Annotated in this window: 53 protein-coding genes and 1 pseudogene (1 of these 54 running past the window's edge); 31 read left to right on the forward strand and 23 right to left on the reverse strand. The window is 72.0% G+C overall.

Features of this window, described 5'->3' with window-relative positions; translation table 11 throughout:
• Window positions 1-154: 154 nt before the first annotated feature.
• Together ACZ4Z1_RS37545 and ACZ4Z1_RS37550 are read right to left on the reverse strand one after the other, a co-directional pair.
• Window positions 155-496 carry a hypothetical protein gene (locus ACZ4Z1_RS37545; RefSeq protein ID WP_468491164.1) on the reverse strand — a complete coding sequence of 114 codons (342 nt, stop codon included), beginning with the start codon at window positions 494-496 and terminating at the stop codon, window positions 155-157.
• Complete coding sequence (locus tag ACZ4Z1_RS37550; protein WP_406519487.1) at window positions 474-698, reverse strand: helix-turn-helix domain-containing protein; 225 nt, start codon at window positions 696-698, stop codon at window positions 474-476. Before ACZ4Z1_RS37550 ends, ACZ4Z1_RS37545 begins: the two co-directional genes overlap by 23 nt.
• Window positions 699-954: 256 nt before the next feature.
• Between ACZ4Z1_RS37550 and ACZ4Z1_RS37555 the strand changes: the two genes are divergently transcribed.
• The 3 genes from ACZ4Z1_RS37555 to ACZ4Z1_RS37565 all read left to right on the forward strand — a co-directional run bounded on the left by ACZ4Z1_RS37555 (window position 955) and on the right by ACZ4Z1_RS37565 (window position 3,178).
• A complete protein-coding gene (locus ACZ4Z1_RS37555; protein WP_468491165.1) occupies window positions 955-1,485 on the forward strand; it encodes a helix-turn-helix domain-containing protein in 531 nt (176 codons plus the stop codon).
• 105 nt (window positions 1,486-1,590) lie between these two features.
• Window positions 1,591-1,806: a hypothetical protein gene (locus ACZ4Z1_RS37560; RefSeq protein ID WP_468491166.1), complete on the forward strand. Its 216-nt coding sequence runs from the start codon at window positions 1,591-1,593 to the stop codon at window positions 1,804-1,806.
• Window positions 1,807-1,882: 76 nt separating this feature from the next.
• On the forward strand, window positions 1,883-3,178 hold the full coding sequence (locus tag ACZ4Z1_RS37565) for a tyrosine-type recombinase/integrase (RefSeq protein WP_468491167.1): 1,296 nt from the start codon (window positions 1,883-1,885) through the stop codon (window positions 3,176-3,178).
• 86 nt (window positions 3,179-3,264) lie between these two features.
• Here the strand turns inward: ACZ4Z1_RS37565 and ACZ4Z1_RS37570 are convergent, their stop codons facing one another.
• Window positions 3,265-4,494, reverse strand: a complete 1,230-nt coding sequence (locus ACZ4Z1_RS37570; RefSeq protein WP_468491168.1) for an acyl-CoA dehydrogenase family protein — start codon at window positions 4,492-4,494, stop codon at window positions 3,265-3,267.
• 187 nt (window positions 4,495-4,681) lie between these two features.
• Here ACZ4Z1_RS37570 and ACZ4Z1_RS37575 point away from each other — a divergent pair, with 187 nt between their 5' ends.
• Window positions 4,682-5,410, forward strand: a complete 729-nt coding sequence (locus ACZ4Z1_RS37575) for a TetR/AcrR family transcriptional regulator (protein ID WP_468491169.1) — start codon at window positions 4,682-4,684, stop codon at window positions 5,408-5,410.
• A gap of 103 nt (window positions 5,411-5,513) precedes the next feature.
• Here the strand turns inward: ACZ4Z1_RS37575 and def are convergent, their stop codons facing one another.
• On the reverse strand, window positions 5,514-6,074 hold the full coding sequence (gene def, locus ACZ4Z1_RS37580; RefSeq protein WP_468491170.1) for a peptide deformylase: 561 nt from the start codon (window positions 6,072-6,074) through the stop codon (window positions 5,514-5,516).
• Between the two features lie 374 nt (window positions 6,075-6,448).
• Here def and ACZ4Z1_RS37585 point away from each other — a divergent pair, with 374 nt between their 5' ends.
• The 4 genes from ACZ4Z1_RS37585 (at window position 6,449) to ACZ4Z1_RS37600 (ending at window position 10,752) form a co-directional block, all read left to right on the forward strand.
• Window positions 6,449-7,687, forward strand: a complete 1,239-nt coding sequence (locus tag ACZ4Z1_RS37585; RefSeq protein WP_125057884.1) for a MurT ligase domain-containing protein — start codon at window positions 6,449-6,451, stop codon at window positions 7,685-7,687.
• Between the two features lie 37 nt (window positions 7,688-7,724).
• Entirely contained in the window at window positions 7,725-8,453 is a 729-nt protein-coding gene (locus ACZ4Z1_RS37590) for a type 1 glutamine amidotransferase (RefSeq protein ID WP_030018655.1), read from the forward strand.
• Between the two features lie 188 nt (window positions 8,454-8,641).
• On the forward strand, window positions 8,642-9,667 hold the full coding sequence (locus tag ACZ4Z1_RS37595) for a 6-phosphofructokinase (RefSeq protein ID WP_468491171.1): 1,026 nt from the start codon (window positions 8,642-8,644) through the stop codon (window positions 9,665-9,667).
• A gap of 119 nt (window positions 9,668-9,786) precedes the next feature.
• Window positions 9,787-10,752: a cytochrome c oxidase assembly protein gene (locus tag ACZ4Z1_RS37600; protein WP_468491172.1), complete on the forward strand. Its 966-nt coding sequence runs from the start codon at window positions 9,787-9,789 to the stop codon at window positions 10,750-10,752.
• A 385-nt stretch (window positions 10,753-11,137) separates the two neighbouring features.
• Here the strand turns inward: ACZ4Z1_RS37600 and ACZ4Z1_RS37605 are convergent.
• The 3 genes and pseudogenes from ACZ4Z1_RS37605 to ACZ4Z1_RS37615 all read right to left on the reverse strand — a co-directional run bounded on the left by ACZ4Z1_RS37605 (window position 11,138) and on the right by ACZ4Z1_RS37615 (window position 13,755).
• Window positions 11,138-12,288: pseudogene (locus tag ACZ4Z1_RS37605) on the reverse strand (epoxide hydrolase family protein).
• 48 nt (window positions 12,289-12,336) lie between these two features.
• Entirely contained in the window at window positions 12,337-12,921 is a 585-nt protein-coding gene (locus ACZ4Z1_RS37610; protein ID WP_468491173.1) for a dihydrofolate reductase family protein, read from the reverse strand.
• A gap of 252 nt (window positions 12,922-13,173) precedes the next feature.
• Window positions 13,174-13,755, reverse strand: coding sequence for an AMIN-like domain-containing (lipo)protein (locus ACZ4Z1_RS37615; protein WP_468491174.1), 582 nt, complete (start codon window positions 13,753-13,755; stop codon window positions 13,174-13,176).
• Between the two features lie 370 nt (window positions 13,756-14,125).
• On the opposite strand from ACZ4Z1_RS37615, the gene ACZ4Z1_RS37620 reads away from it, so the two are divergent.
• The 3 genes from ACZ4Z1_RS37620 to ACZ4Z1_RS37630 all read left to right on the forward strand — a co-directional run bounded on the left by ACZ4Z1_RS37620 (window position 14,126) and on the right by ACZ4Z1_RS37630 (window position 17,403).
• Window positions 14,126-15,607 (forward strand): selenium-binding protein SBP56-related protein, encoded by a 1,482-nt coding sequence (locus ACZ4Z1_RS37620; RefSeq protein WP_468491175.1) that lies wholly within the window; start codon window positions 14,126-14,128, stop codon window positions 15,605-15,607.
• Window positions 15,608-15,636: 29 nt separating this feature from the next.
• The gene (locus ACZ4Z1_RS37625; RefSeq protein WP_468491176.1) at window positions 15,637-16,485 is read left to right on the forward strand and encodes an aminoglycoside adenylyltransferase domain-containing protein; all 849 of its coding nucleotides are present in this window, start codon (window positions 15,637-15,639) and stop codon (window positions 16,483-16,485) included.
• A 207-nt stretch (window positions 16,486-16,692) separates the two neighbouring features.
• Window positions 16,693-17,403: an alpha/beta hydrolase gene (locus ACZ4Z1_RS37630; RefSeq protein WP_468491177.1), complete on the forward strand. Its 711-nt coding sequence runs from the start codon at window positions 16,693-16,695 to the stop codon at window positions 17,401-17,403.
• A gap of 72 nt (window positions 17,404-17,475) precedes the next feature.
• Here the strand turns inward: ACZ4Z1_RS37630 and uriT are convergent, their stop codons facing one another.
• From uriT to ACZ4Z1_RS37670, 8 genes are all read right to left on the reverse strand, one after another.
• Window positions 17,476-18,915 (reverse strand): uridine transporter UriT, encoded by a 1,440-nt coding sequence (gene uriT, locus ACZ4Z1_RS37635; RefSeq protein ID WP_468491178.1) that lies wholly within the window; start codon window positions 18,913-18,915, stop codon window positions 17,476-17,478.
• A complete protein-coding gene (uriH, locus tag ACZ4Z1_RS37640) occupies window positions 18,912-19,859 on the reverse strand; it encodes a uridine-preferring nucleoside hydrolase UriH (protein ID WP_468491179.1) in 948 nt (315 codons plus the stop codon). The genes uriT and uriH overlap by 4 nt, the downstream gene beginning before the upstream one ends.
• A 391-nt stretch (window positions 19,860-20,250) precedes the next feature.
• Complete coding sequence (locus ACZ4Z1_RS37645; protein WP_468491180.1) at window positions 20,251-21,864, reverse strand: ATP-dependent DNA ligase; 1,614 nt, start codon at window positions 21,862-21,864, stop codon at window positions 20,251-20,253.
• 72 nt (window positions 21,865-21,936) lie between these two features.
• Window positions 21,937-22,833: a carbohydrate ABC transporter permease gene (locus ACZ4Z1_RS37650; RefSeq protein WP_468491181.1), complete on the reverse strand. Its 897-nt coding sequence runs from the start codon at window positions 22,831-22,833 to the stop codon at window positions 21,937-21,939.
• Complete coding sequence (locus ACZ4Z1_RS37655; RefSeq protein WP_468491182.1) at window positions 22,830-23,711, reverse strand: carbohydrate ABC transporter permease; 882 nt, start codon at window positions 23,709-23,711, stop codon at window positions 22,830-22,832. Before ACZ4Z1_RS37655 ends, ACZ4Z1_RS37650 begins: the two co-directional genes overlap by 4 nt.
• A 58-nt stretch (window positions 23,712-23,769) precedes the next feature.
• Window positions 23,770-25,110, reverse strand: coding sequence for an ABC transporter substrate-binding protein (locus ACZ4Z1_RS37660; RefSeq protein WP_468491183.1), 1,341 nt, complete (start codon window positions 25,108-25,110; stop codon window positions 23,770-23,772).
• Window positions 25,111-25,156: 46 nt separating this feature from the next.
• Window positions 25,157-25,990 (reverse strand): PfkB family carbohydrate kinase, encoded by an 834-nt coding sequence (locus ACZ4Z1_RS37665; protein WP_468491184.1) that lies wholly within the window; start codon window positions 25,988-25,990, stop codon window positions 25,157-25,159.
• A gap of 85 nt (window positions 25,991-26,075) precedes the next feature.
• The gene (locus ACZ4Z1_RS37670) at window positions 26,076-27,104 is read right to left on the reverse strand and encodes an SIS domain-containing protein (protein WP_468491185.1); all 1,029 of its coding nucleotides are present in this window, start codon (window positions 27,102-27,104) and stop codon (window positions 26,076-26,078) included.
• A 157-nt stretch (window positions 27,105-27,261) separates the two neighbouring features.
• On the opposite strand from ACZ4Z1_RS37670, the gene ACZ4Z1_RS37675 reads away from it, so the two are divergent.
• A complete protein-coding gene (locus tag ACZ4Z1_RS37675) occupies window positions 27,262-28,335 on the forward strand; it encodes a LacI family DNA-binding transcriptional regulator (RefSeq protein WP_468491186.1) in 1,074 nt (357 codons plus the stop codon).
• A gap of 37 nt (window positions 28,336-28,372) precedes the next feature.
• Here ACZ4Z1_RS37675 and ACZ4Z1_RS37680 read toward each other — a convergent pair whose 3' ends face one another.
• Window positions 28,373-29,221, reverse strand: a complete 849-nt coding sequence (locus ACZ4Z1_RS37680) for a helix-turn-helix domain-containing protein (RefSeq protein WP_468491187.1) — start codon at window positions 29,219-29,221, stop codon at window positions 28,373-28,375.
• Window positions 29,222-29,426: 205 nt separating this feature from the next.
• Between ACZ4Z1_RS37680 and ACZ4Z1_RS37685 the strand changes: the two genes are divergently transcribed.
• Complete coding sequence (locus ACZ4Z1_RS37685) at window positions 29,427-30,182, forward strand: SDR family NAD(P)-dependent oxidoreductase (protein WP_468491188.1); 756 nt, start codon at window positions 29,427-29,429, stop codon at window positions 30,180-30,182.
• 93 nt (window positions 30,183-30,275) lie between these two features.
• On the opposite strand, the gene ACZ4Z1_RS37690 is transcribed toward ACZ4Z1_RS37685, so the two are convergent.
• Both ACZ4Z1_RS37690 and ACZ4Z1_RS37695 read right to left on the reverse strand, forming a co-directional pair.
• Window positions 30,276-30,611, reverse strand: coding sequence for a YkvA family protein (locus tag ACZ4Z1_RS37690; protein WP_468491189.1), 336 nt, complete (start codon window positions 30,609-30,611; stop codon window positions 30,276-30,278).
• A gap of 212 nt (window positions 30,612-30,823) precedes the next feature.
• Window positions 30,824-31,972: an acyltransferase family protein gene (locus tag ACZ4Z1_RS37695; protein ID WP_468491190.1), complete on the reverse strand. Its 1,149-nt coding sequence runs from the start codon at window positions 31,970-31,972 to the stop codon at window positions 30,824-30,826.
• 541 nt (window positions 31,973-32,513) lie between these two features.
• On the opposite strand from ACZ4Z1_RS37695, the gene ACZ4Z1_RS37700 reads away from it, so the two are divergent.
• Complete coding sequence (locus ACZ4Z1_RS37700) at window positions 32,514-33,452, forward strand: S1 family peptidase (RefSeq protein ID WP_468491191.1); 939 nt, start codon at window positions 32,514-32,516, stop codon at window positions 33,450-33,452.
• 47 nt (window positions 33,453-33,499) lie between these two features.
• On the opposite strand, the gene ACZ4Z1_RS37705 is transcribed toward ACZ4Z1_RS37700, so the two are convergent.
• A complete protein-coding gene (locus ACZ4Z1_RS37705; RefSeq protein ID WP_468491192.1) occupies window positions 33,500-35,326 on the reverse strand; it encodes an asparagine synthase-related protein in 1,827 nt (608 codons plus the stop codon).
• Window positions 35,323-35,472: a hypothetical protein gene (locus tag ACZ4Z1_RS37710; protein WP_468491193.1), complete on the reverse strand. Its 150-nt coding sequence runs from the start codon at window positions 35,470-35,472 to the stop codon at window positions 35,323-35,325. The genes ACZ4Z1_RS37705 and ACZ4Z1_RS37710 overlap by 4 nt, the downstream gene beginning before the upstream one ends.
• A gap of 207 nt (window positions 35,473-35,679) precedes the next feature.
• On the opposite strand from ACZ4Z1_RS37710, the gene ACZ4Z1_RS37715 reads away from it, so the two are divergent.
• Window positions 35,680-36,018, forward strand: coding sequence for a hypothetical protein (locus ACZ4Z1_RS37715; RefSeq protein WP_468491194.1), 339 nt, complete (start codon window positions 35,680-35,682; stop codon window positions 36,016-36,018).
• Between the two features lie 14 nt (window positions 36,019-36,032).
• Here the strand turns inward: ACZ4Z1_RS37715 and ACZ4Z1_RS37720 are convergent, their stop codons facing one another.
• Complete coding sequence (locus ACZ4Z1_RS37720; RefSeq protein ID WP_468491195.1) at window positions 36,033-36,842, reverse strand: DeoR/GlpR family DNA-binding transcription regulator; 810 nt, start codon at window positions 36,840-36,842, stop codon at window positions 36,033-36,035.
• A 31-nt stretch (window positions 36,843-36,873) separates the two neighbouring features.
• The gene (locus ACZ4Z1_RS37725; protein WP_468491196.1) at window positions 36,874-37,926 is read right to left on the reverse strand and encodes an NAD(P)-dependent alcohol dehydrogenase; all 1,053 of its coding nucleotides are present in this window, start codon (window positions 37,924-37,926) and stop codon (window positions 36,874-36,876) included.
• Window positions 37,927-38,445: 519 nt separating this feature from the next.
• Here ACZ4Z1_RS37725 and ACZ4Z1_RS37730 point away from each other — a divergent pair.
• The 14 genes from ACZ4Z1_RS37730 to hypE are packed head-to-tail and all read left to right on the forward strand — an operon-like array spanning window position 38,446 to window position 51,694.
• Window positions 38,446-40,806, forward strand: a complete 2,361-nt coding sequence (locus ACZ4Z1_RS37730) for a SpoIIE family protein phosphatase (protein WP_468491197.1) — start codon at window positions 38,446-38,448, stop codon at window positions 40,804-40,806.
• A gap of 50 nt (window positions 40,807-40,856) precedes the next feature.
• On the forward strand, window positions 40,857-41,696 hold the full coding sequence (locus tag ACZ4Z1_RS37735) for an SIS domain-containing protein (protein ID WP_468491198.1): 840 nt from the start codon (window positions 40,857-40,859) through the stop codon (window positions 41,694-41,696).
• The gene (locus tag ACZ4Z1_RS37740) at window positions 41,689-42,399 is read left to right on the forward strand and encodes a D-sedoheptulose-7-phosphate isomerase (protein ID WP_468491199.1); all 711 of its coding nucleotides are present in this window, start codon (window positions 41,689-41,691) and stop codon (window positions 42,397-42,399) included. The genes ACZ4Z1_RS37735 and ACZ4Z1_RS37740 overlap by 8 nt, the downstream gene beginning before the upstream one ends.
• The gene (locus ACZ4Z1_RS37745) at window positions 42,396-43,508 is read left to right on the forward strand and encodes an NADH-quinone oxidoreductase subunit B family protein (RefSeq protein WP_468491200.1); all 1,113 of its coding nucleotides are present in this window, start codon (window positions 42,396-42,398) and stop codon (window positions 43,506-43,508) included. Before ACZ4Z1_RS37740 ends, ACZ4Z1_RS37745 begins: the two co-directional genes overlap by 4 nt.
• A complete protein-coding gene (locus ACZ4Z1_RS37750) occupies window positions 43,501-45,282 on the forward strand; it encodes a nickel-dependent hydrogenase large subunit (protein WP_468491201.1) in 1,782 nt (593 codons plus the stop codon). The genes ACZ4Z1_RS37745 and ACZ4Z1_RS37750 overlap by 8 nt, the downstream gene beginning before the upstream one ends.
• 3 nt (window positions 45,283-45,285) lie before the next feature.
• On the forward strand, window positions 45,286-45,825 hold the full coding sequence (locus ACZ4Z1_RS37755; RefSeq protein ID WP_468491202.1) for a NifU family protein: 540 nt from the start codon (window positions 45,286-45,288) through the stop codon (window positions 45,823-45,825).
• Window positions 45,822-46,463 (forward strand): DUF5947 family protein, encoded by a 642-nt coding sequence (locus tag ACZ4Z1_RS37760; protein WP_468491203.1) that lies wholly within the window; start codon window positions 45,822-45,824, stop codon window positions 46,461-46,463. The genes ACZ4Z1_RS37755 and ACZ4Z1_RS37760 overlap by 4 nt, the downstream gene beginning before the upstream one ends.
• Window positions 46,456-47,202, forward strand: a complete 747-nt coding sequence (locus tag ACZ4Z1_RS37765; RefSeq protein WP_468491204.1) for a DUF6084 family protein — start codon at window positions 46,456-46,458, stop codon at window positions 47,200-47,202. The genes ACZ4Z1_RS37760 and ACZ4Z1_RS37765 overlap by 8 nt, the downstream gene beginning before the upstream one ends.
• A complete protein-coding gene (locus tag ACZ4Z1_RS37770) occupies window positions 47,199-48,434 on the forward strand; it encodes a hypothetical protein (RefSeq protein ID WP_468491205.1) in 1,236 nt (411 codons plus the stop codon). Before ACZ4Z1_RS37765 ends, ACZ4Z1_RS37770 begins: the two co-directional genes overlap by 4 nt.
• 5 nt (window positions 48,435-48,439) lie before the next feature.
• Complete coding sequence (locus tag ACZ4Z1_RS37775; RefSeq protein WP_468491227.1) at window positions 48,440-48,961, forward strand: hydrogenase maturation protease; 522 nt, start codon at window positions 48,440-48,442, stop codon at window positions 48,959-48,961.
• Window positions 48,954-49,241, forward strand: coding sequence for a hydrogenase maturation nickel metallochaperone HypA/HybF (locus ACZ4Z1_RS37780; protein WP_468491206.1), 288 nt, complete (start codon window positions 48,954-48,956; stop codon window positions 49,239-49,241). The genes ACZ4Z1_RS37775 and ACZ4Z1_RS37780 overlap by 8 nt, the downstream gene beginning before the upstream one ends.
• Window positions 49,219-49,491, forward strand: coding sequence for a HypC/HybG/HupF family hydrogenase formation chaperone (locus ACZ4Z1_RS37785; protein WP_468491207.1), 273 nt, complete (start codon window positions 49,219-49,221; stop codon window positions 49,489-49,491). The genes ACZ4Z1_RS37780 and ACZ4Z1_RS37785 overlap by 23 nt, the downstream gene beginning before the upstream one ends.
• Window positions 49,491-50,618, forward strand: a complete 1,128-nt coding sequence (gene hypD, locus ACZ4Z1_RS37790) for a hydrogenase formation protein HypD (protein ID WP_468491208.1) — start codon at window positions 49,491-49,493, stop codon at window positions 50,616-50,618. Before ACZ4Z1_RS37785 ends, hypD begins: the two co-directional genes overlap by 1 nt.
• Complete coding sequence (gene hypE, locus ACZ4Z1_RS37795) at window positions 50,615-51,694, forward strand: hydrogenase expression/formation protein HypE (protein WP_468491209.1); 1,080 nt, start codon at window positions 50,615-50,617, stop codon at window positions 51,692-51,694. Before hypD ends, hypE begins: the two co-directional genes overlap by 4 nt.
• A 22-nt stretch (window positions 51,695-51,716) precedes the next feature.
• On the opposite strand, the gene hypF is transcribed toward hypE, so the two are convergent.
• Complete coding sequence (hypF, locus tag ACZ4Z1_RS37800; protein ID WP_468491210.1) at window positions 51,717-54,038, reverse strand: carbamoyltransferase HypF; 2,322 nt, start codon at window positions 54,036-54,038, stop codon at window positions 51,717-51,719.
• A 246-nt stretch (window positions 54,039-54,284) separates the two neighbouring features.
• Between hypF and ACZ4Z1_RS37805 the strand changes: the two genes are divergently transcribed.
• Both ACZ4Z1_RS37805 and ACZ4Z1_RS37810 read left to right on the forward strand, forming a co-directional pair.
• Window positions 54,285-54,989: a TNT domain-containing protein gene (locus tag ACZ4Z1_RS37805; protein WP_468491211.1), complete on the forward strand. Its 705-nt coding sequence runs from the start codon at window positions 54,285-54,287 to the stop codon at window positions 54,987-54,989.
• Window positions 54,990-55,019: 30 nt separating this feature from the next.
• Window positions 55,020-55,274 carry the 5' portion of a hypothetical protein gene (locus tag ACZ4Z1_RS37810; RefSeq protein WP_468491212.1) on the forward strand. 18 nt of this gene lie beyond the right edge of the window, so the window shows 255 of its 273 coding nt (coding positions 1-255); its start codon is at window positions 55,020-55,022; the stop codon falls past the right edge of the window.

Below are 55,274 nucleotides of genomic sequence, written 5' to 3' on the forward strand. Positions count from 1 at the left end.
GGGACTCGGTCAAGACCAGCTCACCCGGCCGGTCTGGGATCATGTGGGACACGGGGTCCTCTTCTCTCTCGCAGGATGGATGCGTGCAGAGGGGTCGATCTCGTAGGCCCCGGCTGCCGGTGTGTGAGAGCCCGGCGGTTGGGGCCGCATACCGCTAGGCGGCGGTGGGGGTGCGGCGGCGCGTGAACTTGTTGGGCAGCACTTCGCCGTTCTCCTGCACCCACCGGATGTGCGCCGCGGTCATGCGCGGGCTTTTGCCGACGTAGGTGAAGGGAATCCGCCGGTCCTGAATGGCTTCGGTCACCCAGTTCTCGGTCTTGCCGAGCAGGTAGCCAGCTTCGGCCGGGGTGTAGCACTTGAGGTCCGGGGCGACAGCCTGCTGCGGTACAGCCTTGACCAGCTGCTCGGCGGCTGTGGTCAGCCGCTCCAGCAAGGTCTGGTCGATGGAGGGCGGACCGACCTCGGTGGGGGGCTTAGCCAGGTCGTTCGTGGTCACAGGGCTTCTCCCTTGTGATGGCTTCTGTCGGGACGCTGAGTCCCGAAGCGATGTTGTGGAGGGTTTCGTCGGCGGCCCCTCGCTCCTCGGTCTCGATGCGAGAGAGGTAGCTGGCGTCGACGCCGATGAGGTGCGCGAGCCGCCTCAGGCTCATTCCGCGTGCCTCACGGATGGCTCTTATTGCGGCTCCGTTCGGTGTCACGCCACCCAACGTAGACCCAACGAAGGCTGGAAGCAATGGGGATGCGCCGGATTATTGGGGCCCTCCTTGGGTGCTGCGCCGCCCAGGGGTCGTCACCCCTCGGCCGCGCATCGACCGAGCCCTCCACTCACATCCAGCCCGTGCGCCCCCCGGCGCTTCAAGAGGCAACAAAAATGCTCCCCGTACACCGATTAATACTGGTCGTTTACGTGCCTTGATGGGTGCGCGTTGCCTTCAGCTCAGGCATGATGGCCCCATGAGTAGGGACTGGAAGAGGCTCGCCGAAGCCGTCAAGGCGGCTCGCGAGGAGCGCACCCTCACGCAGGTCGAGGTGGCCGAAGCCGCCGGCGTCAGCGAGTCGACGGTGCAGAACTTGGAGTCAGGTATTGACCGGACCCGGCTCCCTCCGTCCCTCGCGAAGATCGAGCAAGCGATCGGGTGGGCACCGGGCTCCGGGAAAGCCGTGCTCGAAGGCGGCGAACCCACCCGCGTTCCGATGACCGTCGTCAGCACGGCCACCCCAAAGGCGCGAGACGACCAGGCGGCCGTGTCCGACCTGCCTCTGCGGATCGTGCAGGAACTCGCCGACGGTCCACTCCTGGACACAAAGGTCATGGACCTGACCCCGTTGGGCTCCAGCGCGCGAATGATCGTGGTCGTGAAGGGCGAGACCAACGCGTCACCGGACCAGATCCGCCGCGATCTGCTGGCGTGGGCTCGCGCTCAAGAACGGCTGCAGACCATCGGAGATGACGACGATCCGACCGCTTTGGTCAACGAGGGATAGCAGATTGCTCGTTTCGTCACTCCGACATCTCCACATCCAGCCCGTCGGTGTGATTCCATAATCAAATACCGTCGAGGGGGCCACGCTCGGATGGTTGGGGGACCGATGCGTGTCCAGATACAACGCGTCTCCGGTATGCCGCACCACGCGCAGGTGCTCGTCGACGACCGACCCGACCGGGTCGTGATCTACATCGACACACGGCTCGACAGCGCAGAAGCAGACAAGGCGATCGGCGAGGCGCTCACGGCACTCACCAAGTACTGGAAGCGGACAGAGAGCCCGAACGGGCAGCCCCGGCTCCGAGTCCACACAGGCTGATCGAGCCGCTGTCGGCCGCCTCACTCCCCCACCTCGGAGGCGGCCGGCGTTTTCATCGACGCTGGCGAGGTGAGCCATGGCATACGCCGAGAAACGCAACTACGACAAGGCCGCCCGTAAGTGGCGGTACCGGGGGCGCTATAAGCTGCCCAACGGTCGGTACGGCTCGGTGTCGCAGGACGACGACGGGCGGCCCTTCTACACCGAGAGGTCCGCTGAGCAGTACGCGCACGGCCTCGAAGTCGATGTCCGCCGCAAGACGTTCATCAACCCGCGCGACGGCAAGCTGACCGTCGAGGAGTGGGCGGCGAAGTGGCTTCCCTCCATCGACGTCGGCCCTCTCACTGAGAAGGAGTATCGGCTGCGACTGAGGAACCAGATTTTGCCCGAGTGGGGGGCGGTAGCCGTTGGCGACCTCTCTGCCACGGGCGTAGCTGCATGGGAAAAAGGTCTGCGGACTCGGATCAGTAAGAACTACGCCGACGGCGTGGTCAGCGTCTTCCGCACGATGATGGACGACGCCGTCAGTGAAGGGCTCCGCCGCGACAACCCTGTGACCGCACGCAAGAGCCGACGGCGGGGGCGCTATCAGCCCAAGCCGGCAGAGAAGAAGGTCATTGCGACGCCTAGGCAGGCGCTGCTCGTAGCCAGAAACGCGCAGGAGATGTGTGGCCTCAACGAGTACGCGATCGTCCTCGCCTCCGCCTACACCGGCCTGCGCATCGGCGAGCTGGCCGGCGTACACCGTGATCAGGTATCTCTGAAAGACGGGAGGCGAGGGCCACGCATCCACGCCATCCAGCAAAGCCAGTACGTAGACGGCGTCTTCACCGAGATCGGCGCAAAGTATGATTCCGGCCGAGGACTGATCATCCCCCGCTTCCTTGCTGGCCTGCTGCAGGAGTTGATCGACTCACGTTCTTCGGAATGGGTGTTCACAGCTCCGAAGGGCGGCCGGTTGACCCGCGGCGGTGACTGGTACGCGGAGACGTGGCGTCCGATCGTTGACGGGCGCGCGCCGCGGGGCGTGGTCCGCGGCGCCAAGGCCCGGACGGGCATCCGTCCGGTGCTGGGAGTCGAGGGACTGGTGCCACACGGGCTTCGGCACAGTCACAAGGTCTGGCTCGACGAGGGCGGGCATCCGCGTGTCGCGGTCGAGGCGAGGATGGGGCATGTGCTGCAGGGCGTTGAAGGCGTATATTCGCACGTGACGCTGCCCATGGAGTTGAAGATCGCGGACCAGTTGCAGGGTCTGTGGGAGGACTCCCTCCGGCCGGTCATCGACCGCCGTGAGTACGGCCCGTTCCCCCCGTTCACTCCCTTTCGCTGTCGGCGATCTCCCAAAAATCTCCCACAGGCGGATACGGACTAGTTCCGCAGCAGTGAAGAGCCTCACCTTCCATCCGGGTGGGGCTCTTCACGTGACATCAATCTACGCGCGTCCTAGAGGTGTTACCGCTAGCGGATCGGCACCCCCGCCACCGTCCGGGCGATGACCAGCCGCTGGATCTCGCTCGTCCCTTCGAAGATCGTGTAAATGGAACTGTCGCGGTGCATCCGCTCGACCGGGTACTCCCGCGTGTACCCGTTGCCCCCGAGGATCTGCATCGCCTGGGCGGTCACCTTCTTGGCGGTCTCGCCGGCGAACAGCTTGGACATGGAGCCCTCGGCCGAGGTGAACGGCTTGCCGGCGGTGGCCATCCAGGAGGCGCGCCAGACCAGGAGGCGGGCGGCGTCGATCTGGGTGCGCATGTCGGCGAGCTGGAAGGCGACGCCCTGGTTGTCGATGATCGGGCGGCCGAACTGGACGCGTTCCTTGGCGTAGTCCAGGGCGACCTCGTACGCGGCGCGGGCGATGCCGACGGCCTGGGCGCCGACAGCCGGGCGGGACGCCTCGAAGGTGGCCATGGCGGCGTTCTTGACGCGTTCACCACCCGGATTCTTGGCCCGCTCGCGGGCCCTGGCCAGGCGCTCGTCCAGCTTCTCCTTGCCGCCGAGCAGGCAGTGGCCGGGGACGCGTACGCCCTCCAGTACGACCTCGGCGGTGTGCGAGGCGCGGATGCCGTGCTTCTTGAACTTCTGGCCCTGGGACAGGCCGGGAGTCCGCGGCGGGACGATGAAGGAGGCGTGCCCCTTGGGGCCGAGGTCCGGGTCGACGACCGCGACGACGACGTGCACGTCGGCGATGCCGCCGTTGGTCGCCCAGGTCTTGGTGCCGTTGAGCACCCACTCGTCCTTGGCCTGGTCGTAGACGGCGCGGGTGCGCATCGCGGAGACGTCGGAGCCCGCGTCGGGCTCGGAGGAGCAGAAGGCGGCCACCTTCACGTCCGCGGCGTCGCCGTACATCTGCGGTACCCAGGTGCCGATCTGCTCCTCGGTGCCGTTGGCCAGGACGCCGACGGCGGCCAGGCCGGTGCCGACGATGGACAGGCCGATGCCGGCGTCGCCCCAGAACAGTTCCTCCATGGCCACGGGGATGCCGAGGCCGGTCGGGTCGAAGAACTGCTGCGCGTAGAAGTCCAGCGAGTACAGGCCGATCTTGGCGGCTTCCTGGATCACCGGCCAGGGGGTCTCCTCGCGCTCGTCCCACTCGGCGGCCGCGGGGCGCATGACGTCGGCGGCGAAGCCGTGGATCCAGTCCCGGACCTCCTTCTGCTCATCACTCAGCTCCATGGTGAATTCGGCCATGACCCCTCCAGCGCTGCGTTCCCGGGGCGGCGTCCCCGGCAGTGGTACTTCGAGAGTGTTACTAGCGGTAACCTGAGTGTGTTACCCGTCAGTAAGGGATGTCAACTCCCCCGGGCCCGCCATCACCCCGCAGAGCGGGTGTTACGTTGCGCGAGCGTCACGGATTCACAAGGGCGGGGAGTGGGACATGGAAAACACCCAGCACGACGGCCGGCAGCAGGCCACCACGGTGGAGCAGCCCGCCGCGGGGCACGGCGCCGCGGCGGACCCGCCGAACACGGTCCGTCGGCAGCAGACGGCCACCGAGCGGCGCCGCCGCGAACTGCTGGAGGCCGCGGACCGGGTGGTGCTGCGCGACGGCCCGGACGCCTCGATGAACGCCATCGCGGCGGAGGCCGGCATCACCAAGCCGATCCTCTACCGGCACTTCGGCGACAAGGGCGGGCTCTACCGGGCCCTGGCCGTACGGCACACCGACGCCCTGCTGGACGGCCTGCGGGCGGCGCTGGACTCACCCGTGCCGCGCCGGGACCGCGTCGAGGCGACCCTCGACACGTATCTGACCGCCATCGAGACCCGCCCGCAGGTCTACCGGTTCCTGATGCACCCCTCCGACGGGGGGCACGGCGCCGACAAGGACGCCGGGTTCGACGTCGGCCGGCACTCCGCGCCGCTGCTGCGCCGGCTCGGCGAGGAGCTGGCGAAGGTGATAGGCGACCGGCTCGACCTGGGGCCGGGCGGCGAGGAGCTGGCGCGGGTCTGGGGCCATGGCATCGTCGGCATGATGCACGCGGCCGGCGACTGGTGGCTGCGCGAACGCCCCTGCTCGCGGGCGCAGTTGGTCCAGCACCTGGCCGACCTGCTGTGGGGGCGGCTGGCGGCGGCCGGGGACCGGCTGGGCGGGCCCGGGTTCTGAGGCCCGGGTTCTCGGGGCCGGGGAGCCGGGCCCGACGGGGCACCGCGCTCGGCAGCACCGGAGCGGCGAGCAGCCCGTACCCGTACGCCCGCAGCCGCAGCGGCTACGAGCCCGTGCCCGCCTCGCGTCCCGCCCACGGCGCGCGGGACGCGGCCCGCAGCGCCCGGCGGCGGCGCAGGCCGGTGAGGTGGTCAAGGTAGAGGCCGCCCCGGAGGTGGTCGCACTCGTGCTGGAGGCAGCGGGCGAAGAACCCGGTGCCGGACACCGTGCGCGGTTCACCCGTCACGCTGAACCCTTCCACCACCGCGTGGTCGTACCGCGGCGTGCCGGCCTCGATCCCCGGCACCGACAGGCAGCCTTCGGGGCCGCGCACCAGGACGCCGTCGGCCTCCACCAGGCGCGGATTGACGAGGTGTCCGAGGTGCCGCCGGTCGTCGTCGTCCGGGCAGTCGTAGACGAACACCCGCAGTGGCACGCCGACCTGGTTGGCCGCCAGACCGACGCCCTGGGCCGCGTACATCGTCGCGAACATGTCCTCGACGAGCGCGGCGAGCCCGGCATCGAAGTCGGTGACGTCCCGGCAGGCCGCGGTCAGGGCCGGGTCGCCGAGCAGGCGCAGGGGGCGCGGGCGGCCGGAGCTGCCGGGGATCGAGCGGGAACGCATGGGGGTAAGGGTACGTTCTGGAACATGTGACGACGCAGGTCGTCGCGGGTCGCGGAGGTCGCGGTACGGGTGGCGGGATTCGGGGCCGCCGCCGGATCTCGATAGGCTGATCCCCGACCGAAGCCTCCGGCCGGTCATCGGCTCCGGAGGAGGCGTTCCACCGGCAGCCCTAGGGCGTTTCTGATGGATCTCCGTGGGGAAGGAGCGGCGTCCGGTGCGTGCGCTCGGCGTGCGGCGCGAAGGGTCATGTGGCGGAGCCACCTGTCCCTTCGCACCGTGCGGCGAGGGTGCGTGCCGGGAGTCGCGACGCCGCGGAGATCCATCAGAAACGCCCTAAGGCGGGAGGGCGCCGGATGCAAGGAGGATCAAGGACGATGGCAGGCAACACGGAGCCGCTGTCGCCACGGGCCAAGCTGGCCGTGACGGCGGGCAAGGCCGCGGCGGCGGTGTCGCGCGCGGCGGGCCGCGGCAGCGGATCGGTGATCGGCGGCAAGGTGGCGCTCCGGCTCGACCCCGACCTGCTGGCCCGGCTCGCCCGGCACCTGGACGTGGTGCTGGTGTCGGCGACCAACGGAAAGACGACCACGACGCGGCTGATCGCGGAGGCGCTGCGGGCCAGCGGCCCGGTCGTCTCCAACGCGCTCGGCGCCAACATGCCGGCGGGCATCACCTCCGCGCTGGCCGGCGGCTCCGACGCCCGCTTCGGCGTCATCGAGGTGGACGAGAAGTACCTGGCGGGCGTGGCGCGGGACGTGACGCCCAAGGCCATAGCGCTGCTGAACCTCTCGCGCGACCAGCTCGACCGGGCCGCGGAGACCCGGATGCTCGCCGAGCACTGGCGGGAGGGGCTGGCCGGCTCCAAGGCTCTGATCATCGCCAACTGCGACGACCCGCTGATCGTGTGGGCGGCCTCGTCGTCGGCGAACGTGGTGTGGGTCGCGGCGGGCCAGGAGTGGAAGGACGACGCCTGGTCCTGCCCGTCGTGCGGCGGTGTGATGCAGCGCCCGGGCGACGACTGGTTCTGCGGCGAGTGCGGCTTCCGCCGGCCGACGCCGAGCTGGGCGCTCTCCGGCGACCACGTACTCGACCCGCACGGCAGCGCCTGGCCGATCCGGCTCCAGCTGCCGGGCCGCGCGAACAAGGCGAACGCCACGACGTCGGCGGCGGTCGCCGCGGCGTTCGGCGTGCCGCCGCAGGTCGCCCTGGAGCGGATGTACTCGGTCCAGGCGGTCGCGGGCCGGTACGACGTGGTGTCGTTCATGCAGCGTGACCTGCGCCTGCTGCTGGCGAAGAACCCGGCGGGCTGGCTGGAGACGTTCTCGCTGATCGACCCGCCGCCGACACCGGTGATCCTGTCGGTGAACGCGCGCGGCGCGGACGGTACGGACACCTCCTGGCTGTGGGACGTGGACTACACCCGGCTGGCCGGTCACCCGATCTTCGTGATCGGCGACCGCAAGCTGGACCTGGCGGTCCGCCTGGAGGTCGCGGGCCTGGACTTCCGGGTGTGTGACACGGTGGACGAGGCGGTGCAGTCGGCTCCTCCGGGCCGTATCGAGGTCATCGCCAACTACACGGCCTTCCAGGACCTCCGCCGGCGCGTGGGGAACTGACGTGAACCAGCGACCTTCCCGACAAGGACGAGCGAGCATGAGTGACAACAGCCTGCGGCTGGTGTGGATCTACCCGGACCTGCTGAGCACCTACGGGGACCAGGGCAACGCCCTGGTGGTGGAGCGCCGGGCCCGCCAGCGCGGCCTGGACGTCCAGCGTCTCGACGTCCGCTCCGACCAGCAGATCCCCACCTCCGGCGACATCTACCTGATCGGCGGCGGCGAGGACCGGCCGCAGCGGCTGGCGGCCGAGCGGCTGCGCCGCGACGGCGGCCTGAACCGCGCGGTCTCCAACGGCGCGATCGTCTTCTCGGTGTGCGCCGGCTACCAGATCCTGGGCCACGAGTTCATCAACGACCTCGGGGAGCGGGAGCAGGGCCTGGGCCTGCTGGACGTGGTGAGCACCCGCGGCGAGGGCGAGCGGTGCGTCGGTGACGTGCTGGCCGACATCGACCCGCAGCTGAACCTGCCGCCGCTGACCGGTTTCGAGAACCACCAGGGCGTGACGCACCTGGGGCAGACGGCCCGCCCGTTCGCCCGGGTCCGCTTCGGCAAGGGCAACGGCGTCGGTGACGGCTACGAAGGCGCGTACAACGACACCGTCTTCGGTACGTACATGCACGGCCCCGTGATGGCGCGCAACCCGCACATCGCCGACCTCCTGATCAAGCTGGCGCTGGACGTCAACGCGCTGCCGCCGGCCGACGACCGCTGGTACGAGGCGCTGCGGCAGGAGCGCATCGCGGCGGCCACGCAGCCCGCGTAACGATTCGCCGCTCCCGTACGCCCGCGGTGTCCGCACTGCGGGCGTACGTGTGCGGCGGGGCCCCGCGCTTGTAGGGTGAGCGCCATCCAACCGGACGACGGGGTCCGGGCGTCCGGTCGAGAGTCTGCGCCCGCGCCCGCCCGGGGCCCGGCCGACAGACTCTGATGTGCAGAGGGTCTGCGAACAACATGCGTATTGGTGTGCTCACCTCCGGCGGCGACTGCCCCGGGCTGAACGCCGTCATCCGCTCCGTCGTCCACCGTGCCACCGCCGACCACGGCGACGAGGTGATCGGTTTCCGGGACGGCTGGAAGGGCCTGCTGGAGTGCGACTACCGCAAGCTGGACCTGGACGCCGTCGGCGGCATCCTGGCCCGCGGCGGCACCATCCTGGGCTCGTCCCGGGTGCAGCCCGCGCACCTGCGGGACGGCGTGGAGCGGGCCCGCGGCCACGTCGCCGACCTGGGTCTGGACGCGGTCATCCCGATCGGCGGCGAGGGGACGCTGAAGGCGGCCCGGCTGCTGTCCGACGCAGGCCTGCCGATCGTCGGTGTGCCCAAGACCATCGACAACGACATCGCCGCGACCGACGTCACCTTCGGCTTCGACACGGCGGTCGGCGTGGCCACCGACGCCCTGGACCGCCTGAAGACGACCGCCGAGTCGCACCAGCGGGTCCTGATCGTCGAGGTCATGGGGCGGCACACGGGCTGGATCGCGCTGCACTCCGGCATGGCGGCGGGCGCGCACGCCATCGTCGTACCGGAGCGCCCCTTCGACGTGGCGGAGCTGACCCGCAAGGTCGGTGAGCGTTTCGAGGCGGGCAAGAAGTTCGCGATCGTGGTGGTGGCCGAGGGCGCCAAGCCGCGCGAGGGCTCGATGGCCTTCGACGAGGGCGGAACCGACATGTACGGGCACGAGCGGTTCGCCGGTGTCGCCCGCCAGCTGTCGCTGGAGCTGGAGCGGCGGCTCGGCAAGGAGGCCCGCGCGGTGATCCTGGGCCATGTGCAGCGCGGCGGCACGCCGACCGCGTACGACCGGGTGCTGGCGACCCGCTTCGGCTGGCACGCGGTGGAGGCGGCGCACCGCGGCGCCTTCGGGATGATGACGGCGCTGCGCGGCACGGACATCACGCTGGTGCCGCTGGCCGAGGCCGTGGAGACGCTGAAGACGGTGCCCGGGGACCGGTACGCCGAGGCGGAGTGCGTCCTGTAGTCCTCGGTACTGCTCCGTACGGGCCGCCCGCGGCCGTTCGGACCGCCCCCGGCCGATGCCCCGGCCGGGGGCGGTTCTAGTCTGGTCGCGGTGTATCGGTACGAATCAGGAGCGAGCGGATGGATCACGGCGGGCACGGCATGAACATGGATCTGCCGCCGTTCACGCTGGGGCGCGGCATGGAGTTCGGCGGAGATCCGTTCTTCCTCGTCGGCTGCCTGGTGGGGCTGATTCTGTACGGCTGGGCGGTGCTGCGGCTGCGGCGGCGCGGTGATCACTGGCCGGTGGGCCGGACGGTCGCCTGGGTCGTCGGTGTGCTGACCGTGGCGCTGGTGATGTGCACCAAGCTCAACGATTACGGCATGGCCATGTTCAGTGTGCACATGGTGCAGCACATGGTGATCAGCATGCTGTCGCCGATCCTGCTGCTGCTGGGCGCGCCGGTGACGCTGACCCTGCGCGCGCTGCCGGCGGCCGGCCGGGGCCGCAAGGGGCCGCGGGAGCTGCTGGTGGCGCTGCTGCACAGCCGGTACATGCGGGTGATCACGCACGCGGCGTTCACCATCCCGATGTTCATCGCGAGCCTGTACGCGCTGTACTTCACGCCGCTGTTCGATTTCCTGATGCAGTATCGGGTCGGGCACATCGCGATGATGGTGCACTTCCTGGTGGTGGGCCTGGTCTTCTTCTGGCCGATCATGGGTGTGGACCCGGGGCCGCACCGGCCGGGCCACGTGATGCGGATGCTGGAGCTGTTCGCGGGGATGCCCTTCCACGCGTTCTTCGGCATCGCCCTGATGATGGGCACCGAGACGATGATCAAGACGTTCGAGAACCCGCCGGCCTCCCTGGGCATCGACGCGCTCGGCGACCAGAGCGCGGCGGGCGGCATCGCCTGGGCCTTCAGCGAGATCCCGTCGGTGCTGGTGCTCGTCGCCCTCCTCTACCAGTGGTACAAGTCCGAGGAGCGGCAGAACCAGCGCAAGGACCGCGCGGCGGCCCGGGACGGCGACCAGGAGCTGGCGGCGTACAACGCGTATCTGGCCTCCCTCCAGGCCCGTGGCCAGGGGGGAGGCGCCGGGTGACCGGATAGTGACCGCAGGTCACGCGCGAACGCTGGCGGTACGGGCCGCGGCCGGGGACGATGTCCTCAAAGGCCGCGGCCCGTGGCGTTGGCGGGGCCGCCGTGAGGAGGTTGCGGGGATGCCCGGATCCGCTAAGACGATGGCGGCGTGCACGGTGGTCGGGCTGGTCGTGGCGACGGCCTACACCGTGGCGCTGGGCAGCAGTGGCTGGCTCTGGTTCTCCTGGGTGGTGCTGGCCCTGGTCACGCTCGGCATCGTGACGACACGGTCGTCCTGAGGCCGGCGGACGCCGTCCCGGGACCGGGCGGACACCGGCCTGAGGCCGTCGGACACCGGCCTGAGACCGGTGGACGCCGTCCGCCCCTGCTCCCGGCCGGCGCCGCCCTCACTTCCGCAGGTCGCGGAAGAACTCCCGTACGTCCTGGACCAGCAGGTCCGGGGCCTGGAGCGAGGCGAAGTGCCCGCCCGTCGGGTACTCCGTCCACCGCGTGACGCGGTGCGACAGCTCTGCCAGGCCGCGCACGGCACGGTCGCCCAGGAAGTTGGCCACCCCGGTCGGCACCCCCGACGGCGTGGCCCGCGTCCAGCCGTCCGCGCCGCTTCCAGGTAGAGGCGGGCGGCGGAGCCCGCGGTGGCGGTGAGCCAGAGAATCGTCACATCGGTCAGTACGGCGTCCCGGCCGACCGGCGTCTGCCGGGTCCGCGTCGGGTCGTGGCCGACGAACCATTCCAGGTTCCAGGCGAGCTGCTCGGCCGGTGAGTCGTTGAGCGCGTACGCGACGGTCTGCGGGCGGGTGGCCATCTGGGCCGCGTAGCCGGAGTGCCCGTACCACCACGCCTCGTTCTCCTCGGCTTGAGCGCGCTCGGCCGGGGAGAGGTGGTCCAGTTCGCCCGGATCCATGGTGGTCGCGGCGTCGGCCGGCGCGTTGACGTGGACGCCGAGTACGCGGCCGGGGGCGACGCGGCCGAGTTCGGGCGAGACGAGGGCGCCGAAGTCGCCGCCCTGGGCGCCGTACCGGTCGTAGCCCAGGCGCCGCATCAGCTCGTCCCAGGCGCGAGCGATGCGCCGGGTCCCCCAGCCCTGCTCCCGGGTCGGCCCGGAGAAGCCGAATCCGGGCACGGAGGGTGCGACGACGTGGAAGGCGTCCGCCGGGTCGCCGCCGTGCGCGCGGGGGTCGGTGAGCGGGCCGAGGACGCCCAGGAAGTCGTTGACGGTGCTCGGCCAGCCGTGCGTGACGATCAGCGGCGTCGCGTCCGGCTCGGGCGAGCGGACGTGCAGGAAGTGCACCCGCTGCCCGTCGACGACCGTGGTGAACTGCGGCACTTCGTTGAGCGCCGCCTCGTGCGCCCGCCAGTCGTACGTACCGGCCCAGTACGCGACCAGCTCCTTGAGGTACGGCAGGGCGACGCCGTGGTCCCAGCCCACGCCGGGCAGTTCGTCGGGCCAGCGGGTCCTGAGCAGCCGGTCCCGCAGGTCGTCGAGGTCGGCCTGCGGGACGCCGATACGGAAGGGCCTGATCGCCGTGCTTGATTCCATGCCGGAACGTTAGGAAGCATCGCGGTCAGGGGGAGTCCGCAGCGGCGCTCAGCGCTTGCGGCTGTACTTCCGTACGAGCACGCCGTTGTCGAAGGTGCGGACGGAGTCCAGGGTGAAGTCCGTGGCCGCGAAGTCCGCGCCGAACATCGGCATGCCGGAGCCGTAGATCTGCGGGTAGGTCTTGATCACCAGCTCGTCGACCTCGTCCAGCAGCTCGCCCGCGAGCTGGGAGCCGCCGCAGAGCCAGATGCCCAGGCCGCCCTCCTCGGCCTTGAGGGCCCGGACGGCGCCGACCAGGTCGTCGGTGATCAGGTGCACGTTCGGGTCGGGTGACGTGCCGAGGCTGCGGGAGGCCACGTACTCGCGGAGGTGGCCGTACGGGCTGGTGACGCCGGCGTCCAGTCCGACCTGGTAGCTGCCGCGCCCCTGGATCACCGTGTCGAACTTCTGGTTTTGGACGTCGTGGAAGTTCAGGACGGCGCGGCCCTCGGCGGAGACGGTCTCCGGGTATTCGGTCTTGAGGAACTCCAGGAACTCCTCGCTGACGTACTGCATCATCGACGACGCGTCACCGTTCGGGTCGCCGATGAAGCCGTCGATCGAGCAGGCCACGAAGTAGGTGAGCTTGCGCAACAGGTCCTCTTTCCGCCGGCGATGCGGGGGCGCATCGCAGTGAAGGTCGGTGCGGCGGCGGGAAGGCATGCCCCGGCGCCGCAACCACTTCGCCTATAGTGCTTCAGGCGTAGTGGTTGCGCAAGTATGTTGTTCGCTCCGGCGCCGGCGGCCTCCGTACGGAGCGGCACCCCGTACGGAGGCGGACCCGCGCCGGCCCCGGTCAGCGGGCCGGAAGCGGATCACCGTGCGCGAGCGCGCACGGCTCCCGGCTCAGGAGTGGGCGACATCCACGATGAGCTGGTTCTTCTGCTGGGTGACACGGAACGGGAGCCGCTTGGCGACCCCCAGGCCTATCTGCGTGTCCCCCTCGAAACTGGCCGCGAACCGGGTGTCCTTGAAGGTCCGGTAGCCCTTGATGTCGACACCCGGGAGCGTCTTGCCGGCCGTGCCCGGGTACGTCGGCTTGCCGGTCGCCGGGTCGTAGCTCGGCGCCGCCACCCGGATCTCCAGGACGGCTCCGCCGCCGACCTTGATGAGGTCGCCGGAACCGTCCTGGTGCAGCTCCTTGACGTAACCGACCCGGTAGCCGACCTGCTTGCCGCCCGCGGTCGGCACCTCGAAGACCATCCGGTCGTAGCAGGCGTGCTGCCCGGTCCTGATGTTCTTCAGCGGCTTGTGGTCACGCGCGTCGGCGGACTTCAGGGCGCTCCCCCAGCCGCCGGTGTCGCACTTGGCCGGCGGCGCGGCGGCCGGTGCGGCCCCCGTCGGCGCCGCCGTCGCCGACACCGTCGTCGCCGCCACCGCCGCGCCAGCCAGCACGACCGCGGTCAGCACAGTGCCCAAACGTCGCATACAGGTCCCCGTATCTCGTTGCCCATGGCGCAACCGCCGGATTTCGGCGGCCCGTTCACCGCGCGGCCCGACCAGTCGGATCCGGCCGGTCCGTACCCGCGATCATTGCGTACGGGTCTGACAATCGGACACCGGAACGGTGATTTCCAGCCGCCCACCGGCCGTCCGCGACCGGTGCGCCCTTGGCGGCGGAAAGGCCCTGTGCGAGGCTCGCAGCCACCGCGGAGCCGGGTCCCGGCGTAGTGCCCCGCCGGCTCCGGTTCGCATGAATGCCGATACGGCCGCCTGTTACGGACAGTCCGGCGCGGCTTCCCGCCCGGCCGGCCGGCGGGGCCGGCGGGCCGGCCACGGAGCCGAGGAGAGCCACAAGATGACTACTTCTGATCATGCCGGTCGGACCTCCCGCGCCGCGCACCCCGGCGGCACCGATCACGCCGACACCGCCCACCCCGCGGGACACCCTGACCCCACCCTCTACCGCACGGCCGCCGACGCCATGGCCGCTCCCCCGGAACACCTCGCCTACCTGGCCGGGTTCGACCGCACCGCCCAGCGCCCGGACGCGCTGATCGTCGTCGACACCGATCCCGGATCGAGTTCGTACGGGCGGGTGCTGCACTTCGCCGACGTCCCCGGGCTGGGAGACGAACTCCACCACTTCGGCTGGAACGCCTGCTCCAGCGCCCTCGCCCACGAGGGGCACCACCAGCCCGAACGGCGCTACTTACTGGTCCCGGGGCTCCGCTCCTCCCGGCTGCACGTCTTCGACACCCGTCCGGACCCGGCCCGCCCCCGCCTCGTGAAGGTGATCGAGCCGGCCGAACTGGCGGACGCGGCAGGCTATTCCCGTCCGCACACCCTGCACTGCGGTCCCGGTGGCGTCCTGCTCTCCTGCCTCGGCGGCGCGCACGGCAACGACGGCCCGGGCGGTGTCGCGCTCCTCGATCACGAGACCTTCGACGTACTGCGCGCCTGGGAGACCGACCGCGGCCCGCAGCGCCTGGCCTACGACGTCTGGTGGCACCTCCAGCACGACATCGCGGTGACCAGCGAGTGGGGCACCCCGTCGATGGTCGAGAACGGCGTCGACCCGGAACTGCTGGTCGGCCGCTCCTACGGCCACGCGCTGCACTTCTGGGAGCTGGCGTCCGGCCGCCACCTGCAACGCGTCGATCTGGGCGACGAACACCAGATGGTGCTGGAACTGCGGCCGGCGCACGACCCGGCGGCGACGTGGGGCTTCGCGGGCGTCGTGGTCAGCGTGGCGGACCTGTCGGCGTCCGTGTGGCTGTGGCACCGCGAGGACGGCGGCCGGTTCACGGCACGGAAGGTCGTCACGATCCCCGCGGAGCCCGCCGAGGAGGACGAACTGCCGCCGGTCCTCAAACCGTTCGGCGCGGTGCCACCGCTGGTCACCGACATCAACCTGTCGGTGGACGACCGCTGGCTGTACGTGTCCGCCTGGGGCACCGGCGAACTGCTCCAGTACGACGTCAGCGACCCCTTCCACCCCCGCAGGACCGCGTCCGTCCGGCTCGGCGGCATCACCGCGCGGCAGCCGCACCCGGCGGCGCCCGGCCTGCCGCTGACCGGCGGCCCGCAGATGGTCGAACTGAGCCGCGACGGACGCCGGGTGTACCTGACCAACAGCCTGTACGGCGCGTGGGACGACCAGTTCCACCCCGCCGGCATCCACCCCTGGCTCGCCAAGCTCGACGCGGACCCGGAGCACGGCGGCCTGACTCCCGACCCGCGTTTCTTCCCGCACGGCGAGGACTTCCGCGGGCTGCGCGTCCACCAGACACGCCTGCAGGGCGGCGACGCGTCGTCCGACTCGTACTGCTACCGCTGACCGCGGCCGGCGGAGAGAGGAGACAGGGCATGCACGGTGAATCGGGCAGCGTGCGCAAACGTGTGGTGCACCCTTCGGTGGAAGCCGTGGTGCGCGCCTTCCTCACAAGCGCGGACCGGTTGTGTCCCGGCCTGGTCGAGGGGCTGTATCTGACGGGTTCGATCGCCCTGGGCGATTTCCGGCCGGGGCGCAGCGACATCGACTTCGTGGCCGTCACCGCTCAGCGCCTCCCGGCGTCGGACGTCGCGGCCCTGGAGCAGGCACACGCCGAGACGCGTGCACGGCACTCCCGCCCGTACTTCGACGGTGTCCACGTCACCTGGCAGGACCTCGCCGCGGGCTTCGCCGCGTGCCCCGCCGTTCCGTACACGCTGCGGGGGAGGTTCCGTACGGACGACGCCTTCGAGGTCAACCCGGTGACCTGGGCCGTCCTCGCGAAGGACGCCGTGCGGGTACGCGGTCCGGTGCCCGGCGGTTTCGAGGTCGGCGTGGACCGGGCCGCCTTGCGGGACTGGACGCTGGAGAACCTCGACGGCTACTGGCGGCGCTGGCACCTCGCGCACCGCAAGCCGCTGTCCTTGAAGGGCTTGGCCGCGCTGGGCGGTTGGGCGCCGGCCTGGGGCGTGCTCGGGGTCAGCCGCCTGCATCACACGGCCGGCACCGGGGAGATCATCTCCAAGGGGGCCGCGGGCCGCTACGCCTTGAAGACGTTCGGTCCGCAGTGGCACCCGGTGATCGAGGAGGCCCTGCGTCTCCACCGGTCCGTGTCCACGCCTGCGGCCGCACCCTCCCACCCCTTGCGCAACCCTTTCGCCCGCCGCAGAGCCGCCACGGACTTCGTCGCGATGGCCGTCGAGGACGCGACGACGGCCCGCTGAACCGACCGCGTCCGGCATGTCGAAATGCGCTGCCCGGGGCGTGCCCGGTGTCGGATCCGCGCAGGTGAAAAGCGCTGGCGCACGGATCCGTACGTCATGTTCCATGATCCTTCGAAGAGCCGTGCCCGGACGGGAGTCCGCGCCCGGTCCGGGGCCGCGCGCCTCCCGTCACGGCCGTCCTCTTCGTCCGACCTTCAGGAGCCCCCCATGCCCACCACCGCAGCCCGCCCCTCCTTCCTCCTCGTCCACGGCGCCTGGCACCGGTCCACCTGCTGGTCCGCCCTGCAGGACGCCCTCGCCGCCGACGGCTCGCGGTCCCACACCGTCGACCTGCCCAGCTCCGGCCCGCAGGGCACGCCCGCCGCCGGTGTGTACGACGACGCCGAGGCGATATCCGCGCGGCTGCGCGAGATCGAGGGCCCGGTGGTCGTCGTCGGCCACTCCTACGCCGGCATCCCCGTCACCGAGGCCGCCGTCGGCCATGCGCACGTCGCCCACCTCGTCTACCTCACGGCGTACATGCCGGCGGAGGGCGAGTCGCTGGGCAGCCTGCACGGCCGCGACGCGGCCAGGGGCGTGGACCTCGACGGCGTCCAGCCGCCCGTCTTCGAGGACCCGCGTGCGGCGCTGTACGGGGACGTGCCGGACGACGTGGCCGAGCGGGCCGTCGGCCGGCTCGTCGAGCAGAGCCGGCGCTCCTTCCAGGAGCCGGTGACCCGCGCGGCCTGGCGGACCGTGCCCGCCACCTACGTGATCTGCGAGGGCGACCAGGCGCTCCAGCCCGCGCTGCAGGCGAAGATGTCCGCGAACGCCACCCGCGTCGAACGGCTCGGCACCGGCCACTCACCGTTCCTGGCCGCACCGGCCGAACTGGCCGCCCTGCTCGGACGGATCGCCGCCGCCACCGTCACTCCCTGACCGCTGTGCACGACGGCCCGGCCGCTCCTCGGGCGAGGAGGGGCCGGGCCGTCCGGTGGCGCGCGGCGGCGCTCACTCGTGTGCTTCGGCCTCCACCGGCTTCGGGATCAGGAACGACGCCGCGAGGGCGACGGCCATGATGACGACGCCGGCGATCATTCCGGCGGTGTAGCCGGAGGCGGACGACGGGTCGTCGGCCGGTACGGCGGTCTTGACCGCGTACAGGGCCGCGAAGCTGAGGCCGGAGCCGAGGTTGAACGCTCCGGCGTTCAGGCCCGGCAGGAAGCCCGGGTTCTCCTTGGGCGACAGCACGATGCCGAGTCCGTTGAGCACGATGTTGGCCACGCCCGCGTAGGTGATGCCCACCAGGATGGAGGCGGCCAGCAGCAGTCCCCGCGAGTGGGCGGAGAGCGTGACGATCATCAGGACGACGGTCGCCGCCGCGCCGACCAGCCCCAGCCGCAGGATGCGGCCGTACCCGAACGTCGCCGCGAGCCGGCCGGCGATCGGGCCCATGGCCAGGCCCGCGATGGCGTACGGGGTGAGCGTCCACCAGGCGGACTGCTCGGCCGACATGCCGAGCCCGGCCTGCGCGTCCTGCGCGAAGGCGGGGATGAGCCCGTTCATGACGGCGAAGACGCCCGTCATCGTCAGCAGCGTGGTCAGCAGCGTCGCCCAGGTCGAGCGCTGCCGCAGGTGCCGTGTGGCGACCAGGGGGTGACCTGAGCGGTCCTCGGTGCGCCAGAACAGCCAGAACGCGGCCGCCGCCACGACCACGAGGACCGCGATGAGCGGCCAGTTCGCGGCGGCCAGCTTGCCCGCCTCGTTGAGCGCGACCAGCAGGGAGCCGACCGACACGACGAGCAGGACGACGCCCGGCCAGTCCATCCGGTGGCTGTCGGGTGCCTTCGACTCGGGAGCCATGGTCGCGACCAGGGCGGTGGCGATCGCGGCGACGACGGCCATGGCCCAGAAGACCGCGGCGAAGCCGTGCCGGTCGGCGAGGTAGCCGCCGGCCAGGGAGTCGACACCGGCGATGCCGCCGTTGACCGCGGTGATCACGCCGAGCAGTGTGCCGTACCGCTTGGGTTCGGTGACCTCGACCCGCAGCATGATCAGGCACAGCGGTACGGTCGGCCCGGACACGCCCTGGATGACGCGGCCGACGAACAGCATCGGCACGCTCTGTGCCAGCGCCGCGACGATGCAGCCGACGACCATCAGGGCCATCATCCCGGCGAGCACCCGGCGGCGGCCGATGATGTCGCCGAGCCGCGGCAGGAACAGCGAGAACAGCGCCGCCGAGGTGAAGAAGGCGGTCTGGGTGAGCCCGATCTCGGCCGAGGTGGCGTCGAGGCTGTCCTCGATGCTCTTCAGCGCGGGGCTGAGCATGCTGGCGTTGAGCTGGAAGGCGACACAGGCCGTCAGCAGCGCGGTGACCAGGACACCGACCCGTACGGAGCGCCCGGGACCCGCCGTCTCGGCGGGCCGGGCGGTGTGCGGCGCGCTCATGCCTCGACGTCGCCGATGCGCTCAAGGGCGTCCACGACGAGGTTCCAGAACCGTTCGTGGTCCAGCTTGACGGCGACCTGGGTGCGGCAGTCCTCGGGGATCGGCCAGCGGAAGTCGGTGACGGTCATGCCCATGGTCAGGCCGCCGGTCAGCTCGATGTCCACGGGGGCCTTGCGGACGGTCATCACGTCCGGGTCGATGACGTAGGCGACGGCGCAGGGGTCGTGCACCGGCGGGTACTCGAAGCCCTGGTTCTCCCGGTAGGCGTCGCGGAAGAAGTCCAGCAGTTCCAGGACGAAGGCGGCGGGCCTGGTGCCGACCTGGGCGATCTTCTTGGTGACCTCGGGGGTCGCCAGCGCCTGGTGCGTGAGGTCCAGGCCGACCATGGTGACGGGCCAGCGCTCGTTGAAGACGATGTGCGCGGCGTGCGGGTCGATGACGATGTTGAACTCGGCGACCGCGCTCCAGTTGCCCTCGTGGTAGCCGCCGCCCATCAGGACGACCTCGCGGACGCGTTCGGCGATCCGCGGCTCCTTGCGCACGGCGAGGGCGATGTTGGTCAGGCCCGCGGTGGGGACGATGGTGATTTCGCCCGGTTCGTGGGACATCACCGTGTCGATGATGAGGTCGACGGCGTGCCGGCGGTCGAGTTCGACGTTCGGCTCGGGCAGGTCCGGGCCGTCCAGTCCGGTGTCGCCGTGGATCTCGGGCGCGTTCTCGATGGTCCGCACGAGGGGCCGCGGGCAGCCGGCCGCGAAGGGCACGCCGGTGATGCCGGCGATGCGGGCCACGGACAGCGCGTTGCGGGTGACCTTCTCCAGGGTCTGGTTGCCGACCACGGTGGTGACGGCGACCAGGTCGATGTCGGGATTGCCGTACGCCAGGAGCATGGCGATCGCGTCGTCGTGCCCGGGGTCGCAGTCGAGAATGATCTTTCTGGCCAACGGAAGAGCCCCTTTGCTCAGCTGAAGGTGTTGAAGTGGATCTCTTGGTGCACAGCAGAAGGGCTGTTACCGAAAGAGCGCGGACGGACGGCGGCGCACCGGCGCGGCGGACGGGGCCGACACGGCTGGTGCTACCGGGCACCTCCCCTTCGACACGGTTCGGGTAATCGATTTCACGGCGGCGTTGCCCCCGCCCAAGGCCCTGACCAGCGGTCGAGTCCCTATCCCGTCATAGTGCCAGAGCATTCGGGCGGGGCGGGCATCCGGGGCGCCGGGCCGGTGGCACGTGCCCGACCGGCCCGGTGGTACGTGCCCCGGTCGGCCCGGCGGCACCCCTCGCACCCATGCGGCACACGCCCCGGCGCCCCCCGGTACGCGGTACGCGCCCCCGTCAGCCCGCGGCGCCCGGCTCCTTCGGAGTGTCCGGTGCCTCACCCTCCCCCGGACCGGCGGGTGCGTCCGGCCCCGGCCGGTCGTGCGCGGCGAGGACCGTCTCGATGGTGTCCGCCTCGGCGGCCGTCTTGTCTTCGCGATAGCGCAGCACCCGGGCGAAGCGCAGCGTCACGCCCGCCGGGTAGCGGGTCGAGGTCTGCAGGCCGTCGTACGCGATCTCGACGACCAGCTCGGGGCGTACGGTCACGACGTACCCGCTCTCGTCCACCGCCAGCTCGCGCAGTCGTTCCGTCTGCCAGGCCAGGGTGGCGTCGGTGAGTCCCTTGAAGGTCTTGCCGAGCATGACGAACGTGCCGTTCGGGCCGCGCGCGCCGAGGTGGAGGTTGGAGAGCTTGCCGGTGCGGCGGCCGTGCCCCCACTCGGCGGCCAGCACCACCAGGTCGAGCGTGTGCACCGGTTTCACCTTCAGCCAGGCGGCGCCGCGGCGGCCCGCGCTGTACGGCGCGTCCAGCGCCTTGACCATGACGCCTTCGTGGCCGCGGCGCAGCGTCTCGGCCCAGAAGTCCTCGGCGGCCCGGCGGGCCGCGGTGTCGGCCGGGTCGTCGACCACCGTCCGGCGTACCCGCCGCTCCCGCGGCACCAGCCGGACCAGTTCCGCGTGCCGCCGGTCGCCGGGCAGGTCCAGGAGGTCCTGTCCGTCCACGGCGAGCACGTCGAAGAAGACCGGCGACAGCGGCAGCGCGGCCCGTGCGGCGGCCACGTCCACGCGCGAGCCGAACCGGCCGGCGATCTGCTGGAACGGCAGCGGGCGCCCGTCGTCGCCGAGTGCGATCACCTCGCCGTCCAGGACGAAGCAGGGCGCTTCCAGGGCGAGCGCGGCCTCGGTGATCTCGGGCAGCCGGCCGGTGACGTCGTCGAGGGTGCGGGTGTAGATCCGTACGTCCGTGCCGTCGCGGTGGACCTGCACCCGGATGCCGTCCAGCTTCTCCTCCACGGCGCACCGCCCGGCCTTGTCGACCGCCTCGGCCAGGGATTTCGCGCCGTGCGCCAGCATCGGCCCGACGGGGCGCCCGACCGTCAGCCGGAAGGCGGCCAATGCCGGGGGCCCTTCGGCGAGCAGGCCGCGGGCCACCTCCTCCAGGGACCCGGCCAGCATCACGGCCCGCCGTACGTCCGCGACGGGCACCTCGGCCGCCGCGGCGATCGCCTCGGCGGCGATGGCGTCCAGCGCGCCCTGCCGTACCTCGCCGGTCAGCAGCCCCACGAGGAAACGTTGCTCCTCCGCGGTCGCCGCACCCAGCAGCTCCTGGACGAGACGGCGCCGCTCGGCCTGGGAGCCGGGCCCCGCGACGGCGGCCAGGGCGGTCAGGGCCGCGTCGGTGCCGAGCACGGTCAGCGTGGCCGTGTCCGCGGCCGGCACGGGATCCCGCAGGACGCTCCAGCCGACCCCGATGCGGCCCTGCGGCAGCCGCCCCGCCAGGTAGGCGATGGCCACCGGCGCGTCGTCGGGGGCGGCCTGGCGGAACAGCTCGGCCAGCAGTTTGATCTTCTGGGACCGCGCCGAGGTGGCGGCGACCTCCCCGGACACATGGGCGAGACGAGCCAGCAGCATGCAGCCATCCTGCAACGCCGACGCCGCCCCCGCACGATCACCGGCGCCGGCGGCCCGCGCCCTCTCCCCCGCTCACTTGCCGAACCCCTCGGACAGGCCGCGGACGAAGTGCCGCTGGGCGACCAGGAAGATCACGATCATCGGCAGCGCGGCGATGGTCAGGCCCGCGAAGAGCATCGGCCAGTCGGAGTTGAGACGCCCGGCCATGTCGGCGAGCCCCACGGGCAGCGTCTTGAGGTGGTCGTCGGTGATGAAGACGAGCGCGAAGGCGTATTCGTTCCAGGAGAAGAGCGCCTGGAGGAGCGCGGCCGAGACCAGGATCGGACGGGCCATCGGGACGACGACGCGCCAGAAGGTCTGCCAGCGGCTCGCCCCGTCGATCAGCGCCGCCTCCTCCACCTCCACCGGCTGGCCCAGCAGGTAGGCGCGGATCAGGAAGGTGGTGAAGGGCACCTTGAAGGCGGTGTAGAGGACGATCAGCGCCCAGTACGTGTCGTAGATGTGCAGCGCCTGGAGGAGCTGCGTCAGCGGGACCAGCGCCACGGTCGGCGAGAGCATCATGGCGCCGAGGACGAGCAGCAGCGCCGGCTGGGAGAACGCGATGGCGAGCCGGGTCAGCCCGTACGCGGCCCAGGCGCTGATCAGGACGACGGCGAGGACGCTGGCGGCGGTCACGAGCGCACTGTTGAGCAGGTAGCCCAGCACGCCCTGGTGCCACGCGTCGGCGTACGTCCCCCAGTCGGGGTGCGCGGGCAGCCCCCACGGGTCGGAGAAGATCTCCCCGTTCGTCTTGAGGCCGGACAGCGCCATCCAGCACAGCGGGTAGACGACCGCGACGGCGAGCGCGGCGAGTGCGCAGTACGTCAGGACGCGCAGGACGACCGAGCCGGAACGGGCGGGCCTGCGGCGCTCGCCGGACGCGGCCGGCGGGGCTTTCGCCGGTGCGGGCTCGTGCAGGGTCAGGGTCATGCCGCTACCGCCTTCCGGCGCGAGTGGAGGAGCTGGACGGCACCGGCCACGAAGGTGATGGCGAACATGACGGTGCCGATGGCCGCGGCGTACCCCATGTCGTCCCCGGTGAAGGCGCTGGCGTACAGCCAGGTGCCCAGCGTCTGGCTGGAGTTGGAGGGGCCGCCGCCGGTCATCACCATCACCTCGTTGAACACGAGGAAAGCGCCGGAGACGGTGAGGATGACGAGCAGCGTCGTCATCTCGCGGACCATCGGCACGGTGACGGCGAAGAAGGTGCGGACGCGGCCCGCGCCGTCCACCGTCGCCGCCTCGTACAGCTCGCGTGGGATGCGCTGGACGGCGACCGTCAGCAGCATCGTGGTGTAGCCGAAGGACTGCCACTGGCTCATGTTGACGACGCCCCAGATGGAGGTCGCCGGATCGCCCAGCCAGTCGTGCGCGAAACGGCCGAGTCCCAGGGCGTCCAGCGCGCTGTTGATCAGGCCCGCGTCGGGCTGGTAGAGGAACTGGAAGAGCAGGCCGGCGACCGTCATGGAGACGGCCGCGGGGATGAAGTAGACGGTGCGCAGCAGCCCGCGCAGCCGCCGCCCGATGACCCCTTCCAGGATCGCGGCCAGCACCAGTGCCGCCCCCACCTGGAAGACGACCGAGGTGAGCGCGTAACAGAGGTTGTTGAGCAATGCCTTCCAGAAGACGGGGTCCTGGAGGGCCTGCCGGTAGTTCTCCAGACCGACGTAGCGCATGCCGGGCTGGAAGACGCTGAACTTGAAGAGGCTCAGCCGGATGTTCTCCACGATCGGGTAGTAGACGAACAGGGTGATCAGGGCGAGGGCGGGGGCGACGTACAGGGCGTGGCGGAATCGGCGTCGCTGCATGACGGCGGCACCTCCTTCGGGACGTCGGGTCGCACGGGGCTCGGCTGTCGTACGGGACTCAGTTGCGGACGCGGAAGCGGTGGGCCTGCTCGGCGCCTTCGCGCACCTGGCGCACCGCCTGTGCCGCACCGGTGCGGCCCCCGAGGACGGCTTCGGCCGCCGACAGGTACGGGTTGACGATCTTGTCGTCGGCGCGGGTGTCGAGCCAGAGCGCCAGGTCCTGGCCGGCGAGCGTGCGCTGCGCCTCGGGCAGCCCCTTCAGGCGCGCCGCGTCCGCCGTGCCCTTGACCGCGCTGAGCCAGCCCAGGTCGCGCACCATCGTGCGGGCCTGGTCCCGGCTGGTGAGGAACTTCAGGAAGTCGACGGCGAGCGCCTTGTTCGGGGAGGAGTTGGCGACGAGCAGCCCGTCCGCTCCCCCGGCGACGGCCCGGGCGGAGCCCGCGGCACCCGGTATGGCGGGCATGGGGAAGAAGTCCCAGTTCTTCGCGAACTTCTCCGGAGCGCCGCCCTTGGCGCTCAGGTAGGAGAACTCCAGCGTCTCCAGGTACTGCATCGCGGCCTTGCCGTACAGCAGCCGGGTCTGCGCGGACTCGTGGCTCATGCTCGTACCGGACGGCCCCATGCAGCGCTTCCTGAGCTGCGCGAGGTCGTCGAAGGCCCGCTCGTAGCCGGGGTGGCCGAAGGCCCCCGTACCCCCCTCCCCGTCGTAGTCCCTGGCCAGGACGGCGGCCGGGACCTCCATGGCGTTGAACTGGGTGAGCAGGTGCCCGGCGGGCCAGCCGTACTGGTTGCCGAAGGCGAGCGGGGTGTAGCCCGCCTCGGAGATGCGGTCACAGGCCGTCAGCAGTTCGGGGAAGGTACGCGGCTCCCGCGCGAGCCCGGCCTTCGCGAAGATCTCCTTGTTGTACGCGAAGACCTTGGCGTCCCGGTTCAGCGGCACCCCGTACCGGCGCCCGCCGAAGGTGAACGCGTCCAGCGCCTCCGCCTCGAACGAGCGGCCCCACGCGGTGTCGCGCAGCGGTTCCGACAGATCGGCGGCGAGCCTGCCGTCGGCGAACTTGCGCGCGTACCGGCCGGGCCAGGCGAAGTAGATGTCGGGCATCTCCCTGGACGCGGCCAGCACCGCGATCCGGTCCTTGTACGGCTGGTCGCCCACGGCCTGGAGGTCGATGGTCACACCCGGGTTGCGGCGCTCGTACGCGCGGACCGCGCCGCGGAAGTACGGGGCGTACTCCGGATCGGCCCACTTCTCCAGGACGGTGAGGTGCCCGCGCGGGGGCCCGTCGAGGGTGAAGTCGTCCGGGGTGACGCGGACGGGGGCCTGTCCGCACCCGCTGACCAGCAGGGTCAGCAGGGTGACGAGCAGACAGCCGGCGACGGCGGCGGGAGTGCGGCGCATCGGCTCTCCTGGCGGGGATCGGCTCTCCTGGCAGGGGGGAGCGGGGTCAGGGACATCGGGAGGGGTCGCGGGGGCGTGTGCCGTCGAGGGCGAGCGGCCGTCCGAAGGCGCCGGGCAGTGTGCACACGGCCGCGGCGTACGTGGCGGCGTACCCGGCCGCGTCGGCGAGCGGCCGGCCCCGGTGGAGGGCGAGGTGCAGGGCGGCGATGAAGGAGTCGCCGGCGCCGAGGGTGTCGGTGGCGCGGACGGGCACGACCGGCTGGTGGTGCGTGGTGCCCTCGTACGACAGGTAGGCGCCCCGGGCGCCCCGCGTCACCACGGCCAGCTTCGCGCCGAGGCGGTGCGCGCGGGCCAGCAGCCCGACGGCCTCGTCGTCGTCCGCGTCGGGCCGGGAGAGGACGGCGCTGCGCACGAAGGGGAGCAGCGGCTCGGCGTAACTCCACGGCCGGTCGGAGAAGTCGAAGCTCACCGGGCAGGCGGCGGCCAGCCGCGGCAGCTGCTCCTCCATGCCGCTGCAGTCGCCGGTGTGCACCAGGTCGAAGCCGCACAGCCAGCGCAGGTCGGCGTCGTCCGGGGTGAACAGGGAGATCGTCTCGTCGCAGTCGCCGAAGGTCCGGTTGCCGTCGCCGTCGAGGTGCACGGTGGCGTACGCGTTGGGCCCGTCGCCGATACGGGACCGTTCCGTCGATACGCCCTCGGCCGCCAGCGCCGCCCGTACGTGCCGGCCGGCCGCGTCGCTGCCGGTGACACCGAGGTACGCGGCCTCGGCACCGCAACGGGCCGCGTGCACGGCCACATTGAGGGCGTTGCCGCCCGGGTACATCAGCCCGCGCCGGGGGTAGCGATCGACGACGTTGTCGCCGAGTCCGCAGATGCGCATACCGCTCTTTCCTCCAGTTGGCTCCGGTGGGGGCCGGCCCGGCACGCCGACGCGCGCCGGGCCGGGCGAACGCGGCGGAGCGGACTCAGTACTCGACCTGGAACATGTAGCGGCGCTTGTCGAGGTCGTGGCCGCGTACGGACTCGTAGTGGCGGGCCAGCCGGGTGCCGAAGACGTCCAGCGCGATGGGTGTGATGTCGCCGCGCACCTCCTCCGGCACACCGGGCAGCGAGAAGATCCTGGAGTCGACGTGGTGCGCCTTGCGGGTGTACTTGTCGAGGAACGCCTTGGTGCGTTCGGCCATCGGGCGGGTGGCGTCCTCGCCGAGGAAGAGGATCACCGGCTGGTCCTCGGTGACGACCTCGAAGGCGCCGTGGAAGAACTCACCGGCGTGGTAGCTGCCGCCGTGCTTCCACTGCATCTCCATCAGGTAGCACATGGTGAAGCCGTAGCCCGCGCCGTAGTTGGGGCCGGCCGAGAGCACGTACGTCACGGGTTCGTCGGCCAGCGCGGTGGCGATGGAGTGCGCGAGCTCCTCCCCCTCCTCCTGCGCCGTGTACAGGGCATCGGGCAGCGCCTCGTAAGCCTTGCGGACCGCCGCGTAGTCGCCCGCCACCCCGGTCTTCTCCAGCAGCGCGTACGCGAGCTGGCCGAAGAGCACGCCCTTGGGGGCGACGACGGTGTCCTCGCTGCGGTACGTGAAGGCGATGTCGGCGGCCTGCGCCAGGGGGCTGTCGGCGTCGCGGGTCAGCGCGGCGACCTCGGCGCCGGCGGAACGGGCGTAGCGGGCGGCGGCGACGGTCTCCTTGGTGGTGCCGGTGTGCGAGGAGACGAGGACGAGGGAGCCCTCGCCGAGCAGCGCGGGCCTGCGCAGGTTGAACTCGTCGCTGTTCATCTGGAAGACCGGGAACCCGGCGCGGGTCTCCAGGAGGAAGTGCGCCGGGTAGGAGGCGGTGAGCGAGCCTCCGCAGCCGACCAGGAAGACGTTGCGCAGGCCGCCGTCGACGGCCTCGGCCACGAAGTCGCGGGCCGTCTCGTACTGGCTCAGGGCGAAGGCCACGGCCTCCTTGAAGTCCTCGGTGATGGGCTTGAGGGGCAGGGTTGCGGTGGTCACGCGGATCCTCTCCGAGCGGTATGGGAACGTTCCCAATCCAAACCGGGAACGCCCCTCGCAAAAATTTGGGAACGTTCCCACCGGGAATGCTGGGAACCTTCCCACCGCCCTCGGCAAGGCGTCAATACCCGTGCACAGCCGCTAGCCTGGCGAGGCCATGACGACGAACCGACGCAGCGGCCCGCACCGGCCCGCCACGATCCCCGACGTCGCCCGCGAGGCGGGCGTCTCCCGGTCCACCGCCTCCCGGGCCCTCGCCGAATACGGCTCCGTCAGCCCCGAGGCCCGCGAACGCGTACGCGCCGCGGCGCAGAAGCTGGGATACCGCCCCAACCAGCTCGCCCGGTCCATGATCACTGGCCGTACGCACACACTGGGCGCGGTCATCGCCGACATCCAGAACCCGTTCTTCGCGGGCGTCACCCGCGGCATCACCGACGCCGCCCGCGCCGCCGGCTACCAGATCCTGCTGGCCAACACCGACGAGGACCCGGCAGCCGAACGGGCCGCCGTGAAGACCCTGCGCGACCAGCACGTCGACGGCCTGATCGTCTCCCCCGCCTCCACCACGGACACCGCCCACCTCACCGCCGCGCACACCGGCGGCTGCCCGGTCGTCCTCCTCGACCGGCGCGTGCCCCGCCTCGGCCTGGACTCCGTCACCGTCGACAACCACGGCGCCGCCCAGGACGCCGTACGCCGCCTGCTCACCATGGGACACCGCCGCATCGCCCTGGTCAGCCTGGTCGGCAACGACGCCACCGACGACCCGGTGGACCCCGGCTCCACCGGCCTCGCGCGCATGGCGGGCTACCGCGCCGCGCTCCGCGAAGCAGGCATCGAGGACACCGACACGTACCTGCGCACCGGCGCCTTCCACGGCCAGGATCCGGCCCTCCTCACCCGCGACCTGCTCGACTCCCCCGAACCGCCCACCGCCGTCTTCGCGACCGACAGCCTGATCGCCCTGGGCGTCCTGTCCGCCGCACGCGAACTGAGCCTGCGCATACCGGAAGACCTGTCCGTGATCACCTTCGACGACACCGACTGGGCCCGCGCCGTACGCCCCCGCGTCAGCGTCGTCGCCCAGCCCGTCCAGGAACTCGGCGCCCAGGCCGTCCACGCCCTCGTCAACCGCATCCAGGGCAGCACCCGTCCCCCCGAACACATCACGCTCCCCACGGAGTTCGTGGAGCGGGAGTCGGTCGCCCGGGCGCGGGAGGGGCGGTGAGGGGCGGCGCGAGGCCACGGAGATCCATCAGAACGCTCTAAGCGTGGCCGCGGGTCTCGGTCCGGTGGTGGGTGGCGTGGAGGGTGCCGAGGAGGTCGAGGGACTGGGCGCTGGGGGTGGCCGGTTCGGCGTGGTAGATGACGAGTTGCTGGCCGGGGGCGTCGCGGACGTCGAAGGCCTGGTACGTGAGGGTGAGGGGGCCGACGTCCGGGTGGCGGAGGTGCTTGGCGTCCCGGGTCTTGCCGCGTACGGCGTGGGCGTTCCAGAGGCGGGCGAAGTCCGTGCTGTGCTCGGTGAGGGTACGGACGAGTTCGCGCAGCCGTGGATGGTCCGGGTCGCGGCCGGCGGACTGGCGCAGGTTGGCGACGGTGGCTTCGGCCGCCCGGTGCCAGTCCGCGTAGAAGCTCCGGCCGGCGGGGTCGGCGAAGACCATGCGGGCCAGGTTGTCCGCCGGCCGGAACGGGGCGAAAAGGGCCTCGGCCAGGGCGTTGGCGGCGAGGAGGTCCAGGGCCGGGCCGAGGACGAAGGCCGGGGTGTTCGGGTATCCGTCCATCAACTGGCGCAGTGCGGGGCTGACCTGCGCGGCAGAGCGGTCGGGAGGTTCGTCGCCCGGTGCGGCACCGGCCAGTCGGTACAGGTGCGTGCGGGCGTCCGCATCGAGGCGTAGCGCGTGGCTGAGGGCGTCGAGGACCTGCGGCGACGGGTTGCGCTCGCGCCCTTGTTCCAGGCGGGTGTAGTAATCGGCGTTCATCCCGGCCAGGACGGCGACTTCTTCGCGGCGCAGTCCGGCGACTCGGCGGGTCCCGTAGCTCGCCATGCCGACGTCCTCCGGCCGCAGGCCGGCGCGGCGTGCGCGCAGGAAGTCTCCCAGGTGGTTGTCGTCCATGGGGTCAGGCTATGCGGCGGCTCGGTGGGCTCCCCGGGTGTGGTGCACCCAGGCAGGAGACGTCCTGGTCCGCCGCCGCTGACCTGCCCAGACTCGGTGGAGCAGGAACAGGAACAGGGCGGCGAGGGGCACGGAGGCTCGGGGACCGGGCTGTCCCGTGCCCCGGAACGGCCATCAGTGACAGCGAGGATCGAGGTTCATTTCCATGGCAGGACGGCTTGACGGCAAAGTCGCGCTGATCACCGGTGCGACCGGCGGCATCGGTACGGCGACCGCCGGGCTCTTCGCCCGTGAGGGCGCCCGGCTGGTGGTCACCGATGTCGCCGAGGGGCCCTTGCGGGACCTGGCCCACCGGATCGGGGCAGGCGGCGCCGAGGCCGTCGCCGCTCGGCTCGACGTCTCCTCGGCGCGGGAGTGGGACGAGGTGGTCGGCGTCGTACGCGACCGGTTCGGGGCCCTGGACGTGCTCGTGAACCTCGCCGGCATCGTGGACTGGCCGGGTGTCGAGGACACGCGGGAGGAGGCGTGGGACCGCGTCATCGATGTGAACCAGAAGGGCACCTGGCTGGGAATGAAGGCGGCGATGCCGCTGCTGCGCGCGAGCGGGAACGCGTCGGTGATCAATACGTCGTCGGTGCTCGGACTCGTGGGGAGCGGCGCGGCGGCGGCCTACCAGGCGTCCAAGGGCGCGGTGCGGCTGTTGAGCAAGACCGCCGCGGTCGAGTACGCGCGGCAGGGGGTACGGATCAACTCGGTACACCCCGGGGTGATCGCCACGCCGATGATCCAGGAGCTGCTGGACGAACAGGGCGATCAGCAGCCGGACATCCTGCGCACCCCGATGCGCCGGGCCGGTCACGCCGACGAGGTCGCGCCCGCAATCCTCTTTCTCGCCTGCGACGACTCCTCGTTCGTCACCGGCTCGGAACTCGTGGTCGACGGCGGGCTCACCGCGCACTGAGAACGTCCGTACCGGCGCGGGTCCGCGCGGCGCGAACCCGCGGCGGCGTGAGCCCCTGCGATCGCCCGCGCGGCCTCCGGCGTCCGTACGCCGTCACGCCTCCGCCTCGACCTCCGGCGGCGCCGCGGACCGCTTCCCCTTGCCGCCCTTGCGTACGCCCGAGGCGTCGGCCGCCGCCTGCAGTGAGCGCAGGGCCAGCACGAGCACGCCGATGTCGTCGAGCAGGACCGGGTCCGGCAGCAGGTCGACCGGGGAGATCACGTACAGCAGCGCGCCCCAGTACGCGAGCTTGTTCTCCAGCGGTACGCCCGCGTCGCGCAGGGCGCTGCGCGCGCGGACCACCTTGACCAGGAGCACGATCGCCGCGCCGGCCATCGCCGCGAGCAGAACCGCCACGATCACCACGATCGCCCACATCTCACCGCTCATCCCTGACGTCTTCCCTTCGTCGCGTGGGGAATGCCGGTCGGCACCGGCATTCTTCGTCCGGTACGGCCGGCACCCACTTCAACGAGCGGCCGGAGAAAGCGAAACGGTGCGGGAGAAAGGGGCAGGGGAGGCGGCGCGGGAGGGAGTGTGGAAGGGCGCACGGGGCGGATGGGGCGGGAGTTTTCCGCGGGTCGCGCCGGACGCCCCGATCGTCAGTGCAGCAATTCCGGGTCCGGTTTTCGTTCTTCTCGCACAATTTCCCTGCGTTTCCCCACCGGTACGTCGGAGGAACCGGCCACTTTCCCCCGCGAGTGGAATCGCATTTCCTCCACGCTTTTCTGCATGGACACCCGGAGTTTCCTGCCCAGCGGCCGTTCCACATAGCGGTGCACCAGCCAGGAAAGGGCCAGCATGAGAATGACGATCCCCGGCAGCAGGAGAAGAGCGGGCACACGGTCACGCAGCAGGTCGATCAGGGTGAAACCGACGTACATGTGGAGCAGGTAGAGCGGATAGGTGAGCGATCCGGCCGTGGACAGCCAGCGCCACTGGAGTCTGTCGAACCAGCCGAGCGCGATGGCGGCCATCAGCGCGAAAGCCGCCAGGACGGCCAGTCGTACCGGCCACCCCTGCGCCATGTCCGCCTTCGCGCCGAGATTCATCACCAGCCGGCCGCGCAGATAGTGCTGGGCCAGCAGGAAGGAGACCGCCACGATCGCCCACAGCAGGACGGTGGGCCGGAACCGGTGCATGAGGTAGAAGGCGATGCCCGCGATGAAGTACGGCGAGTACGGCGCGATCGCCCACACCGAGAGCAGGTCGCTGTTGGACTTCAGTGCCACCACCCCGGCCACGGTCCACAGGCCGCAGAAGAGCACACACCGGCGGTACGTGACCCCGCGGAAGACCACGACCGCGAACAGCAGGTAGAACTTCAGCTCGATGAACAGCGTCCAGTAGGCGTCGTCCACGTCGGGCACGCCGAGCCCCTGCTGGAGCATGGTGAGGTTGGTCAGCACCGTTTCCCAGTTGTCCGCGCTGCGGACGTTGGGCCACACCGTCAGGACCGCCGCCGTCAGCAGCACGGCGACCCAGTAGGCCGGATAGAGGCGGGAGACGCGGGATGTCACGAAATCACCGAGGGAACGGCCCCACGCGCTCATGCAGATGACGAACCCGCTGATCAGAAAGAAGACCTCGACGCCCAGCCAGCCGTACTCCGACAGGTGGTAGACGACCGGGGAGAAAGCCTGCGGATCGTCGCCCCAGCCGTCGCGCAGGGTGATGTAGTGATACGCCAGGACCATCAGGGCGGCCAGCAGCCGCAGCCCGTCGAGGACACGCAGTCTGGGCCTCCGCACCTCTCCCTGCGGGCCGGGAGGGTGTTGGGGCGCGGCGTAAAGCATCCGGGTCCTTAACGACGGTGCGGCGGCAATCTGTCCGAGTTTTACGGTAAACAGCGGAAAATGCGCGAACGGATCGCGGAGTTTAGCGTACGACACCTCACCTGCCCCATGTCCACAACGCCCGCGAACTTCTCGAAGTTGACTGCGGTGCAGGTCAACGCGGTATGGCCGGACGGCACGGTGCGCATTTGTGAGAAACACATGAGAAATCGGGACGGCAGCCAACCGGACGGACACGAAAGGTGTCGCGCCCGGGCAGCGGGCGGGGAGGAACGGCAGCACCCCGGCAGCGCGCACCCCGGCGCACAGCCGCCCACTCCCGCGAGCGCGCCCCCGCGAGCGCGCCCTTGTACCCGGCAGCCCCGCACCTCCCCACTGGACCCGAACAACTTTCCGCCGGTTACGGCGAAGTTGTTGCCACCAGCCCCGGTTGCCCCAACAATGCGCACGTCAAAGCCGAAGGAACTTCGGCCACAGCTTCTGAGAGGACCCCCACATGAAAAGCCCTCTCGTCGGTGCCCTGGCCACGGCCGTCCTGGGTACCGCGGCCCTCGTGGGCAGCGCCGGAACCGCCGGTGCCGCCACACCCTCGGACGCCGCCGGGCACACGGCGACGCCCTCGCTCCAGCGCACGACGGACACCACGCTCACCGGAGCCGATGCGGCGGCTCCCCAGACTCTCCAGGCTCCCCGGACACCCCGGGCGGTGTCCTTCGCCGGCACGGTGGCGCTCAGCAACTGCTCCGGATCGATCGTGCGGATGCCCACCTCGACCGACAACGATCCCGCTCTGGTCATGTCCAACGGGCACTGCCTGGAAGGCGGGATGCCCGGTGCGGGCGAGGTCGTCGTCGACCGGCCCTCCAGCCGCAGTTTCACGGTGCTCAGCGCCTCGGCCGGCAACCTCGGCACCGTACGCGCCACCAAGGTCGTCTACGGCACGATGACCGACACCGATGTCTCGCTCTACGAACTCTCCTCCACCTATGCCCAGATCAAGCAGCGCTACGGCATCAAGGCGCTGGACATGGCCACCACGCACCCCGTCAAGGGTGCCGCGATCAGCGTGGTCTCCGGATACTGGAAGAAGACCTACAACTGCAACGTGGACGGTTTCGCCTACCGGCTGAAGGAGGGCGACTGGACCTGGAAGGACTCGGTCCGCTACACCGCCCCGTGCAAGGTCATCGGCGGCACCTCCGGGTCACCGGTGATCGACGTGGCCTCCGGCAAGGTGGCGGCCGTCAACAACACGATCAATGAGAGCGGCCAGCGCTGCACGATGAACAACCCGTGCGAGGTGGACGCCAACGGCCAGGTGAGCGTACGCCGGGGCATCGGCTACGCGCAGGAGACGTACGAGATACCCAAGTGCTTCGGCACCGGCAACAAGCTCGACCTGGGGCGCCCGGGCTGCGTCCTGCCCAAGCCGTAACCCTTGGCCTTCCCGCCGGCGGGCACCGCGCGTGCCCGCCGGTGCGGTCACCCTCCGGGCGGCCTGATCGCGGAACGCAGCCACACCTCGCAGGCCAGGGTGGTGTCGAGGGCGCGTATCACGTCCGGCGGCAGGTGCGGCCGGGCCAGGTTGGCCGCGAGGGCCGCGGTGTCCAGGAGCCCGGCGCGGGCCAGGCGCGACTCGTTGAACAGCTCCGCGAGGGCGGCCCGGTTGCGGCGCAGGGCGAAGTAGAAGTCGGCGGTGTACTCGCCTTTGGTGGACCGCGCCGGCAGGTCGTCGGGGACGACGCCCCGCATGGCGGTGGCGAGCACCGGCTTGCAGCGGTCGGAGGTGCCGCGGTCGGCGACCCGTACGGACAGCGCGGCCTCGATCACGCTGTCGTCCAGGAAGGGCGCGGCGTACGGCAGTCCCAGCCCGGACGCGGCCTGGTCGACCTGCCGGAACGCGCGGCCGCACCTGCGCACACCGGTCAGCGCGGCATGCTGGCCCCGCTGCGCCGCGAGCGCCTCGGGGGCTTCGGCGGCCGCTTCGCGCAGGACGGAACGGGCCGCGCGGGCCGCTGCCGGCGTGGCCCACGGCGGCATGGGGCTGAACGTCCCCCAGGCCGTGCCGGACGTGAGGTGCGCGGGGGGAGGGTTCGCCGGGTCCGGGGTGAGGTGGTCGGCCCACGCGGCAAGCCACCGGCTGAAGGTGCCGCGGTCCGCCGGCCCGCGCAGCAGTGGCCACAGCGGCCGGGGCCAGACCGCGCACTGCCTGTGTACGCGGCCGGGTACGGCCCTCGGGTGGCTGCGCAGGACGCCGTGGCGGTACGGAGGGGGCGCGGCGAACAGCTCGTCCCCGCCGCCGCCTGACAGGTGCAGCGCCGACCCGCGTGCGGTCATCAGCCCGGCGAGCGTGGCGAGTTTGGCGCTGTCCCGTACCCAGACGCCCGGCTCGTCCCCGGCCGGGCCCAGGCTGGTCATGCCGCTGAACCACAGGGGTGCGCCGGCGAGGTCGGGCAGGACGTGCTCGGCGCCGGGGAGCCGGGCGGCCGCCCGTGCGGCCCAGGCGGAGTCGTCGTTCGCCGGGTCCGCGCTCTCCCAGCGGAAGGTGACGAGGCGGGCCGGGCCGCGGGCGGCGAGGAAGCACAGGCTCGTGGAGTCCATCCCGCCGGAGAGGTCCGAGCTGACGGTCTCGCGGCCGGCGGTGCAGGAGCCGACCGCGGCGGTCAGCGCCTGCCGTACCGCGTCCGCGCCCTCTGGCAGCGGGAGTTCGGGGCTCGGCGGGGTCCACCACCGCCGGGCGGTGGCTCGGCCGTCCGCCTCCAGGAGCAGACCGTGTCCGTCGGGTACGGCGTGGACGCCACGCCACAGGCAGTCGCGGTCGGCGAGCGGATACGGAGGGGGTGTCGCCAGCAGGCGGAGCGCCAACTGCCGTGCGTCGACGGGGACGCCGAGCGCCGACGCCAGGATGTCGGCGCGGCTCGCCGCCACCGTCACACCAGCGATCCGGGCGTGGAAGACCCGGCGTACGGCCGAGGCGCTGCCGCGTACCCGGACCCGGCCGCCCGCGGAGACCGCCGCGTGGAAGCTGCCCACCAGCCCGGCGAGCGCGTTCTCGGCGCCGGTGACGTCCCGGGCCCGGCGCAGCCGGTCCGTGAGCGCGCCGGCGGTGACCGGGCACCGCCCGATCACCGCCATCCGCGCTCCCCCCACCGTGGCGGTCACCACCTGACCGGCGGGCCAGCTGCCCACCAGCCACGGGCGGCCGGAGTGGTGGGATACCACCTCGGTCGCGCCGGACCGCAGCGCGCCCGCCGCGGCCGGTCCGCCCTCGCCGTCGGGCAGGACCGCGAACCACACGTCGTCCCTCAAGTCCGGTCGGCCGCCGACGGGAGCTGCGCGTACCAGGGGCCACAGCCGCCCTCGGAGAACGAGCCGGTGTGCGAGCCCGGCGTCGGTTCCGCGAAGCCGCCGATCTCCTCCGCCACGGGTGGCTCGTAGACGGTGTCCGCTTCCACGGCGATCCCCTCTCCGCGCGGCGCCGCGGCTCCCCGACCGCTTCGGTACCGCCGGGCCCCGCGCGCCCAAGGACTGCCCACCCCGGTACCGCCGTACGCCGGACGGCCGCCGCCTTCACCTGGCGGAGTGATGCGGCCGTGAGCCCGTGCGAAGCACCGCGGCCGGGCCTACGGGCGAGGCGGTCGGCGGTGTGGCACCGTCGGACCATGAACGCGGCATCCGACATCCGGTCCCAGGCCACCACCCTCGCCCGCGACCTCGGCGGGCCGTGGCAGCCGGACGACGCCGACCGCAATCTGGCCCTGGCCCTGGTCCTCGCACGGGACGACAACGACGGCCGGCTCACAGCTCCCGTCATCACCCACATCCTGCTGAGCGCCTCCTGGGGCCTGAAGCCCATCGGCGCCATGTACCAGCTGATGGCCTGTACCGCCGACGTCCTCGACGACCCCGGTCAGCGGGACTCCGACACCGGCCGGGAGGCCCTGAGCGAGGTCAACCGCCTTCTCGACACGGTGGCCGCCCTGCCTCCGGACGGCGTCTGACCGAGGCGCCCGGCTCATTGCGCGCCGGGCTCGACGACCTCGACGGCGGCGCCGGTGGCGCGCAGGGCCGTGAGTTCCGCGGCGGGGGTGGCGGTGTCGGTGACGACGGTCCCGTAGAGCGCGGCGGTGCCGTACCGGTACGTGGCCCGCTTGCCGAACTTGGAGTGGTCCACGGCCAGTACGGCCTCGTCGGCGGCGGCCAGCATGGCCTCCTTGACCTCGGCGTACTCCCGCAGCGGGTGGTACAGCCGCCCGTCGAGGACGGCGGTGGCGGACATCAGCGCCAGGTCGGCGTGGAGCCGGGACAGGCCACGGGTGACCTCCGGGCCGGTGCAGGAGTTGAACTCGCTCCGGTAACGGCCGCCGAGCAGGGTGACGTCCACGCCGGGCGCGGCGCCCAGGCGCTGCGCCAGGCCGACGGAGTTGGTGACCACGGTGAGCCGCGCGGCCCTGTCCTGCCGGGCCAGCATCCCGGCCAGCGGGTAGAGGGTGGTGGAGTCGTCCATCAGCAGGGTGCTGCCCGGTGCGATCCGGGCGGCCACCGCGGCGCACAGCGCCGTCTTGGCCGCCAGCCCGGCGCTCTCCCGGAAGCGGGTGGCGGTCTCCATGGTCAGCGCGGGGAAGGCGACGGCCCGCCCCCGCTCCTTGCGGAGCAGGTGGCGGCCGGCGAGGTCGTCGAGGTCGCGGTGCATCGTCATCAGGCTGACGCCGAAGCGGTCGGCGAGCGCGTCGATGCGCAGGGCGCCGTGGTCGGCGACGTACCGCAGGACGGCCTGCCGCCGCTGTTCGACGGCGGCCTGCGAGAGCCGTGCCTTGGCGGGCATCCGGCGTTCCTTCCCTCGGCGTCCGCGGCGGTCAGCTGGGCAGCGGACGGACCACGGGCTTGATCGTCGTACGGTCACGGGCGGCCGCGGTGAGCGCCTGCTCCGCCTCCGCCAGGCCGTACCGGTGGGTGACCAGCCGGTCGAGCCGTACGTCGCCCGAGGCGGCCAGGGCGATGGCGGCGGGCCAGGTGTTGGCGTACCGGAAGGTGCCGGTGACCTCGATCTCGAAGTTTTGCACATGGGCCAGCGGCAGCGGCACGGTGTCTCCGCCCATTCCCACCAGCACCGCCCGGCCGGCGCGCCCGACGGCCCGGATCCCCTCGTCGGCGACGGCCGGGACGCCGGAGCACTCCAGGAGCACGTCGGGGACGTACCCGGTGTCACCGAGGCGGGCGGTACGGACGTCGATGCTGCCTGTTGCGCCCAACTCCCTTGCCAGTGCGAGGCGTTCGGGTGCGATGTCGGTGACGACGACCTCGGTGGCACCGAAGGCGCGGGCCGTCTGGACGGCGATCAGCCCGATCGGCCCGGCGCCGGTGACCAGCACCCGCGAGCCGGTGCCGATCCGCCCCTTGCGCGCCGCCCACACACCGACGGACAGCGGTTCCAGCAGGGCCGCGGTCTCGGCGTTCAGCGGGTCCGGGACGGGGTGGGCGAAGTGCTCGTCGATGGCGACGTACTCGCACAGGGCGCCGTCGACCGGCGGGGTCGCGTAGAAGGACACCTCGGGGCAGAGGTTGTAGCGGCCGTGGCGGCACTGCGTACAGGTGCCGCACGGGACGCCGGGCTCGAGGGAGACCAATTGCCCCGGCCGGTGGCGGGTGACGCCGGGGCCGAGGGCGACGACCGTACCGCCGGGCTCGTGGCCGAGCACCATCGGGGCGCGGACGACGAAGCCGCCGATCCGTCCGTGCTCGTAGTAGTGCACGTCGGAGCCGCAGATGCCGACGGCTTCGACGCGGACCAGCACCTGTCCTGGCCCGGGGACCGGGACGGGCCGCTCCTCGATCCGCAGGTCCTTCGGCGCGTGCAGGACGGCGGCGCGCATGGTCGCGGGCACGTGGGCGGGCAACGGAGCGGGCATGGGCGGGCGTCCCTCGGGAGTAGGCGGGCGCCATCGCGGGGATGACGGTGAACGGCTTTTTTAGCAGAAGACCTCAGCATTTTTAACACATATTGCGTGAAGTCGCTGGAGGCGGTGGCGCGGGTCGGGCATCGGCACACGGACTTCGCCCGCTTTCCGGCCTCCGGATGCCGCGCCCCGGTTACCCCCTGCCACACCCCGGCGGACCGGGCGATATCGATCAGTGGCCGCTCTTCTTCGTACGCTCGGGGGCAGCGCGACAAAGCCATTGGACATTTCCGGCCACTTCTCACGGTGATCGAGCGGGCACTGTTAGATATCAGCCGTCATGAGGCAGGCTCCCCCGACCGGTCGCGTGCGTGCACGCCATCCGTGCGCCGTCCGGAGAACCATGGGGCGGGCACAGGTGCCTTCGAAGAAGCGACGAGGTGCCATGGTCCGGTGCGACAGCGGCGTTGCCGGTTCCCGGCCGGAGGAGGACGGCCCCTGCGGGGGGCCGGGCCGTCGCCTGGGACCGCGATGAGTGCCGCGCGCGTCGAGGAACTGCTCGTCAAGCATCTCGGGTGCGACGAGGCACAGGCCCGCGCCTGTGCGAACAGGCTGCTGAGGGCTCCCGGAGCGGGCGCCGGAGAGCCGGTCCGCAGGGCGGACCGCGGCGGAGCCGTAAGCACCCAGGCCGTCGCCGAAGCCGGCCTTCCCGGAGCGGGGGCCCCGGCAGCGGCCGTCCCCGGCCCGTCGGCCCCCGCGCCGGGGAGCGCCGGTGCCTCCGGGAACGGCTCGGCGGCCTCCGCCCCGACCGTGTACGGCACCGGCAGCCTGACCGGCGACGGGAAGTACGCCGTACGGGCCCCCGGGACCGACGACCCTGCCGTAACGGTCCGGCACAGCCCCGGGCCGGCCGACGGCACCGTGGAACTGACCACCGCCCGCAGCCCGGTGGAGCTGGCGCAACGACTCTACGAACGGGCCGAACCCTCGGGCGCCACCGCGGTGCTGCTGGCCGTCCTCGACATGGAAGGCGTGCTCCGCATGAGCGGAGTCGCCGGTCCGGCAGCCCAGACGGTCAGCGACTGGTCGCAGGTGCCCCTGCAATGCATCCTCCCGCTGGCCCGCATGGCCGGGAAGGACCAGCAGCTGTGGCTCGACGACGAGGCCGGTGACCGGGTACTGACCTGGGTCTCGGCCAGGAGCGACGCACCGGGCGCACCCCGCCCGGCCGGGGGCGGGAAGCCCGGCACCGGCAGCGCCGTGGTCTGCGTGGTCAGCGTCATCTGGTCGGGGCCTCCGCCGCGTACCGCCGCGGCCCGGGACCGGCTGGAGGTGCTGACCCACTGCGCCGGGCAGCGGCTGCGCGGTCTGGCCGCCCTGGGGCTGCCGGAAGACGACGTACGGGCGGCCTGGCTGGGCGCGGTGCTGGACGCCATTCCCGTACCGGCGGCGCTGCTCTTCCCGGTACGCGGTGCGTTCGGCCGGGTGGTCGAGTTCACCATCGACCGCTGCAACGCGCACGCCACCGGCCTCCTGGGCCGTACCCCCGAGCAGATCACCGGCAGCCGGCTGCTCGACGCCTTCCCCGGCATGATCCTCGCGGGCCTCTTCGAGGCGTACGTGAAGGTCCTGGAGACCGGAGTCCCGCTGGACCGGGGCCCGTTCTCGTACGAGGAGCCGCTCCGGGGCGTCCTGCACCCGGCCGTGCTGAGCGTGCGTGCCCAGCGCGTGGGCGGCGGGCTGCTGGTGAGCTGGCAGTTCCACGACGAGCAGGCGCGGATGTCGGCCCGCATCGACGACGCCGAGCGCCTGGCCGACCTCGGCTGGGCGGAGTGGAATCTGGCCACCGGCGAGGCCACGTGGTCGCGGCGGATGTACGACATCTTCGGACTCGCCCCGGACAGCGGGCCGGTGTCGCTGAGCGCGCTGTCCGAGTACGTCGTCGAGGAGGACCTGCCCGCCGTCGCCCGGGCCGTGCAGTCGCTCTCCCACAACCACGGGCCGGTGTGGTTCGAGGTCCGTACGCGTGCTTCCGGCGGGCCGCGCCACGTGAGCGTCAACGCCGAACTGGTCCGCGACAGTCTCGGCAATCCGGTGGCGCTGCGCGGTGTCGTCCAGGACGTCTCCCGCGTCCGTCGGATCGAGGCGGCACTGGACGTGTCCCGGCGGGAGGCCGAACGCCGGCAGCTGCGGATGGCGGAGGAACTGCAACTGGCCCTGCTGCCCCGGGTCCACACCACCCTGCCGGGCCTGCGGGCGGCCATCCGCTACCAGCCAGCCGAGAACTGCGCCCGCGTGGGCGGTGACTGGTTCGAGGCCACGCCGCTGCCGGACGGGCGGGTGCTGATCGCCATCGGCGACGTGCTCGGGCACGGGCTCCAGGCCGCCGCCGGCATGGCCCAGTTGCGCAACGCGCTGCTCGGCATCGCGTACACCGGCGCCGACGCGGCCCGCATCCTCGCCTGCCTCAACCTCGTCGCCTTCCACGGCCACGACGAGTCGCTGACGGCGACCGCCGTCGTCGGCCACTTCGACCCGGGGCGGCGCACGCTGTCCTGGGCCCGCGCCGGCCACCCGTCGCCCGTCCTCGTACGCGGCGGCCGGGCCACCGAACTGGTCAACGACGGCGGGGCCACCCTCGGCGCCAGCCTCGACCCCGGTTACGTCTGCAAGACGCTCCCGCTGGCTCCGGGCGACCGCCTGGTCCTCTACACCGACGGCCTGGTCGAGCGCCGCGCCGACCGGGCCGGCGACCGCGAGGACCTGTTGCTGTCCACCGCCCGCCGAGGGGCCGCCGGCAGTCCCGAGGAGCACCTGCAGACCCTGCTGTCCGTCCTGCACACCAATCCGGAGGACGACACCTGCGTCATCGTCCTCCACGTAGGGAGTTGAGCGACGATGACCGTCAACCTGCTGTCCGGCGGCCCGCCGGGTGTGTGCCGATGAACGGCCCGGTCGTCGACGGGACGGCGGTACGTGAGGTCTTCGACCGCCGGGTCCCGGCCGCCCGCGGGCTCGCCGCGGCTGCCGGCCAGGTGGCCGCGGCCTGCCGGGACATGGCCGGGCGGTTCGCCGGCGGCGGCAAGCTGCTCGTGTTCGGCAACGGCGAGTCCGGTGTGGACGCCGGCCACATCGCCGTGGAGTTCCTGCACCCGGTCGTGGTGGGCAAGCGGGCGCTGCCGGCGCTGGCGCTCGGCAACGACGCGGCGACGCTCAGCGGCGTCGGTGCCCGGCAGGGCTTCGAGGAGGTCTTCGCCCACCAGCTGCGGGCGTTCGCCGGTGCCGGGGACATCGCGCTGGGCGTCTCGCCGGACGGCCGCTGCGCCAACGTACGCCGGGCGCTGGCCCAGGCGCGCGCGTCGGGGCTGCTCACCGTCGCCCTGTGCGGCGGTGACCGCGCGGACGCACCGCCGGCGGACCACGTCCTGGTGCTCGGCGGCACGGACCCGCTGGTCGCCAAGGAGGTGCACGTGACGGCGTACCACCTGGTGTGGGAGCTGACGCACGTCTTCCTCGACCGGCTAGGCCCGTGGTGCGAAGCGGCCCCTGATCCCGACGGCACGTGCGTGACCTGCTCCGACGAGGCGCGGCCGATGCGGGTGCGGCGGCTGCTGCCGGGCGGCCTGGCGCTGGCCCGCGAGGAGAGCCGCGATGCGGACGGCCGCGACGTGGAGATCAGTGTGGCGCTCGTCGAGGCCGCTCCCGGCGCCACCGTCCTCGTACATGCCGGGGAGGCCGTCGCCCTGGCGCGGCCGGCCGCGACGGGAGGCGCCGATGACTGACGTACCGGAAGGTGTCCGGGAGTTGTACCCGTTCCTGTACGAGACGGCGGCGCCCGCGGGCCGGGAGGCCGGTGACGGTCTGGCCGGTGAGGTGGCCCGGTCGACCCGGGACAAGGCCGCCGAGATCACCGCGCTGCGGCAGCGGGTCGCGGTGGAGTGCGGCGCGCGGATCGCCGCTTGCGCCGTGCGCATGGCGGAGTGCTTCGCGGGCGGCGGGCGGCTGTTCGCCTTCGGCAACGGCGGCAGCTCGACGGACGCGCAGGGCCTGGTCACCACGTTCCTGCATCCGCCCGCCGGGGTGCTGCCCGAGGCCGTGCCGCTGCCCGCACTGTCGCTGACCAGTGACTCGGCGGTGGTCACGGCGCTCTCCAACGACGTCGGTTTCGACGTGGTCTTCGCCCGGCAGCTTGCCGCGTTCGGGCGGCGCGGCGACATCGCGGTGGGCCTGTCGACCAGCGGCGGGTCCGCCAACGTCGTGCGGGCGCTGGAGGAGGCGGACCGGCGCGGCATGGTGACGGTGGCGCTCGCCGGCCACGACGGCGGCCGGCTGGCCCGGCTCGACGGGCTCGGCCACCTGTTCGTCATCCCCTCCGCCTCGGTCCACCGCATCCAGGAGGCGCAGACGACGGTGTACCACGCCCTGTGGGAGCTGACCCAGCGGGCGCTGCCGGCCGTCCGCGCGGAGCGGGGTGGGGTGCGATGACGGCCGACGACGGCCCGGGCAGCCGTGCCACGCCGCCCCCGGATCCCGCCGGGCGGGAGGGGGAACCGCTCATCCATCTGCTGTGGCTGAACGCCGGGCTCAGCTGTGACGGTGAGTCCGTCGCGCTCACGTCCGCCACCCAGCCGAGCATCGAGGAGATCCTGCTGGGCGGCCTGCCGGGGCTGCCGCGGCTCGCGATGCACTGGCCGATGCTCGACTACGCGTGCGGTCCGCAGGGCGGTGCCGACTCCTTCATCGAGTGGTTCCACCAGGGCGCCAGGGGCGAGCTGGACCCGTTCATCCTGGTGGTCGAGGGCTCGGTGCCGAACGAGGCGATCAAGGAGGAGGGGTACTGGAGCGGGTTCGGCAACGACCCGGAGACCGGCCAGCCGATCACCACCTCCGAGTGGCTGGACCGGCTCGCGCCACGGGCCGCCGTCGTCCTGGCGGCGGGCACCTGCGCGGCGTACGGCGGCATCCACGCGATGGCCGGCAACCCGACCGGCGCCATGGGCGTACCGGACTACCTGGGCCGCGGCTGGCGGTCGCGGACCGGGACGCCGATCGTGTGCGTACCGGGCTGTCCGGTGCAGCCCGACAACCTCTCCGAGACCCTCGTCCACCTGCTGTACCAGCTCACCGGCCAGGCTCCGGAGATCCCGCTCGACGACAACCTGCGGCCCACGTGGCTCTTCGGGCAGACCGTGCACGAGAGCTGCCACCGGGCCGGTTACTACGAACAGGGGGAGTTCGCGGCCGGCTTCGCCTCCGACCGGTGCCTGGTGAAGATCGGCTGCTGGGGTCCGGTGGTGAAGTGCAACGTGCCCCGGCGGGGCTGGATCAACGGCATCGGCGGCTGCCCCAACGTCGGCGGCATCTGCATCGCGTGCACCATGCCGGGCTTCCCGGACAAGTTCATGCCGTTCATGGACGAGCCGGCCGGCGTCAAGGCCGCCGAGCCGCCCGGCGGGCTGTACACGAGCCTGGTCCGCACACTGCGCGCGATCACCCTGCACAACGTCGAGAAGGAACCGGCGTGGCGCCGCAAGGGCGAAGCGCTGACCACCGGATACGAGCCTTCCTGGCGAGAGGGGAAACGGCATGGCTGAGGACACGGACGGCGAACTGGTCGAGATGGCGTGGGACCCGATCACCCGCATCGTCGGCAGTCTGGGCATCCACACGAAGATCGACTTCGGGCGCGGCCGGGTCGCCGAGTGCTACAGCACCTCGTCCATCTTCCGCGGCTACAGCATCTTCCTCCAGGGCAAGGACCCGCGCGACGCGCACTTCATCACCAGCCGGATCTGCGGCATCTGCGGGGACAACCACGCCACCTGCTCGGTGTACGCACAGAACATGGCCTACGGCGCGCGGCCGCCGGCGCTGGGCGAGTGGATCCTGAACCTGGGCGAGGCCGCGGAGTACATGTTCGACCACAACCTCTTCCAGGAGAACCTGGTCGGGGTGGACTACTGCGAGCGGATGGTCCGCGAGACCAACCCGGGCGTGTGGGAGCTGGCCGCGCGCACCGAAGCCCCGCACGCGGAGCAGCACGGCTACCGGACCATCGGCGCCGTCATGCGCTCGCTGAACCCGCTGGAGGGCGCGTTCTACCGGGAGGCGCTCCAGGTCAGCCGCTCCACCCGGGAGATGTTCTGCCTGATGGAGGGGCGGCACGTACACCCCTCCACGCTCTACCCGGGCGGTGTCGGGACGGTCGCCACGGTCCAGTTGTTCACCGACTACCTGACCCGGCTGATGCGCTACGTCGAGTTCATGAAGAAGGTCGTGCCGATGCACGACGACCTGTTCGACTTCATGTACCAGGCGCTGCCGGGGTACGAGGAGGTCGGCCGGCGCCGGGTGCTGCTCGGCTGCTGGGGCGGGTTCCAGGACCCGGAACACTGCGACTTCGACTACCGCACGATGGCCGACTGGGGGCGCAAGGCGTTCATCACGCCGGGCGTCATCGTCGACGGCAAGCTCGTCACCAGCGACCTGGTGGACATCAACCTCGGCATCCGCATCCTGCTGGGCAGTTCCTTCTACGACGACTGGCAGGACCGCGAACCGTTCGTCACGCAGGACCCGCTGGGCAACCCCGTCGACCAGCGGCACCCGTGGAACCAGCACACGATCCCGCGGCCGCAGAAGCGCGACTTCGACGACAAGTACAGCTGGGTGATGTCCCCTCGGTGGTTCGACGGCAGTGAGCACCTCGCGCTGGACACCGGCGGCGGGCCGCTCGCCCGGCTCTGGTCCACGGCGCTGTCCGGGCTGGTCGACACGGAGCACCTCAAGGCCACCGGGCACAGCGTGCTGATCAACCTGCCGCGTACCGCCACCAAACCGGAGACCACCTTCGAGTGGCGCATCCCCGTGCACAACGGCGAGCCGCTGAGCAACGCCATCGAGCGCAACCGCGCCCGTACGTACTTCCAGGCGTACGCGGCGGCCGCCGCCCTGCACTTCGCGCAGCGGGCGCTCGCGGAGGTGCGGGCCGGGCGCACCGACACCTGGGCGCCGTTCACCGTCCCCGACGACGCCGTGAGCTGCGGGTTCAGCGAGGCCGTACGCGGGGCCCTGTCCCATCACATGGTGATCAGGGGCGGGAAGATCGCCAACTATCACCCGTACCCGCCGACGCCCTGGAACGGCAGTGTCCGCGATGTGCACGGCACCCCGGGCCCCTTCGAGGACGCCGTCCAGCACACGCCGATCTTCGAGGAGAACCCGCCCGAGAAGTTCAAAGGCATCGACATCATGCGGGCCGTCCGCAGCTTCGACCCGTGCATGCCCTGCGGCGTGCACATGTTCCTGGGCGGCGGCCGGGTGCTGAAGAAGTCGCTGTCCCCCACCGTCCACGCCCAAGAGAGCTGACGCATGGAAGATCTACGGCAGACCGAGACGCGGGTGGAGGAGCTGATCGACCGGCTCGCCACCACGCCGCGGATCGGCGAACAGGTGGAGGAGCTGGTCCGCCTGCTGATGCGGCTGTACGGGGGCGGGCTGGCCCGGATCACCGAGCTGCTGCCCGCCGACCGGGTCACGGAGCTGGCCGCCGACGACCTGGTGGGCAGCCTGCTGATCCTGCACGACCTGCATCCGCGCAGCACGGCGGAGCGGGTGTCCGAGGCCCTGGAGCAGGTGCGTCCGTTCCTGGGGTCGCACGACGGCGACGTGGAACTGCTCGAAGTCGACGCCTCCGGTGTGGTCCGGCTCAGGCTGCACGGCTCCCGCGGCGGCTGCGCCTCCTCAACCGCGGCCGTCGAGCAGGCCGTCGCACGGGCCGTCCGGTCCGTGGCGCCCGAGGTCACCGGCGTTCGGGTGCAGAGCACCGCACCGCGGGTGCCGCTGCTCCAGATCGGGTCGGGGCCGCCGCCGCAGTGGTCCGCGCCCACCGGCCGCGGGGCACGGACATGACCACCGGACACGGCCTGCGCCGCTTCCGCGAATCCGCCGGCAGGCCGCCCGGCCCACGCTGTGACCTGTGCGCCGCGGCCTTCGGCACCGGCCCGCACGGGCATGTGGTGGATCTGGACGACCGCGGCCTGCTGTGTGTCTGCCGGGCGTGCCGGATGCTGTTCGCGCACCGCGGCGCGGTCCAGGGGCGCTACCGCGGCGTACCCGACCGCTTCCGCCATGTACGCGGCTTCGTGCTCAACTCGGTGCAGTGGGACGCGCTGCAACTGCCGGTCGGCATGGTCTTCTGCTTCCGCAACTCCCGCCTCGGGCGTTACGTGGTGTTCTATCCGAGCCCCGGCGGCGCCACCGAGTCGCTGCTGCCGGACGCCGCCTGGGAGCGAGTGATGGCCGTCAACCCGGACGTGTCCGACCTGGCCGACGACGTGGAAGCCCTGCTGCTGCGCCGCCACGGCGAGCGGGTCGAGTGCCATCTGGTCCCCATCGACACGTGTTACGACCTGGTGGGGCGGATGCGGCTGCACTGGCGGGGCTTCGACGGCGGGGAGCTGGTGCGGGGCGAGCTGGACGCGTTCTTCGCGGCTCTGCGGGACCGTTCGGCGGGCCCTGGAGGACAGGAGGGGGACGCCCGTGGGTGACTTCGCCTTCGCCTGCTCCGGCGTCCGCCCCGAGCCGTACGCGGCGGCTCCCACCCTGCTCTTCCGGTTGCGCATCGAGGAGCGCAGCGGCCTGGACGTACGGGCCGTCGCCCTCCGCTGCCAACTGCGCGTCCAGCCGCACCAGCGCGTGTACAGCGCGCTCGAACAGGCCCGTCTGGCCGCCCTCTTCGGTACGCCGGACCGCTGGGCCAGCACGCAGCAGCCCCTGCAACTGGCCACGGTGACCGTGATGGTGCCCGGCTTCCGCGGCGCCACGGAGGTCGATGTACCGGTGCAGTGCACCTACGACCTGGAGGTCTCGTGCGGCCAGTACTTCCACGCCCTGGAAGGCGGTCAGGTGCCGGTGCTGATGCTGTTCAGCGGCACCGTCTTCACGGCGGGGCAGGTCGAGATGGTGCCGTGGGACCAGGAGTGCACGGCGGAGCTGCCGGCGACCGTGTGGCGTGAGGTGATGGACCTGTACTTCCCGGGCAGCGGCTGGCTGCGGCTGCGCCGCGAGACCCTGGACGCGCTGCAGAAGTTCAAGCACGAACGGCAGTTCACCACGTGGGAGGACACGGTCAAGACGCTCCTCGACCGGGTGGGCAAGAGCCCGGCGGACCAGGACGGGAACGAGGGAGGACACGAGGGCGGACACGAGGACGAGGGCGGACACGAGGACGGGGACGGCCCCGGGGACGGGGCGCCGGAGCGGTGCGGCGGCGGTGAGGTCCGGTGAGCGCGGAAGCGGCCGACGGGCGGCCCGCCGGGTTCGAGCGGGCCCGCGCGGTGGCGGACGCCGTGCTCTTCGAGGGCTACATCCTCTACCCGTACCGGGCGTCCGCGCCGAAGAACCGGCTGCGCTGGCAGTTCGGCGTACTGGCGCCCAAGGGCGCCGACCCGTCCGAGACGTCGTCCGCGCAGGCCGACTGCCTGGTCGACCCCGGCCGGAGCAGCGGCACGGCGCTCACCGTGCGGCTCAGGTTCCTCCAGGTCCAGCGGCGGTTCTCGCGCGGACCCGGTGACCCACCGTGGGACGAGGGAGTCGTACGCGAGATCGACGCGCAGGCGGATCTCGTGCCCGGGGCGGTCGCGCACCATCGTTTCAGGGTGCCCGGCGGCGAGGAGGAGGGGCGCAGGCGCTGGCCGTTGCACGGCGTACTGCGCATCGCCACGGAGGCGGTACCCGGTCCGTACGGCCTGCTGAAGGTGCGGGTGCGCACGGAGAACCGTACGGAACGGGCTGCGGAGGGCCTGCCGGGCGGCGACGACCGCGCGGAGATGCTGTGCGGCGCGCTCATCGGCGCCCACACCCTGCTCGCGGTCACCGGCGGCCGGTTCCTCTCCCCCACCGATCCGCCGCGGTGGGCCGCCGGTGCCGCCGCCGGGTGCGAGAACCGGCACACCTGGCCCGCGCTCATCGACGACCGCACCCTGCTCTGCGCGCCGATCATCCTCGGCGACCGTCCGCGGATCGCCGAGGAGAGCCCCGCCGACTTCCACGACGGCACGGAGATCGACGAGTTGCTGACACTGCGCACGATGACCCTCACCGACGAGGAGAAGCGTGCGGCCAGGGCCACCGACGAGCGGGCGGCGGCGATCATCGACCACGCCGACTCCATCGCGCCGGACGTGCTGGCACGGCTGCACGGCGTGGTCCGGCGTCCGCGGGACACGCCGAATGGCGCGACGGACGGCGCTCCCGGCCTGGACGACAGCCGCGTCCAGGTCCTCGGCGGCTGGGCGGCGCGTGGCTCGCGCGTACGGCTGCGTCCTGGCGGCGGCCGGCGGACCGACGCGCAGGACATGTTCCTGCACGGCCGTACGGCGCGGGTGTCGGCGGTCCTCCAGGACATCGACGGCGGCACGCACCTGGCGGTGACGCTCGACGACGATCTCGGCGCCGACCTGCACGAGGCGGTCGGCCGCTTCCGCTACTTCGCTCCCGATGAGGTGGAACTGCTGTGAAGGTGATGGTCGCGGGCGTGGGCAACGTCTTCCTCGGCGACGACGGGTTCGGGGTGGCGGTGGCCCAGCGGCTGGCCGCCGAGCCGCTGCCCCCGGGCGCGCGGGCCGCCGACTTCGGCATCCGCGGAGTACATCTCGCGTACGAGCTGATGAACGGTTACGAGGGCCTGATCCTGATCGACGCCATGCGGCGCGGTGGCGCGCCGGGGACCCTGTACGTCCTCGAACCCGACGTCGACACCGACGGGCTGCCCGGACCGGACGGTGCTGCCACGCCCGCCATGGACGCCCACGACATGGCTCCCGGGAAGGTCCTCGCGGTGCTCCGGCGGCTGGGCGTGCGGCTGCCGTGGGTGCGGGTGCTGGGCTGCGAACCCGGCGCCCTGGACGAGGAGATGGGGCTGAGCCCACCGGTCCTGGGCGCGGTCGACGAGGCCGTACGGCTCGTACACGAACTGCTGGAACAGCGGACGGACCGCGGCACCCCCGCCGCGGCGGAATCAGGAACGGACGGTAGTCATGCATGAGGTCGGACTGTGCGAAGGCATCCTCCAGGCCGTGGAGAACCGCGCCCGGGGCCGCCGGGTCACCGGCGTGACGGTACGCATCGGTGAACAGCACGCGGTGGTCGGACCGGCCCTCGCCCAGGGCTTCGAGCTGGTCGCGGCGGGCACCGTCGCCGAGGGCGCGGCGGTGGAGCTGATCACGGTGCCCGGCGACGAGTTCACCCTGGTCTCCCTCCGGGTCGCCGGGGAGGACCGCGCGGCGGACCCGGGAGGTGACCGTGTGCCTCGGGATTCCCGGTGAGGTCGTCGGGTTCGTCGACGGGCAGCCCGACCTGGCCCGGGTGGACGTCAGCGGCGTCCGCCGGGCCGTCAACATCGCCCTCCTGGAGGAGGAGGGGGTAGGGCCCGGTGACTGGGTCCTCATCCATGTCGGCTTCGCCATGTCCAAGATCGACGAAGCCGAGGCGCGGGCCGCGCTCGACTTCCTGGAGAGCATCGGCCAGGCGTACGACGACGAGATCGCCGCACTGCGAGAATCGGGGACCGACTGATGCGCCATGTCGACGAGTACCGCGACGCCGGTACCGCGCGGGCCCTCGCCACCAGGATCGCCGGGCTGTGCGAGCCCGGCCGCCGCTACGCGTTCATGGAGGTGTGCGGCGGGCACACCCACACCATCTACAAACACGGCATCGAGGACCACCTGCCGGAGCAGGTCACCCTGGTGCACGGCCCCGGCTGTCCGGTCTGTGTGATCCCGATGGGCCGGGTGGACGACGCCCTGCACATCGCCCGGCAGCCTGACACGATCATGACGTCGTTCGGCGACATGATGCGGGTGCCCGGAGGCAGTGCGTCGTTCCTGGACGCCAAGGCGGAGGGCGCGGACATCCGCATGGTCTACTCCCCGCTCGACGCCCTGCGGATCGCCCGGCAGAACCCGGACAAACGGGTGGTCTTCATGGCCATCGGCTTCGAGACGACCGCGCCGTCCACCGCGGTGACCCTGCTGCGCGCGGCCGCCGAGAAGCTGGCGAACTTCTCGGTCTTCTGCAACCACGTCACGATCATCCCGGCGGTCAAGGCGATCCTGGACTCACCCGACCTGCGCCTGGACGGCTTCCTCGGGCCCGGCCACGTCTCCACGGTGATCGGCTGCCGGCCGTACGAGTTCATCGCGGCGGCCTACCGCAAACCCCTCGTCGTCGCGGGCTTCGAGCCCCTGGACATCCTCCAGTCGGTGCACATGCTGCTGCGCCAGCTCGCGGACGGGCGGTGCGAGGTGGAGAACCAGTACGCGCGCGTCGTCCCCTGGAACGGCAACGCCAGGGCGCTGCGGGCGCTGTCCGACGTCATGGAGCTGCGGCCGTACTTCGAGTGGCGCGGCCTCGGCTTCATCTCCCACTCGGCCCTGCGCCTGCGCGACGCGTTCGCCGCGTACGACGCGGAACGGATCTTCGAACTCCCCGGTGTACGGGTCGCCGACCCCAAGTCCTGCCAGTGCGGCGAGGTCCTCAAAGGCGTACTCAAACCGTGGCAGTGCAAGGTCTTCGGCACGGCCTGCACACCCGAGACGCCGATCGGCACGTGCATGGTCTCCTCCGAGGGCGCGTGCGCCGCGTACTACAACTTCGGCCGGTTCAGCCGGTCCTCGGTACGGGAGGCGGCCCGGACATGACCACCGAACAGGAGGAACGGGTCCTGCGGCGCATCGAACGGGCGCGCCGCCGCAAGGCCCGGGTGCGCGAGGAGCGGGTGACGCTCGCGCACGGCGCGGGCGGCAAGGCCACCCAGACGCTGGTCGAGGCGGTGTTCCTCGAAGCGTTCGACAATCCGCTGCTGGCCCGGCTGGAGGACCAGGCGGTGTTCTGCGCGGGCGGCGCGCGGCTGGCCCTGACCACCGATTCGTACGTGGTCGCGCCGCTGTTCTTCCCCGGCGGGGACATCGGCGACCTCGCGGTCAACGGGACCGTCAACGACCTGGCCATGGCCGGGGCCCGGCCGCTGCACCTGTCGGCGGGCTTCATCCTGGAGGAGGGCTTTCCCGTCGCGGACCTGGTCCGGATCGCGGGCTCCATGGCACGGGCGGCGGAGGCGGCGGGCGTACAGATCGTCACCGGCGACACCAAGGTGGTGGAGCGCGGCAAGGCGGACGGTGTGTACGTCAACACCTCGGGCGTCGGGGTGGTGGAGCACGGGCTCGCCCTGGGCGCCGGGCAGGCGCGGCCCGGTGACGCGGTCCTGGTGTCCGGGCCGGTCGGCGATCACGGCACCACCGTCATGCTGGCCCGCGGCGAACTGGGCATCGAGAGCGGCCTGGTCTCGGACACCGCGCCGCTGGCGTCCCTGGTGGCGGTCCTGCTGGAAGCCTGCGGCGAGAGCGTACGGTGCCTGCGCGACGCCACCCGCGGCGGCCTGGCCACCGTGCTCAACGAGATCGCGCGGGCCTCGGAGGTCGCGGTGGTGCTGGAGGAGGCCGCCGTACCGGTGCGCGACGAGGTGCGGGGAGCGGCGGAGCTGCTGGGCATCGACCCGCTCTACATCGCCTGCGAGGGGCGGATGGCCGTCGTGGTGGACGGAGCGGGCGCCGACGCCGCGCTGGCGGCGCTGCGCGGGCACCCGCTCGGTGAACGCGCCGCGGTGGTGGGACGGGTGGTGGCCGAGCCGGCTGCGCTGGTGCTGGTGAACACGGGGTTCGGGGGCACGCGGATTCTGGATCTGCTGATCGGGGACCCGCTGCCGCGGATTTGCTGAGGGGCGGGGCGGGAGGAAGCCGCTACGCTCCCGCCGCCGCGTCGCGGGCCGCCGCGACCGCCGCCTGGCCGAGGCTGATCCCGCCGTCGTTGGGCGGCACGCGCCGGTGGGTGAGGACCTCGAAGCCGTCGCGTTCCAGCGCGGGCACCGTGCGCTGGAGGAGGAACCCGTTCTGGAAGACGCCTCCCGAGAGCGCGACCGTGGTCAGGCCGGTGGTGCGGCGCAACGCCCGGCAGGAGTCGTAGATCAGGCGGGCCACGCTGTTGTGGAACCGGGCCGCGACGACCGCGGTGGCGGTGCCCGCCCGTACTTCCTCGGCCACCGCGCGGACGAGGTCGGACGCCCGTACCCGGCCCTCCTCGATCCGGACGGGGTAGGTGCCGTGGACCGCGGGGTCGGCGTGGTGCTCCAGTTCGGCCGCCGCCTGTCCCTCGTAGTGCACGGTGTCGCGGAGCGACAGGACGGCGGCCACGGCGTCGAAGAGGCGCCCCGCGCTGGAGGTGGGCGGCGCGCCCATACCTGACCTGGCCAGGCGCCGGACGGTGTCCCAGCGGCCGGGGTGGCGGCGGCGCACCGCGAGGTCGGCACCGTAACCGTCGTCGCCCTCGGCGCAGGCGTCCAGGTAGGCGACGGCCATCCGCCAAGGCTCCCGTACGGCTGCCGGGCCGCCCGGGAGCGGTACGGGTTCCAGGTGGCCGGCGCGGCGGAAGCCGCACAGGTCCGCGACGAGGAACTCGCCGCCCCACAGCGTGCCGTCGGTGCCGTGGCCGAGCCCGTCGAAGGCCACGCCGATGACCGGCCCGGACGCCGTGTTGTCGGCCAGGCAGGCGGCGATGTGCGCGTGGTGGTGCTGTACGCCGACGAGGTGTGCGCCGGTGGTGTCGGCGAGGTCGTGCGCGTACTTCGTGGAGAGGTACTCGGGATGCAGATCGTGGGCGATCACCGCGGGGTCGACGGCGTGCAGGCGCGCGCAGCGGTCGATGCCGGTGGTGTACGCCTCCAGCGTCCCGGCGTCCGCGAGGTCGCCGATGTGCGGGGAGACGAAGGCGTGCCGGTCGCGGGCCAGGCAGAACGTGTTCTTCAGCTGGGCGCCGCAGGCCAGCACCGGGCGGGGCGCGGGGACGGGGAGCGGCAGCGGCTGGGGCGCGTAGCCGCGCGCCCGCCGCACCGGCACCGTACGGCCCGCGTACACCCGGATCACGGAGTCGTCGGCGCGGGCGTGGATCGGCCGGTCGTGGGTGAGGAAGGCGTCGGCGATGCCGCCGAGCCGCGCGAAGGCGTCCGCGTCCTGGTGGGCGATGGGCTCGTCGGAGACGTTGCCACTGGTCAGGACGTACGGTCCGGCCAGCTCGTCGGCGAGCAGCCGGTGCACCGGTGTGTACGGGAGGACGAGGCCGAGGTCCCGGCACCCCGGTGCCACCGCGGCGGCGATCGGTGTGCCGGGGCGGCGCGGTGTCAGGACGACGGGGCGGCGCGGCCCGGACAGCAGTTCCCTGGCGCGGCGGTCGAGTTCGCACAGGGCCTCGGCCGCCGCCAGGTCAGGGGCCAGTACGGCGAAGGGTTTGTCCGCGCGGTGCTTACGGGCGCGCAGGGCGCGGGTCGCCCGCTCGTGGGTGGCGTCGACGGCGAGGTGGTACCCGCCGATCCCCTTGACCGCGAGGACCCGTCCGTCCCGGAGCAGGCCGGCCGCCGAGGCCGTCGGGTCTCCGGGGAGCGGCGTGCCGTCCGGGGCCACCAGACGCAGCCGGGGCCCGCAGGCCGGACAGCACAGCGGCTGCGCGTGGAAGCGGCGGTCGGCTGGGTCCTCGTACTCGGCCGCGCAGTCGGCGCACATGGGGAAACCGGCCATCGTCGTACGGGCGCGGTCGTAGGGCAGGGCCCGGACGATGGTGTGACGGGGGCCGCAGTTGGTGCAGTTGATGAACGGGTACCGGTAGCGCCGGTCAGTGGGATCGAGGAGCTCGCGGAGGCAGTCGTCGCAGGTGGCGATGTCCGGCGGGACCGGGGTGCGGTGGGCCGGTGCCTGGTGCTCCTCGGCATGGCGTGGATGTGCGCGGCTGGTCTCGATGCTGAAGCCCGCGCCGCTGTCGCCCAGGAGGGAGAGCGGCCGGGCGGTGATCCGTTCGATCTGGGCCAGGGGCGGCGCCTCGCTCTCCAGCAGCCATCGAAAACGCGCCACCGCGCCGGCCGGCCCCTCCACCTCGATGAGCACCCCGGCAAGGTCGTTGGCGACCAGACCGGCAAGCGCCAGTCGCGATGCCGTCACCTGCACGAAGGGCCGGAAGCCGACGCCCTGGACGATGCCTTCGACCCGGAACCCGACGCGTACCCGCTGGTTGTCCACCCGGACGATGGTCGCGGACGGCGGCCCGGGAGCGGGGCGGGATTCCCTTTCGGGGGACGGGGCGGGTGGTGCGGTGGTACGGCCGTACGATCGCGGCCGGGAAGCCCGCCTCCTCGACCCGGCCCGGTCCGGCCGGCCTGGCCCTGACCCTGGCCTGAAGGCGACGCGGCCATGACACCCCCCGAGGCGGTACGTCTACCCTGCGGACCGTCCTGGTGGGTCATCAGCGCATGAAAGGACTCCCGCGTGAACCGTATCCGCACCATATGCGCCGCTCTCGGCCTCGCCGCCGGCCTGGTGGCGGCCCCGGCCGCGAGCGCCGCATCACAGCCGGACGACCGGGCCGCCACCGCACCGGTCGCGGCATCACAGCCCAAGCTCACGTCCGGGCCCGAGCCCTGTACGGGAGCGTTCCACGGCGACGCCCGGCTCGGACCGAAATGGCTGCCCGAGAAGCAGCAGGCCCCGGTGGGCCCGCTCCTCAAGAACTACAAGAGGACGGGCAAACTGCCGGCGGCGGCCTTCCTGAAGAAGTACTGGGAAGGGCCGGCGGACACAGGTGGCTGGAAATATCCGCCCAACGACGGCTTCGGCGAGGTCAACGGCACGGTCGACAAGGAACCCGCCAAGCTGCGTCCGGGCCAGCGGCTGGACCGCTTCGGCTCCGAGTTCGGCGGGTTCCTGGCGCCGGCGGGTGACCTGTACGCCGAACGCTCCCTGCCCCCGCAGAACCTCAACACCCGCGAGGCCCCGGCCCCTTGCGACTACCACGTCTACAAGGTCGCGAAGCCGTTCTGGGTGTGGCAGGGCAGCATCGCTCCGTGGTTCGAACAGCCCGGCGGCGGACAGCAGATCAAGCTGGACGCGGTGTTCCTCGACCCGGGCCGGGGACAGCGGCTGAACGTGAAGTGGCTCGTGGAGCACGGCTTCCTCACACGCGTGGCCATCTGAACACCCTGGTCACTTGGACACCGTGGTGGGATGAACACCATGGCCTCCTCCATGGACACGGGAGCTCCCCCGGACCGTCGCGCGGCGCGGACCGCCCTGCGGGCGGCAGGGGTGGCCGACAGCCACTACCGCATCGAAGGCGTGCACGAACCGGTCCCCACGCCCCCGGACTTCCTGTTCCTGCGCCAGGCTCCGGACGGGGCGTGGGAGACCGGTGCCTATGAACGCGGCGCCCATCACGTCATCGCCCGCCACCCGACCGAAGCGGCGGCCTGCGCACACCTC

Source organism: Streptomyces sp. NPDC030165, from assembly GCF_055573595.1.

Excerpts from the sequence above, each read along its gene's own strand:
- ACZ4Z1_RS37780 (WP_468491206.1), top strand. The coding sequence starts at position 48,954 with ATGCATGAGGTCGGACTGTGCGAAGGCATCCTCCAGGCCGTGGAGAAC.
- ACZ4Z1_RS37690 (WP_468491189.1), bottom strand. The coding sequence starts at position 30,611 with ATGAGCGGTGAGATGTGGGCGATCGTGGTGATCGTGGCGGTTCTGCTC.
- ACZ4Z1_RS37720 (WP_468491195.1), bottom strand. The coding sequence starts at position 36,842 with ATGCCCGCCAAGGCACGGCTCTCGCAGGCCGCCGTCGAACAGCGGCGG.
- ACZ4Z1_RS37775 (WP_468491227.1), top strand. The coding sequence starts at position 48,440 with ATGGTCGCGGGCGTGGGCAACGTCTTCCTCGGCGACGACGGGTTCGGG.
- ACZ4Z1_RS37570 (WP_468491168.1), bottom strand. The coding sequence starts at position 4,494 with ATGGCCGAATTCACCATGGAGCTGAGTGATGAGCAGAAGGAGGTCCGG.
- ACZ4Z1_RS37685 (WP_468491188.1), top strand. The coding sequence starts at position 29,427 with ATGGCAGGACGGCTTGACGGCAAAGTCGCGCTGATCACCGGTGCGACC.
- ACZ4Z1_RS37595 (WP_468491171.1), top strand. The coding sequence starts at position 8,642 with ATGCGTATTGGTGTGCTCACCTCCGGCGGCGACTGCCCCGGGCTGAAC.
- ACZ4Z1_RS37620 (WP_468491175.1), top strand. The coding sequence starts at position 14,126 with ATGACTACTTCTGATCATGCCGGTCGGACCTCCCGCGCCGCGCACCCC.
- ACZ4Z1_RS37565 (WP_468491167.1), top strand. The coding sequence starts at position 1,883 with ATGGCATACGCCGAGAAACGCAACTACGACAAGGCCGCCCGTAAGTGG.
- ACZ4Z1_RS37730 (WP_468491197.1), top strand. The coding sequence starts at position 38,446 with ATGAGTGCCGCGCGCGTCGAGGAACTGCTCGTCAAGCATCTCGGGTGC.
- ACZ4Z1_RS37630 (WP_468491177.1), top strand. The coding sequence starts at position 16,693 with ATGCCCACCACCGCAGCCCGCCCCTCCTTCCTCCTCGTCCACGGCGCC.
- hypD (WP_468491208.1), top strand. The coding sequence starts at position 49,491 with ATGCGCCATGTCGACGAGTACCGCGACGCCGGTACCGCGCGGGCCCTC.
- ACZ4Z1_RS37745 (WP_468491200.1), top strand. The coding sequence starts at position 42,396 with ATGACGGCCGACGACGGCCCGGGCAGCCGTGCCACGCCGCCCCCGGAT.
- hypE (WP_468491209.1), top strand. The coding sequence starts at position 50,615 with ATGACCACCGAACAGGAGGAACGGGTCCTGCGGCGCATCGAACGGGCG.
- ACZ4Z1_RS37585 (WP_125057884.1), top strand. The coding sequence starts at position 6,449 with ATGGCAGGCAACACGGAGCCGCTGTCGCCACGGGCCAAGCTGGCCGTG.
- ACZ4Z1_RS37600 (WP_468491172.1), top strand. The coding sequence starts at position 9,787 with ATGGATCACGGCGGGCACGGCATGAACATGGATCTGCCGCCGTTCACG.
- ACZ4Z1_RS37615 (WP_468491174.1), bottom strand. The coding sequence starts at position 13,755 with ATGCGACGTTTGGGCACTGTGCTGACCGCGGTCGTGCTGGCTGGCGCG.
- ACZ4Z1_RS37760 (WP_468491203.1), top strand. The coding sequence starts at position 45,822 with ATGACCACCGGACACGGCCTGCGCCGCTTCCGCGAATCCGCCGGCAGG.
- ACZ4Z1_RS37660 (WP_468491183.1), bottom strand. The coding sequence starts at position 25,110 with ATGCGCCGCACTCCCGCCGCCGTCGCCGGCTGTCTGCTCGTCACCCTG.
- ACZ4Z1_RS37625 (WP_468491176.1), top strand. The coding sequence starts at position 15,637 with ATGCACGGTGAATCGGGCAGCGTGCGCAAACGTGTGGTGCACCCTTCG.
- def (WP_468491170.1), bottom strand. The coding sequence starts at position 6,074 with ATGCGTTCCCGCTCGATCCCCGGCAGCTCCGGCCGCCCGCGCCCCCTG.
- ACZ4Z1_RS37700 (WP_468491191.1), top strand. The coding sequence starts at position 32,514 with ATGAAAAGCCCTCTCGTCGGTGCCCTGGCCACGGCCGTCCTGGGTACC.
- uriT (WP_468491178.1), bottom strand. The coding sequence starts at position 18,915 with ATGAGCGCGCCGCACACCGCCCGGCCCGCCGAGACGGCGGGTCCCGGG.
- ACZ4Z1_RS37755 (WP_468491202.1), top strand. The coding sequence starts at position 45,286 with ATGGAAGATCTACGGCAGACCGAGACGCGGGTGGAGGAGCTGATCGAC.
- ACZ4Z1_RS37715 (WP_468491194.1), top strand. The coding sequence starts at position 35,680 with ATGAACGCGGCATCCGACATCCGGTCCCAGGCCACCACCCTCGCCCGC.
- ACZ4Z1_RS37665 (WP_468491184.1), bottom strand. The coding sequence starts at position 25,990 with ATGCGCATCTGCGGACTCGGCGACAACGTCGTCGATCGCTACCCCCGG.
- ACZ4Z1_RS37575 (WP_468491169.1), top strand. The coding sequence starts at position 4,682 with ATGGAAAACACCCAGCACGACGGCCGGCAGCAGGCCACCACGGTGGAG.
- ACZ4Z1_RS37650 (WP_468491181.1), bottom strand. The coding sequence starts at position 22,833 with ATGACCCTGACCCTGCACGAGCCCGCACCGGCGAAAGCCCCGCCGGCC.
- ACZ4Z1_RS37750 (WP_468491201.1), top strand. The coding sequence starts at position 43,501 with ATGGCTGAGGACACGGACGGCGAACTGGTCGAGATGGCGTGGGACCCG.
- ACZ4Z1_RS37555 (WP_468491165.1), top strand. The coding sequence starts at position 955 with ATGAGTAGGGACTGGAAGAGGCTCGCCGAAGCCGTCAAGGCGGCTCGC.
- ACZ4Z1_RS37725 (WP_468491196.1), bottom strand. The coding sequence starts at position 37,926 with ATGCCCGCTCCGTTGCCCGCCCACGTGCCCGCGACCATGCGCGCCGCC.
- ACZ4Z1_RS37560 (WP_468491166.1), top strand. The coding sequence starts at position 1,591 with ATGCGTGTCCAGATACAACGCGTCTCCGGTATGCCGCACCACGCGCAG.
- ACZ4Z1_RS37680 (WP_468491187.1), bottom strand. The coding sequence starts at position 29,221 with ATGGACGACAACCACCTGGGAGACTTCCTGCGCGCACGCCGCGCCGGC.
- ACZ4Z1_RS37655 (WP_468491182.1), bottom strand. The coding sequence starts at position 23,711 with ATGCAGCGACGCCGATTCCGCCACGCCCTGTACGTCGCCCCCGCCCTC.
- ACZ4Z1_RS37675 (WP_468491186.1), top strand. The coding sequence starts at position 27,262 with ATGACGACGAACCGACGCAGCGGCCCGCACCGGCCCGCCACGATCCCC.
- ACZ4Z1_RS37590 (WP_030018655.1), top strand. The coding sequence starts at position 7,725 with ATGAGTGACAACAGCCTGCGGCTGGTGTGGATCTACCCGGACCTGCTG.
- ACZ4Z1_RS37645 (WP_468491180.1), bottom strand. The coding sequence starts at position 21,864 with ATGCTGCTGGCTCGTCTCGCCCATGTGTCCGGGGAGGTCGCCGCCACC.
- ACZ4Z1_RS37735 (WP_468491198.1), top strand. The coding sequence starts at position 40,857 with ATGAACGGCCCGGTCGTCGACGGGACGGCGGTACGTGAGGTCTTCGAC.
- ACZ4Z1_RS37740 (WP_468491199.1), top strand. The coding sequence starts at position 41,689 with ATGACTGACGTACCGGAAGGTGTCCGGGAGTTGTACCCGTTCCTGTAC.